Source organism: Citrobacter sp. CK180 (genome assembly GCF_030333655.1).
In the GTDB taxonomy this organism is placed as follows: domain Bacteria; phylum Pseudomonadota; class Gammaproteobacteria; order Enterobacterales; family Enterobacteriaceae; genus Citrobacter_B; species Citrobacter_B koseri.
In genome coordinates this window covers 115,344-173,014 of record NZ_JAOWFM010000044.1, presented here as the reverse complement: position 1 = coordinate 173,014, position 57,671 = coordinate 115,344, and the positions used below count along the sequence as shown (strand labels likewise).

The window sequence follows — 57,671 nt, the reverse complement described above, 5'->3', positions numbered from 1 at the left end:
TTTTGCCCCTGGGTTTTGCGGGTAGCGTTTTTGCCAGTCGGCAATCCCGGCTTTCATCATGTCCGGGTCGTTACGGTTATCGAACCAGACACGCTGTAAATCCAGCCAGCCTTGCAGGACGTTTTCATTGGCGTTAATGACCAGCGCCTGAGCCTGTTCCTGGGTCATAGAGGAGAGCGCTTGCCAGGTGGCGTCCATGTTCTTCTGCTTGTCTTTTGCAGACAGCAGCGGCTCCTGGGCGATTAACGCGCGCAGCAGTGAAAGAGAAGGGCGGCCCTGGCTGGCATCAATTTTCGCCTGCCAGTAACGCGCCTGTTGGTTCTGATCCAAATCAGCCGGAGTGAGTTTTTCCAGCAGCGCCTGCGCGCCGGCGATATCTTTCTGCGCCAGTTTGATCTCAACCGCCAGCAGCGACTGTTCGCGACGCTGCGCATCGTTCAGGTTTTGCGGCAACTGGTTGAATAATTCGATGGCATGCTGGCTTTTGCCTTCTTTCAGCAGTGCACGAATGGCGAGTAATTGCCAGTTGGTCTTGCTATCATCTGAACTTTGCTGCATTTGTTGCAGATAAAAGCCGGAATCAGCTTGTGCCGTGCCCTGCATATGGGCAGCACTTTGATCCGGCGCCTGGGTGCCACAGCCCGCGAAAATCAATGCTGCCAGAATGACAGGCAGCGCGCGCGCGGCTTTCAAACGAGAAAATGTTGAGGGTACCATACTGTATCCAGTGATATTTTTTACGCAATGCTCAATATTAAATCGGCAATACGGACGACACAATGAAACAAAACGAATCGGCGGATAATTCTCAGGGCCAACTCTATATTGTACCTACTCCTATCGGGAATTTGGCTGATATTACCCAACGAGCGCTCGAAGTTTTGCAAGCCGTTGATTTAATTGCCGCTGAAGACACTCGTCATACCGGGCTATTGTTACAACACTTCGCGATTAACGCCCGTTTGTTCGCTTTACATGACCATAATGAGCAGCAAAAAGCCGAGACGCTGGTGGCGAAGCTGAAAGAGGGGCAGAACATTGCGCTGGTTTCTGATGCCGGAACGCCATTGATCAATGATCCGGGTTACCATCTGGTGCGTACCTGTCGTGAAGCCGGCATCCGTGTGGTTCCGTTGCCGGGGCCGTGCGCTGCGATTGCCGCGCTGAGCGCCGCCGGGTTGCCGTCCGATCGTTTTTGCTATGAAGGTTTTCTGCCCGCGAAATCGAAAGGCCGCCGTGATGCGCTGAAAGCGATTGAAGCAGAACCACGGACGCTGATTTTTTATGAGTCCACGCACCGTTTGCTGGACAGCCTGGAAGATATGGTCGCCGTGTGGGGAGAATCTCGCTACGTGGTGCTGGCGCGTGAGCTGACCAAAACCTGGGAGACCATTTACGGCGCGCCGGTCGGCGAACTGCTGGCATGGGTGAAAGAGGACGAAAACCGCCGCAAGGGGGAAATGGTACTGATTGTCGAAGGGCACAAAGCCCAGGACGATGCGCTTCCTGCCGACGCGCTGCGAACGCTGGCGTTGTTACAGGCGGAACTGCCGCTGAAAAAGGCCGCCGCTCTTGCCGCCGAAATCCACGGCGTGAAAAAGAACGCGCTGTATAAGTATGCGCTGGAGCAGCAGGGGGAGTAAGTGTGAAAGTCGGGCGGCCGCCATTTACTGCCCTGGCTGGCCGCATCAGAGGAAAAACAGTGTTACCCGGTGGGGATAACACTGTTTGTACAAGGATTAGTAATGCTTCAGCATCCTGTCGATGGCGTGTTCCAGCCAATAGCGCTGGGTGCCGAAGTTAATCCGTAAATAGTTTTCACCGTTTTGCACGTAGTGGCTGCCATCTTCGATCACCACTCCTGCCTGTTGAGCAAAGTGCTGTGTCAGTTGCGTTGCGCTGCGCTCATCCGCACTCACGTCAATCCATGCGAGATATGACGATTCCGGTGTCATCATTTTCCAGTCGGGAAAGTGGGTCTTAATGGCGTCAGCCAGATATACGGCGTTGCCGCGCAGATATCCATTCAGCGCATCCAGCCATGCAAGCCCCTGCTGATAGGCAAGAATGATTCCCCAGACACCGAAGATATTCGGCGAGGTGATGGAGTTCTTCTCAAGCTGCTGGCGAAAACGCTGCCTCAGCGTCTCATTCGGGATGATGGAATAAGAGGTTTTCAGCCCGCCTAAGTTGAAAGCTTTGTTGGGCGAGGTCAGGACAATAACGTTATCCAGTGCGGCGCACCCCGATGACAAGCAACTGACGAACTTACCATCAAGAATGTGCTCGGCATGGACTTCGTCAACGACCAGGATCACGCCATAGCGTTTGCATAAATCAGAGACCAGACGGATCTCATCCGCACGCCAGATCCTTCCTGAAGGGTTATGCGGCGAACAGAAGAACCATAGCTTTGGACGATGCGTTTTAAGCTGGTCTTCGATCAATTCAACATCAAGATGATAGCGGTTCTCTTCCACGCGAAGCGGGCTGGCGAGAACATGCACATTCTGCCGCTGCGCCGCCATCGCAAAAGGGTCATAGACCGGCGTATTCATCATCACGCTATCGCCCGGTTGGCAGAATGCCTGAACCGTGTAGTGCAGTGTAGAAACGGTGCCGTAGGTTAGCGTGATCCAGTCACGCTGAACATTTACCTGATGGCGCTCATACTGGAAGGTAATGACCGCGTCATAAAACGCATCGAAACAGTAGGTGTAGCCAAATGTTCCGTGCTGGACGATACGCTGGAAGCCGTCAATCACCGCAGGAGGTGAGGTGAAATCCATGTCCGCAATCCATAGCGGAATAAAGTCTTTTGGTACGGCGCCAAACCGCGAGCAGACAAACGGATGATCCCACTTGCGGCATTTATCACTTTGACGCTCGATGATACTGTCGAAATCGAACATTCCAGACTCCTGTTAGATTAAGGCTTCAATGCCTGTTTTCACGCTTTGCACCTGTGGCCCAATAATGACCTGAACGCTATACGCATCCAGTACAACGACGGAGAGCGCCCCGGCGTTTTTTAATGTTTGTTGATCCACTTTGGACATATCTTTCACCACCAGGCGTAAACGGGTAATACAGTTATCCAGAGAATCGATATTTTCTTTCCCACCCAGCGCATTCAAAATAACACCGTGATCATATTTTGATTTGCCGCGTGCTTTGGTATTTGCTGCAACAGCCTGGGCTGCATCATCTGAAGAGTCCTCACGGCCTGGTGTTTTAATATCATGCTTAAGAATGTACCAGCGGAAAACAAAGAAGTAGATCCCAAACCAAACGATACCAACCGGGAATAATAAATACCATTTCGTTGATGTTCCTTGCATCACACCGAAAATTAACAAATCCAGAATGCCGCCGTCCGTATTACCAATGGTGACACCAAGAATTGCCATGACCATCAAAGCCAACCCAGACATTACAATATGGAAGGCATACAGCGCTGGGGCAATAAAGAGGAATAAAAATTCAATGGGCTCGGAGATACCAGTGATAACCGAAACTAAAACACCGGAAAGTAACAGTCCTTTAATCACCGGGCGGTTTTCGGGTTTGGCCGTTCTGTAGATAGCATATGCTACGGCAGGCAAACCAAAAATAAATGTCGGCATAAAGCCCTGAGATAAGAAGGCCGTTACATGTGGGCTGAAGGGAAGGCCAGCTTTCAGCTCGGCATAAAAAATATTGAGCGCCCCGGCGACTTCATGGCCGTTAACGAACTCCGTTCCGCCAGCCGGGGTGAAACGCACCATAGCTAACAGGATATGATGAAGGCCGAAAGGCTTGAGCAGCAGCACGCCTACACCGTATAAGAATGGGCCAAATACGCTGGTGCTCTGAATGATATGCCCGATACCGGCAATACCCATCGCGACGTAGGTCCAGAGTAATGGAATCGCTAACCCCACCAGAGACATTGTCAGCGAGGTGATAATAGGGATGAAACGAATGCCGCTAAAGAAAGCGAAAGCGTCATGCAAGACGGTATCCTGGAAACGCTCGTGCAGGAAATAGGTGATAACGCCAGCGATGATGCCGCCCAGCACGCCCATCTCTAATGTCTGAATGCCTAATACGATGGATTGCCCGACCTGTTTCATTGTCGCGGCATCCGCAATCTGGTGTGTTGCGGTCAGGTAATAATTGATACTCATATTCATCAGCATATAGCCGACAAAACCTGAAAAAGCACCAACGGCTTTATTCCGTTTAGCCATTCCCATTGGAATAGCAATAGCAAACATGACAGGTAAATAAGTAAAAGCAAATCCACCTACCATTGCAATAAAACCAAAAGTTAATTGGGTAAGTTCTCCTCCCAGGAATGGAAAGCTTTTTATTGTCGACGGACTGGTAATTGAACTGCCTACACCTAATAATAACCCCATAAATGCAAGCAGCGATACGGGGAACATAAATGTTTTACCCAGGCTTTGAAAGAATTCCCATAACCTCGATTTAAAGGACTTTTCCTGTGTCATGTAGAGTACTCCATGATTTTCATCAGTATAATATGAAGGTCATGAGGAATTAATCATGACCTTTTGAAATTGCGAAGTAAGTTGTTTTTATATGTTTATTGATTCAATTCGAAAACAAAGATTAACAATGCGAAGGTTGCAGTAACTTTTTGTAGGATCCGCAAACCGTTATTTTACTTCTGACGACGTCTTTCATCGCATCCATGCCCACGCGCATGTAATAACGCGGATCGTTACCCTGCGGGTTTTCCGCAAACCACTTCTTGACTGCATCGGCAAAGGCAATTTTCAGTTCGGTGGCGACGTTAACCTTGCATACGCCCAGTTCAATGGTGCGGAGGACGTATTCATCAGGTACATCGCTTGCGCCGTGCAGCACCAGTGGGATATCAACCACTTCGCGAATCTCAGCCAGACGCTGGAAATCGATTTTAGGACGTTTGGTGTAAAGGCCGTGTGCAGTACCGATTGCCACAGCGAGGCTGTCGACACCGGTGAGTTCGACAAAGCGTTTCGCTTCCTGCGGATCGGTCAGGAAGGCGCTTTCCGCATCGACGCTCATGTCGTCTTCCACGCCGCCCAGACGTCCCAGTTCAGCTTCCACGCTGCAATCGCGCGCGTGACAGAAATCCACCACCGATTTCACCAGCTTCACGTTTTCTTCAAACGGGAAGTGGCTACCGTCGATCATGGCGCTGCGTACGCCGGCATTGACCTTGCGGCGGATATCTTCCAGCGACTCATGGTGATCGAGATGCAGCGCCAGCGGTATGTCATAGCTGTTGGAGTAAGCGCTGCATAGCGCGTAGATCTCTTCCAGAGCAATATGCTTAAAGGTGCCAGGCGTACCGGCGAGGATCACGGGGGATTGCATTTCACTGCAAACTTCGAGGATCGCCTGGATCGTTTCGGCGTTATGGATGTTGAATGCAGGGACAGCGTAACCTTTCGTCTGGGCATCTTGCAGGAGGTACTTGGTGGAAATAATGCTCATGATGCGATCCTCTTAGGCATTCCAGGGATGGATAACAACACCTTGCACCACACGGTTAACCGTGCCGCTGGCGGATGGGGTGTCCGGAGTGTTTCCGACGCTGATGGATTGCGTGAGTGCGAACACCTGCGCGTAGATCAGGAAGCAGAAAGCCAGTTCTGTATCAATAAAAGCGCGCGATGGCGGCAGCAGGATATGTGGGCCTGCGTCGATGACAGGATCGCTTTCAGCGGCGATTGCGACGACGCGCAGTGCCTGTTGATCGCGACGCAGTTCCGCTAACAGATCGAGATCGTACTGACGGGTGTAGGGATGGCTGGAGATAAACACCACGACCAGCGTTTCGTTATCAACCAGCGATTTCGGGCCGTGACGGAAACCCGTCGGCGAGTCGTAAAATGCAGCCAGCTTACCGGCTGTCAGCTCCAGAACTTTGAGCGCAGATTCACGCGCAGCGCCCTGTAACCCGCCGCTACCGAGGTAAACGATCCGTTTCCAGGGCTCATTGCCAAAAACGCCTTTGCTGAAATCACCGAGCGAGGTGAGGATCGTCTGGCAGCGATCCGCAACATCGCGGAAGGTCTGGTTGTTGATCGTATCGGGTGCGAACACCGCCAGACAGCTTGCCATCATGGTGGTGATGCTGCTGGTCATCGCAAAGCCGCGATCGTGCGTTTCAGCAGGCATCAACAATGCGAAGGCGTTATCGCTGTCGACGGCATTTTGATACAGATTTCCGGCTTCATTGCAGGTGATCGAAAGGTGATAGCACTCAGGCACAAACTGATTTGCCAGCTCAACGGCGGCAACGCTTTCCGGGCTGTTGCCGGAGCGGGCGAAGGAGACCAGCAGTAACGGATGTGCGGGCGTCAGGTAATCCATTGGATTTGTGACGAGGTCAGTGGTGGGTACGGCCGTGATGTTTTTCCCGGTGTGGCGTGAAAGCCAGGGGGCGATGATATCGCCGATAAACGCGGAAGTGCCTGCGCCGGTCAGTATGATCCGCAGATCGTTTTTGCACAGCAATGGCGTCAGGAAACGATCAATGGCCGATCGAATACTGCTGATGTTATTGAGTGAGCGGATCCAACTGGCCGGTTGTTGACGGATCTCTTCTTCCGTCCAGGTGCCGGTAACGGAGGTGCGAGTTTCTGGCATAACATAGTCCTTAGTCTTGTGAACTCCACTCAGCCGTTGGTATTGTTCCTTTGACTTTCGTTTCGTTTCACTTGTTCTTCTGTTCAGTTAAATAAAATCTATAGAAAAGAAATCGAAAGTTCAATGATGCAAAGTGAAATAAAACGAAAAATGTGATCGGTGAAACGAAGGGTGTAGTTATCTCATTGATATATAACGTGTTGGCTTTAACTTACGTTATCTAAGGATTTCCTTAGCGAAAGAAAAAGAAAGGCCTCATGACGTTACGTCTAAGGCCAATATGACAGAGAATGAAAGGTCTACAAGGCGAAGGGCTGCCCCTGAATCCAGACACGCTGGAGATGCAGGCCATTGTCCAGCGCGATGAGGCTGGCGCATTTGCCTGGCTCGATCGATCCCAACTGGCGATCGATGCCAAGCAGGCGGGCAGGATGCAGTGAGGCCATATGGATAGCCTCTTCTGGCGTCGCGCCAGCGTGTTTGACCATATTTCGTACGGCGGTATCAATCGAGAGCGCACTGCCCGCCAGCCCACCGGACGCGGTGCGTACAATGCCGCCACGCATTTCGACGTCGTAGCCGCAAATATCATATTGCCCGTCAGGCATACCTGCTGCGCGCATCGCATCGGTGATTAATACAACCCGCGTTTTCGCGTAGCCGCAGCACAGACGCAGTGCCGCAGGATGGACATGGTGCCCGTCGGCGATAAGCTCCAGCCACGCACGCGTATTGGTTAACCCGGCGCCCACCATTCCTGGTTCCCGATGGTGTAATCCACTCATACCGTTAAAACAATGCACCAGCCCGTCTGCACTGGCATCAAATGCGGCGCAGGTCTGTTCGTACGTTGCCGCGCTATGGCCTAACATGACGCGTACGCCGCGTTGTTTGAGATGTTGAATTGCTTGCAGTGCGCCAGGTTTTTCCGGCGCCAGCGCGATGATGCGCAAGGTGTTCTGTGAGACGGCTATCAGGTCGTCCAGCTCGGCAAGATCCAATTCACGAAACAGTTCAGGCGGATGAGCCCCTTTGTTCTGCGGCGTGAACCAGGGACCTTCCAGATAACTACCCAGCACCTGCGCGCCGGGGCCGCCGGACTGACAGCGCCGGGCAATACGTTCCAGCGCATTGCGGATAGCATCCAACGGTGCAGTGACCGTCGTGGGAAGCCAACCGCCCACGCCTTCGCGCGCTTTATACAACGCCAGTTTATCGAGCGTCTCCGGCGCGTCGTCCATGACATCCAGACCTGCGCCACCGTGAACATGCGTATCAATATATGCCGGGCACAGTAGCTCTGCATCACGCACTGTGATTCCTGGGGGAACGGGCTCTATTGCCGCAATAACGCCTTTCTCAATACGGAGTTGGTGATCGTCAAGCCAGCCCTGCTCGGTCAACACGCGTCGGGCGCGCAGCAACTGGATCATATCCCTTCCTCTATGGCGTTTTCTTCGCGACAGCGCCCCAGCTCATCCACCAGACTGGTCAGGCCGCGATGCCCGCACTCCAGCGCCTGCTGGCGAAAGGCTTCGCTGGTTAATCCTTCGCGTTCCAGCACCATCTCCAGAAGGAGCTGTAAATTCGTGCCGGTGATCACTTCCCGTCCCGGTTTCTGTAACGCCAGTGTTGATGCCACCCGAAAAGGCGTACCGCCCAACAGGTCAGTCAGAAACACGATATCCTCCCGGTCGTCCAGTTCACCAACGGCCTGCTCAAGCTGTGAGGTGAGCAGCGCGGTCGTTGATGCTTCCGGGAAGTCGATGGCGATAAATTGCGACTGCTCGCCAAGGATCTGCTTCATCGCTTTTTCCATCCCGCTGGCAAATCCGCCGTGCCCCGTCAAAATAATGCCTAACATCTCAAACCTCTTTGTCTTTACAGGAAGTGACAGAATTTACCGACTACACCCAAAACGACGGTGATGCCAATAAGGCGTAGCGGGCTCCAGCCGCGGCGTACCAGCCAGAACATGGTCAGGGTATAGACCAGCGGTAAAAACGCGGGCATGAGTTTATCGATAACGTCGGCCTGTAATTTAACAACCGCATCACCGGCCTTGATTTCAAGCGTGGTGTTCAGACGAACATAGGTTGCCACCAGCGCGCCAATCACCGTCATCCCAACGATAGACGCCGCATGACCCACTTTCCGGGTGTTCGCTTTGATAAGCGGAATGGCCGCGACCCCCATCCGATAAGCATAGTGCGCCAGGCCAAAACGCAGGCCGAGGTGAACCACGTTGAACAGAACAATAAAGACGACGGCGCCGAGGATAGAACCTTGCAGTGCGAGACTGGCTCCAATACCGCCGCAAATGGGCAGCAATGTCAGCCAGAACATCGCATCGCCAATTCCGCCGAGCGGGGCGCCAACGGCAATTTTGGTACTCTGAATGCTGTTCACATCCTGCTTGGAGCGCTCCATCGCGAGGATAATGCCGATCACAAACGTCACCAGAAATGGATGGGTGTTGAAGAAACCCATATGGCCCTTCATTGCACGCGCTAAATCACGTTTGTTGGTGTGGATCTTTTTCAGGGCGGGCAGTAAACCGTACAGCCAGCCAGACGCCTGCATACGCTCGTAGTTAAAGGAAGCCTGCAACAACATGGAACGCCAGGCCACGCGGTTGATATCCTTTTTCGTCAGTTCAGTGCCGATACTCTGGTCTTCATAGACGTTTTCGTTTACGCCGGACAGCAGCGTCTCGTCAGTGTCGGAGACGTTTGGTAGCGTGGTTTGATTAGATGCCATCTTCGAATTCCTCTTTCTGTGCCGCAGGTTGAGTCGGTTCAGGAGATTTACGCAGCAGGTCGATCAATGCCATTGCGAGGGCCGCAGCGGCGATGGCCAGCACCGGAAGTTTGAGCCAGGCTGCGGCAACGAAACCGATGATGAAATAGGGGATATAGACATTTTTCATCATGATTTTCAGCAGTACGGCGAAACCGATAGCAGGCATAATGCCGCCTGCGACGCCAAGCCCGTCAATCAGACGTTCCGGCAGCACATCAATGGCGGTTTTCGCATGTTCCGCCCCAAAGTAAATCGGCAGGAAGGCGCAGAGGAAGTAGAAGATGCCTAACGCCAGCAGCGCCAGATAGTTGACTCGTTCAATGCCGCGGGCGTCAGCGTTAGCCGCCATACGGTCGCAGCGGGACATTACGCCAGACATCACTGAGAACAGGAAGGTAATCCCCATTTGTACGGCGACGGCAAACGGTACGGCGACACCCACGGCGACATCGGGTTTCACGCCGGTCGTAATCGCAAACGTCGTTCCCACGATCGTGCCGATAATCACGTTTGGCGGCTGTGCGCCAGCTAAAGGTGCCAGGCCCATCCACACCAGTTCCAGCGTACCACCCGTCAAAATACCGGTATGCAGATCGCCCAGAATCAGGCCGACCAGCGGCCCAAGCACCACCGGACGGTGCATATGCGTTAACCCGTTGAACATATCCAGGCCTGCGATAAAGGCGAGAATACCCAACGCAAAAGCCTGCAACAGACTGATTTCCATTGTGAATCCCTCAGAGTAGTTTAAAGAGATCCAAAGCGGGTTCTGTCGGAACTCCCTGTACGAAGCATTCGACACCGGCGGTTTTCAGGCCATTAAATGCCGTAATATCGTTAGCATCGACAGAAACCGTTTTGGCAATTTGTTGTTTGCCATTGGCATAGTGCATGTTGCCTACATTGATACGTGTTACGGGAACGCCGCCCTCCACCAGCTTGAGGAAATCCGCTGGCGACTTGCAGACCAGCAGAATTTTCTGTCGATCGGCAGCGCGATGGATATTGTCGATCACTTTTTGCAGCGGCCAGAAACGTACGGCGATCCCCTCCGCCAGCACCATCTCCATCAGGTTTTGCTGTACCGGGTCTTCAGCCACTTCATCATTGGCGACCAGTACCAGATTTGCCCCCGCAAACCCAACCCACTGCACGCCGACCTGGCCGTGGATTAAACGTTCGTCAATTCGACTCAATACAATGTTTGGCATAGCGTTTCCTCTTCGTTGTTATGCGTTTTGGGATGTAACGCCCTGGCAGGCGGCGTGGTACTGCTGTAGTACGTCCTGAATGTGGCTGATAATGAGCTCTCGCGGCGTTGCGTTGAGATCCCCTTCGCGCACTCTGGCGTACTGTAGCGGCAAATACTGGCTGATGAGCGGCAGTGGAATGGGGTCATCCGCCAGGTTGCGAACCAGCCGTGCAAACGCCTCATCAATCTGCTGATCCGGCCAGTAATAGCGAACGCGATCGGAATAACTATAACCACGCGCCAGGCGGCGTGCGTTGCCGTCGCCGTGGTAGTGACTCTGCCAGTATTCCGGGCGATCGAGCATCACGCTTTCCAGCACATGGCGCAGACCAGAGCTGGTTTTGGCGGGTAACAGCTCTTCTTCAATTGCGGCCAGCGAGAATAACGCTTCGCGCAGGGCAAAGGTGAGGGCCGGGCCGACTTTCAGAATCGCAAAGTGATCTTTCACCAGCTGGCGCAGCGACTGTGGCGTCTGGTAATCCGTGGAGTGCGCTTCAAACACCAGCGTGTCATACGCTTCTACCATTGCACTCAACGCGATGGCTTTTTGCGGTTGGTAATCAATGATATGCGTATGGTCGAACTCAACGCCCGGTTGTACAACCAGCCCGATGATGCGAGGCCAAATGGCGCTCAGTCCCTGTTTCTCAAATGCATGACGATGCGCTTCCAGCGTGGCTCGTGCCGCGTCAGGTGTTGTTACTTCCAGTTCAGTCAATGTCTCATGCGCGCCGCCGGGAACCGGAACTTCAGTACCGATCACGTAAACCAGATCGGATTCGCCAAAATGCTCACGGCAGGTTTCTTCTGCGATCTTCGCCAGTCGCGCGGCGCGCTCAGCAACGATCTCATCGGTTAACGGTATCGGATCGTTGGCGCAGGACATGCTGCAATCGAGATGGATCTTTTTAAACCCGGCTGCCACGTAGCTCTTTATTAAATCATCCGCATTTGCCATCGCCTGGGCGGCAGGCAGATTTTGCCAACGGTTGGGGCCGAGGTGATCGCCGCCCAGAATCAACTGTGATTGTGGAAAATTAAGTGAGTCGGCCAGCTGGTAAACAAAGCCGCGAAAATCGGCGGGCGTCATGCCGGTATAACCCCCGAACTGGTCAACCTGGTTAGAGGTGGCTTCAATCAGCAGTGGGGTATGGTTTGCATGGGCATAACGTATAGCGGCTTCCAGCACCAGTGGATGCGCAGAACAAACGGCATAAATCCCATTTGTGTTCCCTCGTTTATGCTGCTCCACCATTTCTGTTAGATGTTTCACTTTCCTCTCCAGGTTGAATGCTTAAGACAAGTGTCTTTCATTTTGTTTCATCTGATACTGGTGCAAGACGCTATAAAAATAAAACGAAAGATATCGGTTTTCGGATCTGTTTCACAAAAGAAACATAATGAAAGGTTTCAGCGATGCGTCGTCTTATGGCTTGCAGGTATGGGGGCTTGCATTCCAGTAAAAGAAAGGCGTTAATAGAAAAATCGAAATGAAACGAAAGATTTGATTAAAGGATTTTTTATGAGCAGTACTGATTCTTCTGCGGATAAGCGCATTACCGCTACCAGCGAAAGGCGGGAGCAAATTATCCAGCGGTTGCGACAGCAGGGAAGCGTACAGGTTAACGATCTTTCCGTCTTATTCGGCGTCTCCACCGTGACCATCCGTAACGATCTGGCTTTTCTCGAAAAACAGGGGATTGCCGTGCGTGCGTATGGCGGCGCGTTAATTTGCGACAGCAATACTCCGGGTATTGAGCCTTCGGTGGAAGATAAAAGTTCACTCAATACCGCTGTAAAGCGCAGTATCGCCCAGGCGGCGGTTTCGCTGATTAAACCCGGACACCGGGTGATCCTTGACTCAGGCACCACGACATATGAAATCGCGCGCATGATGCGCCAGCATACGGATATCATCGCCATGACCAATGGCATGAATGTCGCCAATGCATTGCTGGAAGCTGAGGGAGTGGAACTGCTGATGACTGGTGGGCATCTGCGCCGCCAGTCGCAGTCATTTTATGGTGACCAGGCAGAGCAGTCGCTACAGAATTACCATTTCGATATGTTGTTTCTGGGGGTCGATGCCATTGATTTAGAGCGTGGCGTCAGCACGCACAATGAAGATGAAGCCAGACTTAACCGCCGGATGTGTGAAGTGGCCGAGCGCATCATTGTCGTCACGGACTCCACGAAGTTTAACCGCTCCAGTCTGCATAAGATCATTGATACGCAGCGTATTCATACCATCATTGTGGATGAAGGTATTCCTGTCGACAGCCTGGAAGGTTTACGCAAGAGCGGTATTGAAGTGATTCTGGTGAACGCGTAATTCAGTTATCTGTAAAAGGCCGGATGGCGATGCGATCCCCATCCGGCCTTTTTTCGTCATCAGGTCACTGGCGCGGGGTTAAACACGGCCAGCTGGTTATGCAGCCCCCATTGGTCTGAGAAGGTTTTTTTACGACCGCTCGCGACGTCCAGAATAAAGTGGAACAGCTTCCAGCCCACGTCCTCAATGCTCTCTTCCCCTGTGGCAATGGTGCCCGCGTTGATGTCCATCAAATCAAACCAGCGATTCGCCAGCTCTGTGCGGGTCGCCATTTTGATTACCGGAACCGCCATCAGGCCATATGGCGTTCCGCGACCGGTTGTGAACACCTGCACGGTGATCCCGGAAGCGACCTGCTGCGTGCCGCAGACAAAATCACTGGCGGGCGTGGCGGCGTAAATTAAACCGCGTTTTGTCGGCCGCTGACCGGGGGACAGCACTTCCACAATCGCGCTCTGCCCGGATTTTGCGATAGAGCCCAACGCTTTTTCCACCACGTTCGCGAGACCGCCTTTTTTGTTGCCCGGCGACGGGTTGGCGCTGCGGTCGGTTTTCCCCATATCAAGATAATTATCGTACCAGGCCATCTCTTCCAGCAGGCGTTTGCCGACCTCTTCGTTAATTGCGCGTGGCGTGAGAAGGTGGATCGCATCACGGACTTCGGTGACTTCCGAGAACATCACCGTCGCGCCGCAACGCACTAACAGATCCGAGGCGTAACCCACCGCCGGGTTGGCCGTCACGCCGGAAAACGCATCGCTGCCGCCGCACTGCATTCCGACCACCAGTTCGGAAGCCGGGCAGGTTTCACGCTGGCGCTGGTTGAGCTTCGCCAGGTGGCGTTCGGCCACCTGCAAAATATCCTCGACCATCGACTTAAAGCCGACGTGCTGCTCATCCTGCAAACGCACAATACTGGCGCTGTCCACCGGAATCCCTTTCACATCTTCCGTGCCTTCCAGCAGACGTTCCGGCTGAAGTTTTTCACAGCCAAGGCCGATGACCATAACTTCGCCGCCGAAGTTCGGGTTCAACGAGATGTTATGAATGGTGCGGATAGGAACCACGGCCGCTGGCGCGTTGATCGCCACGCCGCAGCCGTACAAGTGGTTCAGACCGACAACGCCGTCTACATTCGGGTATCCGGGCAGCAGGTCACGCTCAATGATCTTCACGACATAATCCACGACGCCCGCCACGCAGTGTACGCTGGTGGTGATGCCGAGCAGATTTTTGGTGCCGACGCTGCCATCCGCGTTGCGGTAGCCTTCAAACGTGTAGCCTTCCAGCGGCGGCAGCGGTTCCGGCACTTTCGTCGCCAGCGGCAGGGTGTGTAACGGCGGCGCTTTCGGTAGCTCAACCAGCGACTCATCTATCCAGCTGCCGCGTGCGATGTCGCGAACGGCATAGCCGATCACCTCGCCATAACGCACAATTTCGCCGTGGGCAGGAATCGCCTCCAGCGCCACTTTATGCCCCTGAGGAATATGTTCAACCAACGCCAGCCCGTCCGGGAAACGCGTTCCGGCTTGCAGACCATTGTCATTAACAATAATTGCCACGTTATCGGTGTCATGCACTTTAATATAAAACGCGGTTGGCGATTCTTGTCTAATTTCGATATCGGCCATTGTCCAGTATTCTCCAGCCAGGTGGTGATAATAAATGTGTTAAAGAGAACAACTGCTTTTTATTGTCAGAATTAAAAATACGTTGCTGCTAAATAAAGAATGCCAGGAGTTTTTGTTTAAAAATGTGATCGCGATCGGCCATTATTCCCGATGGTACGGGCGCTGGGCGAGTAATGTACAAATCTGTGCATCACCGCCCATGACGTTGTGCAAATGCTCAAAATATTATTCATTGTGAATATTAAAATTGAGCAATACAACAATGTTTAGCGGCGTAAGTATGATTATACTGATTCACGACTTTCATTATCCGCTATCGATAAAATATCAGCGTAATTCCTTAGATGAGCAAATCTAAATATCTCCCGGAATTGCGGAAATAAATAATGATTCATCCAGGGTATAAATGATGAGTAACGATATCTTCCCGAACAAATTTAAAGCTGCGCTGGCAGCGCAACGCATTCAGATCGGCTGTTGGTCCGCGCTGGCAAACCCCATCAGTACGGAAGTGTTAGGGCTGGCAGGTTTTGACTGGCTGGTGCTGGATGGCGAACATGCGCCGAACGATATCTCAACTTTTATTCCACAACTGATGGCGTTGAAAGGCAGCGCCAGCGCGCCGGTGGTACGGGTGCCGACGAACGAGCCGGTCATTATTAAGCGTCTGCTGGATATCGGTTTCTATAACTTCCTGATCCCGTTTGTCGAGACGGAAGAAGAAGCCGTTCGCGCCGTAGCCTCGACGCGTTATCCGCCGGAAGGCATCCGTGGGGTCTCCGTTTCCCATCGCGCCAATATGTTTGGCACCGTGCCGGATTACTTTGCCCAGTCAAATAAGAACATCACCATTCTGGTGCAGATCGAAAGCCAGCAGGGGGTGGATAACGTTGATGCTATCGCGGCCACTGAAGGCGTTGACGGTATTTTTGTCGGCCCAAGCGATCTGGCTGCGGCGTTAGGTCATCTTGGCAACGCCTCTCACCCGGAAGTACAGAAAACCATTCAGCATATCTTTGCCCGCGCCAAAGCCCACGGTAAACCGTGCGGCATTCTGGCGCCGGTCGAAGCCGACGCGCGCCGCTATCTGGAATGGGGCGCGACGTTCGTTGCTGTGGGGAGCGATTTGGGCGTGTTCCGCTCCGCCACGCAAAAGCTGGCTGACGCCTTTAAGAAATAACCACCACTGAAACAAGAGAGAGAAGATTATGACGATGAAAGTAGGTTTCATTGGCTTGGGCATCATGGGTAAACCAATGAGCAAAAACCTCCTCAAAGCCGGTTACTCGCTGGTGGTTTCTGACCGTAACCCTGACGCGATTGCCGAAGTTATTGCCGCAGGCGCAGAAACCGCAACCACGGCAAAAGCCGTTGCCGAACAGTGCGATGTGATTATCACCATGTTGCCGAACTCGCCGCATGTGAAAGAAGTGGCGCTGGGCGAAGGCGGCATTATTGAAGGCGCGAAGCCAGGCACCGTTTTGATCGATATGAGCTCTATCGCTCCGCTGGCAAGCCGTGAAATCAGCGACGCGCTGAAAGCAAAAGGTATCGATATGCTGGATGCGCCGGTAAGCGGCGGCGAGCCGAAAGCGATCGACGGTACGCTGTCGGTGATGGTTGGCGGCGATAAAGCGATTTTCGATAAATATTACGATCTGCTAAAAGCAATGGCCGGTTCCGTGGTGCATACCGGTGATATCGGCGCGGGCAACGTGACCAAACTGGCTAACCAGGTGATTGTCGCGCTGAACATCGCAGCCATGTCTGAAGCGCTGACGCTGGCGACCAAAGCGGGGGTGAACCCGGATCTGGTGTATCAGGCGATTCGCGGCGGTCTGGCGGGTAGCACCGTGCTGGATGCGAAAGCGCCGATGGTGATGGAACGGAATTTCAAACCGGGCTTTCGCATCGATCTGCATATTAAAGATCTGGCGAATGCGCTGGACACCTCTCATGGCGTAGGCGCGCAACTGCCGCTGACCGCCGCCGTGATGGAAATGATGCAGGCGCTACGTGCCGATGGTCTGGGCACGGCCGACCATAGCGCCCTGGCCTGCTACTACGAAAAACTGGCGAAAGTGGAAATCGCTCGCTAATGACGTCATGCCCGGTCGCGCGCGGCGGTCCGGGCCTATGACCCTGGCCGGATAAGTGAAACGCCATCCGGCGTTGTGCAGTAACAGGCTACAACTATGAAAATCGTAATCGCCCCAGACTCTTATAAAGAAAGCCTTTCTGCCGCTGAAGTTGCGCAGGCGATAGAAAAAGGATTCCGGGAAATTTTTCCCGATGCGCAGTATGTTTCTATCCCGGTCGCTGACGGCGGAGAGGGAACGGTCGAAGCCATGATTGCCGCCACGCATGGAACGCAGTATACCGCTTTTGTGACGGGGCCGCTGGGGGAGACCGTCATGGCCAACTGGGGCATGTCCGGGGACGGCAGCACCGCGTTTATTGAAATGGCGGCGGCCAGCGGGCTGGCGCTGGTTCCGCCAGAAAAGCGTAATCCGTTGATTACCACGTCGCGCGGTACCGGAGAGCTGATCCTGCATGCGCTGGAGCACGGCGCCAGAAGCATTATCATCGGCATTGGCGGCAGCGCGACCAATGACGGCGGCGCGGGCATGGTGCAGGCGCTGGGCGCCCGATTAACGGATGCGAACGGTACTGAAATTGGGAACGGCGGCGGCAGCCTGAACAGCCTGAATGCGATTGATATCTCTGGTCTCGATCCGCGTTTAAAAACGTGTGCTATCCGGGTGGCCTGCGATGTGACCAATCCACTGACGGGCGAAAATGGCGCGTCGCGAATCTTTGGGCCGCAGAAAGGCGCGACCGAAAAGCTCATTCATGAACTGGACGGCAATCTTGCTCATTATGCCGACATGATTAAAAAGTCGCTGCGCGTGGATGTGGAAAATGTCCCCGGCGCGGGCGCGGCTGGCGGGATGGGGGCGGCCTTAATGGCTTTCCTCGGCGCAGAGTTGCGCAGCGGCATTGAGATAGTCACCACGGCGCTCAATCTGGAAGAACACATCCACGACTGCGCGTTAGTCGTCACCGGCGAAGGACGCATCGACAGCCAGAGTATTCACGGCAAAGTACCGATAGGCGTCGCCAGTGTGGCGAAAAAGTATCATAAGCCAGTGATTGGGATCGCGGGGAGTCTGACGCATGATGTGGGAGTGGTGCATCAGCATGGTATTGATGCCGTGTTCAGCGTGCTTACCCGCATTGGCACGCTGGATGAAGCCTTTCGCGGCGCGTTTGATAATATCTACCGCGCCTCGCGAAACATCGCCGCAACGCTGGCGATAGGAATGCGCAGTGCAGGGTGACAATGGCGTGCAAACCCTCTATACTGCGCGCCGAAGCTGACCAGACAGTCGCCGCTTCGTCGTCGTCCCTTTCGGGGGAGACGGGCGGAGGGGAGGAAAGTCCGGGCTCCATAGGGCAGGGTGCCAGGTAACGCCTGGGGGGCGCAAGCCCACGACCAGTGCAACAGAGAGCAAACCGCCGATGGCCCGCGCAAGCGGGATCAGGTAAGGGTGAAAGGGTGCGGTAAGAGCGCACCGCGCGGCTGGTAACAGTTCGCGGCACGGTAAACTCCACCCGGAGCAAGGCCAAATAGGGGTTCATAAGGTACGGCCCGTACTGAACCCGGGTAGGCTGCTTGAGCCAGTGAGCGATTGCTGGCCTAGATGAATGACTGTCCACGACAGAACCCGGCTTATCGGTCAGTTTCACCTCTTCATGTAAAAACCCGCTTCGGCGGGTTTTTGCTTTCATAGCGTTTGGGTTCCCGGTACTGCCTGATGGCGCTGCGCTGTCAGTCCTGTGGCAGAGTGCTTTGGTAGGCCGGATAAGACGCGCCAGCGTCACCATCCGGCGGATTCCCCGCAGAGGTAGCCTGATGGCGCTATGCTTATCAGTCCTGTGGCTGAGTGCTTTTTGTAGGCCGGATAAGACGCGTGAGCGTCGCCATCCGGCAGATTCTCCGCGTACGTTGCCTGATGGCGCTGCGCTTATCAGTCCTGTGGCAGAGCGCTTTGGTAGGCCGGATAAGACGCGTGAGCGTCGCCATCCGGCGGATTCCCCGCAGAAGGTGCCCGATCTCGCTGCGTAACATAATCTCCCCGCCAAAAGATATTTCTTGTTCTGTGACCACTAACACAAAACGCTGTGTGGTGATTTTTTAACCGGATAAAAGATTGGCTGTTGATCGCTATCACAAAATTACGCGCTACAAAAATTGACAATCACAGTGTTAATATATTGTTGGTAATGATAATGACGTGTATTAAATGAATTAAATATTCGTGTGTGTAATGTTTTTTTACAAACAAATAAGAAGAAAAAATGTGATATGCCACAATCTTTAATCCCAATAAGGGCGTAATTGTACTTATTTTTGATTAATTGTCCGTTAAATTTAAACGTAAATCTGCGTGTTAATTATGCGATAATTGATTGAATTATCGTCTTTCCCGAATTTGTAAAATAGCGAATGAAACGCATATGTTATCGCCATAAAATATTGTTATCCCCTCATGATTTTTTGACAAAAATCATGATAAAGTGCAGTCTGGTTCTTTCAACTTGTTGATAGTAAATGGTTTATTTTTTAAAAAATAAGCTTACAAAATGTAAGGTCAGTTAATTTGTGAGTAGTCGCACATAACCATGTAACCTTTATTTGGTACACTTCATGCCGTCAACAAAGTAATTAGTGCAGGTCGATATGAATACTATTCTTCTCCCTAAAACACAGCACTTGGTGGTCTTTCAGGAAGTCATTAGAAGTGGTTCTATCGGTTCTGCCGCAAAAGAGTTAGGGTTAACTCAGCCTGCTGTAAGTAAAATTATCAATGATGTTGAGGCCTATTTTGGCGTTGAGTTAATCGTTCGCAAAAATACCGGTGTCACGTTAACCAGCGCAGGTCAGGTGCTGCTTACCTGGTCTGAATCCATCACCCGTGAAATGAAAAACATGGTGAACGAGATGAACAGCATGACCTGCAACACGGTGGTCGACGTTTCGTTTGGTTTTCCTTCGTTGATTGGCTTTACCTTTATGTCTGACATGATTCATAAATTTAAAGAGGTGTTCCCAAAAGCGCAGGTGTCGATGTATGAAGCGCAGCTCTCCTCGTTCCTGCCCGCGATTCGCGACGGACGCCTGGATTTCGCTATCGGCACGCTCAGTGATGAGATGAAACTACAGGATCTACACGTGGAGCCGCTTTTTGAGTCAGAGTTTGTCCTGGTGGCCAGTAAGTCCCGAACATGCACCGGCATCACCACACTGGAATCGTTGCAGAACGAACAGTGGGTGTTGCCACAAACGAATATGGGCTACTACAGCGAACTCCTCACCACGTTACAAAGAAATGGCATCAGCAGTGAAAACATCGTTAAAACAGATTCCGTTGTCACTATTTATAATCTTGTTCTCAATGCTGATTTTCTGACCGTCATTCCCTGCGATATGACATCTCCATTCGGTTCAAACCAGTTTATTACGATTCCAGTAGAGGAAGATTTACCGGTCGCGCGTTATGCCGCGATCTGGTCTAAAAATTATCGGATTAAAAAAGCAGCATCGGTTTTGGTGGAATTAGCCAAAGAATATTCATCTTATAATGGTTGCAGACGAAAGCAATTAATAGAAATTAAGTAACGGATTAAATTTAATTAAATCAAAAACTGATGCCATCTGTCTGAATATCAGACGTTGGTACTGACTATTTATTTTACCTTAATACCCAGGTTAAGAGGTTATAATGCATATTACATACGATCTCCCGGTTGCGATTGAAGATATCCTCGAAGCGAAAAAAAGACTTGCGGGGAAAATTTATAAAACAGGTATGCCGCGCTCTAACTATTTCAGCGAGCGCTGCAAAGGCGAAATATTCCTTAAGTTCGAAAATATGCAACGCACGGGCTCTTTTAAAATCCGCGGTGCGTTTAACAAACTCAGTTCATTAACGGAAGAAGAAAAACGTAAAGGCGTGGTGGCTTGCTCTGCCGGTAACCATGCGCAAGGGGTGTCTCTCTCCTGCGCGATGCTCGGTATCGACGGCAAAGTCGTGATGCCGAAAGGCGCGCCGAAGTCCAAAGTGGCGGCCACCTGCGACTACTCCGCTGAAGTGGTGCTGCACGGTGACAACTTCAACGATACCATCGCCAAAGTGAGCGAAATTGTTGAGACTGAAGGCCGCATTTTTATTCCACCTTATGACGATCCGAAAGTGATTGCCGGGCAGGGAACAATTGGCCTGGAAATTATGGAAGATCTGTATGATGTCGATAACGTCATTGTACCAATTGGCGGCGGCGGTCTGATTGCCGGTGTTGCGATTGCTATTAAATCCATTAACCCGACAATTAAAGTTATTGGCGTACAGTCCGAAAACGTACACGGCATGGCGGCATCTTATCATGCAGGAGAAATAACCACTCACCGAACGACCGGCACCCTAGCGGATGGTTGTGATGTTTCTCGCCCGGGTAATTTAACGTATGAGATTGTTCGTGAATTAGTGGATGACATTGTCCTGGTCAGCGAAGATGAAATTCGTAACAGCATGATTGCATTAATTCAGCGCAATAAAGTCGTCACTGAAGGCGCTGGCGCACTGGCATGTGCCGCATTATTAAGCGGGAAATTAGATAGCTATATCCAGAACAGAAAAACGGTCAGCATTATTTCTGGCGGCAATATCGATCTTTCTCGTGTATCGCAAATTACGGGCTTAGTTGACGCTTAAACCCGGCTATTAATCTTTTCGTTGAGGATAGGATATGAGTACTACTGATAGCATTGTATCCAGCCAGACAAAACAGTCGTCCTGGCGTAAATCGGACACCACATGGACACTGGGACTATTTGGTACTGCCATCGGCGCCGGGGTGTTGTTCTTCCCTATTCGCGCAGGCTTTGGCGGGCTGATCCCGATTCTTTTGATGCTGGTGTTGGCCTACCCCATCGCGTTTTACTGCCACCGTGCGCTGGCGCGCCTGTGTCTTTCCGGTTCTAACCCTTCCGGCAACATCACAGAAACGGTAGAAGAGCACTTTGGTAAAACAGGCGGCGTGGTCATCACGTTCCTGTACTTCTTCGCTATCTGTCCGCTGCTGTGGATTTATGGCGTAACCATTACCAACACCTTTATGACCTTCTGGGAAAACCAGTTGCAGATGCCGGCGCTTAACCGTGGCTTTGTGGCGCTGTTCCTGCTGCTGCTGATGGCTTTCGTTATCTGGTTTGGTAAAGACCTGATGGTTAAAGTGATGAGCTACCTGGTATGGCCGTTCATTGCCAGCCTGGTGCTGATCTCTCTGTCGCTGATCCCTTACTGGAACTCTGCGGTTATCGATCAGGTGGATCTCAGCAATATCGCGTTAACCGGGCATGACGGCATTCTGGTTACCGTGTGGCTGGGTATCTCCATCATGGTGTTCTCCTTTAACTTCTCGCCTATCGTCTCTTCTTTCGTGGTTTCCAAACGTGAAGAGTATGAGAAAGACTTTGGTCGTGAATTTACTGAGCGTAAATGTTCACAGATCATCTCCCGCGCCAGCATGCTGATGGTGGCCGTGGTGATGTTCTTCGCCTTCAGTTGCCTGTTCACGCTCTCTCCGGCCAACATGGCGGATGCGAAAGCGCAGAACATTCCGGTGCTCTCATATCTGGCGAACCACTTTGCGTCGCTGTCTGGCACTAAATCAACGTTTGCTACGGTTCTGGAGTACGGGGCTTCCATCATCGCACTGGTCGCTATCTTCAAATCATTCTTCGGTCACTATCTGGGCACGCTGGAAGGCCTGAACGGTCTGGTGCTGAAGTTTGGTTACAAAGGCGATAAAACCAAAGTTTCACTGGGCAAACTCAACACCATCAGCATGATCTTCATCATGGGTTCCACCTGGGTTGTGGCATACGCCAACCCGAACATCCTGGACCTGATTGAAGCAATGGGTGCGCCGATCATTGCCTCGCTGCTCTGCCTGCTGCCGATGTACGCCATCCGTAAAGCGCCGTCACTGGCGAAATACCGTGGTCGTCTGGATAACGTGTTTGTGACCGTGATTGGTCTGCTGACCATCCTGAATATCGTGTACAAACTGTTCTAATCCTTTAGCTCAGGATGAGCGGAGTAGTGAAATGAATGAATTTCCGGTAGTTCTGGTGATTAACTGTGGATCGTCTTCCATTAAGTTTTCAGTACTGGATGCAACCCATTGCGATGTGTTAATGGCAGGAATTGCGGACGGTATTAATTCTGAAGATGCGTTTTTATCCGTAAATGGAGGAGAGCCAGCTAAGCTGGCTCACCACAGCTACGAAGGCGCATTAAAGGCGATTGCGTTTGAACTGGAAAAACGTAATTTAATCGACAGCGTGGCCTTAATTGGCCACCGTATTGCCCACGGCGGAAATATCTTTACGGCGTCAGCCATTATTACGGATGAAGTTATCGAGAATATCCGCCGGGTTTCTCCTTTAGCGCCGTTACATAATTACGCCAATTTAAGCGGAATTGAATCGGCGCAGCATCTTTTCCCGGGCGTACAGCAGGTGGCGGTATTTGATACCAGCTTCCATCAAACGATGGCGCCTGAAGCGTATTTGTACGGCTTGCCGTGGAAATATTTTGAGGAGTTGGGCGTCCGGCGCTATGGCTTTCATGGCACCTCGCACCGCTATGTCTCGCAACGTGCGCATGACCTTCTTGCGCTACCGGAAGAGGACTCGGGTCTGGTTGTCGCGCATCTGGGCAATGGCGCTTCTATCTGTGCCGTTCGTAACGGTCAAAGCGTCGATACCTCTATGGGGATGACCCCGCTGGAAGGGCTGATGATGGGCACCCGCAGCGGCGATGTGGACTTCGGCGCGATGGCGTGGATTGCCAGCGAAACCAACCAGACGCTGGGCGATATGGAACGCGTGGTGAATAAAGAGTCTGGTTTGCTGGGGATTTCCGGTCTGTCATCTGACTTACGTGTGCTGGAAAAAGCCTGGCATGAAGGGCATGAACGTGCGCAACTGGCGATTAAAACCTTTGTGCACCGTATTGCCCGCCACATTGCCGGGCATGCCGCATCGTTACACCGTCTGGACGGTATTATTTTTACCGGGGGGATTGGCGAAAACTCCGTGTTAATTCGCCGTCTGGTCATTGAGCATTTGGCTGTTCTGGGCGTGAAATTAGATCACGAGATGAATAGCCTGCCTAATTCTCACGGTGAAAGAATTATCTCCAGCAAAGACACCAACGTTATTTGTGCCGTCATTCCAACGAATGAAGAAAAAATGATTGCCCTCGACGCTATTCATTTAGGCAAAGTTAACGCACCTGTGGAATTTGCATAATTTATTGTTGTTCTGTAGAGAGACTATTTTTCATGAAGGTAAATATCGATACCAGCGATATGCTGTATGCCGAAGCCTGGCTTGGCTTTAAAGGTACGGACTGGAAAGAAGAAATTAATGTCCGTGATTTTATTCAGCACAACTATACACCCTATGAGGGAGATGAATCCTTCCTCGCGGAAGCCACGCCTGCGACTACCGCATTGTGGGAAAAAGTTATGGCGGGTATTCGTATTGAAAACTCGACGCATGCGCCAGTCGATTTCGATACCAATATTGCGACCACCATTACTGCCCATGACGCGGGTTATATTGAGCAGGAGCTGGAAAAAATCGTCGGTTTGCAAACCGATAAGCCACTCAAGCGCGCGCTGCATCCGTTTGGCGGCATCAACATGATCAAAAGCTCATTCCAGGCGTATGGTCGTGAAATGGATGCTGATTTTGAATATCAGTTTACCGAGCTGCGTAAAACCCATAACCAGGGGGTATTCGACGCGTATTCGCCGGATATGCTGCGCTGCCGTAAATCCGGGGTGCTGACCGGCTTACCGGATGGCTACGGCCGTGGGCGCATTATCGGCGACTATCGCCGCGTTGCGCTGTACGGTATCCGTTATCTGGTGCGCGAGCGTGAGTTGCAGTTTGCCGACCTCCAGTCAAATCTGGAGTGGGGGCAGAACCTTGAAGCGACGATTCGCCTGCGTGAAGAGCTGGCCGAACACCGTCGTGCGCTGCTGCAAATGCAGGAAATGGCCGCCAAATACGGTTGTGATATCTCCCGTCCGGCGCGTAACGCGCAGGAAGCCGTCCAGTGGCTTTACTTCGCCTATCTGGCAGCGGTGAAATCGCAGAACGGCGGCGCAATGTCGCTGGGCCGTACCGCGTCGTTCCTCGACATCTACATTGAGCGAGACTTCAAAGCCGGGATCTTAACGGAAGAACAGGCGCAGGAGCTGATCGACCACTTCATCATGAAGATCCGCATGGTGCGCTTCCTGCGCACGCCGGAATTTGACACGCTGTTCTCCGGCGATCCGATTTGGGCAACCGAAGTGATCGGCGGTATGGGGCTGGATGGCCGCACGCTGGTGACCAAAAACTCCTTCCGCTATCTGCATACCCTGCACACGATGGGGCCTGCGCCAGAGCCGAACCTGACCGTGCTGTGGTCAGAAGCGCTGCCGGTCGCCTTTAAAAAGTATGCGGCACAGGTGTCGATCGTCACTTCATCTTTGCAGTATGAAAATGACGATCTGATGCGCGCTGACTTTGACAGCGATGATTACGCCATTGCCTGCTGCGTCAGCCCGATGGTCATCGGTAAGCAGATGCAGTTCTTCGGCGCCCGCGCCAACCTCGCTAAAACGCTGCTGTATGCAATCAACGGCGGTGTGGATGAGAAGCTGAAAATCCAGGTTGGGCCGAAAACGGCGCCATTAATGGATGACGTGCTGGATTACGACACGGTGATGGAGAGCCTTGACCACTTCATGGACTGGCTGGCGGTGCAGTACATCAGCGCGCTGAATATCATCCACTACATGCACGACAAGTACAGCTACGAAGCGTCGCTGATGGCGCTGCACGATCGTGACGTTTATCGCACGATGGCATGCGGCATCGCGGGGCTGTCCGTGGCGGCGGATTCGCTGTCCGCCATTAAGTACGCGAAGGTGAAACCGGTGCGCGACCACAACGGGCTGGCAGTCGATTTTGTCATCGAAGGCGAATATCCGCAGTACGGCAACAACGACGAGCGCGTGGACAGCATTGCCTGCGATCTGGTTGAACGCTTTATGAAGAAAATTAAAGTGTTGCCAACCTACCGCAACGCGGTGCCGACGCAGTCCATTCTGACCATCACCTCGAACGTGGTGTACGGCCAGAAAACCGGGAACACGCCGGATGGACGTCGTGGCGGTACGCCGTTCGCGCCGGGTGCGAACCCGATGCACGGCCGTGACCGTAAAGGCGCTGTCGCTTCGCTGACTTCCGTCGCGAAACTGCCGTTCACCTATGCCAAAGACGGGATTTCCTACACCTTCTCCATTGTGCCTGCGGCGTTGGGCAAAGATGACGGCGTGCGGAAAACCAATCTGGTCGGCCTGCTGGACGGATACTTCCATCATGAAGCGCATGTGGAAGGCGGCCAGCACCTGAACGTCAACGTGATGAACCGTGAAATGCTGCTGGACGCCATCGAGCACCCGGAAAGCTATCCGAACCTGACGATCCGCGTGTCCGGCTACGCCGTGCGCTTTAATGCGCTCACCCGCGAGCAACAGCAGGATGTGATTTCACGTACCTTTACCCAGGCGATATAACGCCGGAGGCGCTATGAGAAAGATTATTGCCACCCAACATGCACCGGGAGCCATCGGCCCCTACGTACAGGGTGTGGATTTGGGCAGTATGGTGCTGACCTCAGGTCAGATCCCGGTATGCCCGCAAACGGGCGAGGTCGCGGAAAATGTCGTCGATCAGGCGCGTCAGAGCCTGGAAAACGTCAAAGCGATTGTGGAAGCTGCGGGCCTGAAAGTGGGCGATATCGTGAAGACCACTGTGTTCATTACCGATCTGAACGATTTCACCACCATCAACGAGGTGTATCAGCAGTTCTTTGATGAGCATCAGGCGACTTACCCTACGCGCAGCTGTGTGCAGGTCGCCCGTTTGCCGAAGGATGTGAAGCTGGAGATTGAAGCTATCGCGGTGCGTGGCGATACGCTGTAACCCCCTGCGGGGCGATCGTCAGGATCGCCCCGATCCCAAAAACGAGTGTGAAACTATTTGATGTCTGGTCTCCACTGAACGGCAATCCGAGGTTCTGGATATGATTAGCGCATTCGATATTTTTAAGATTGGCATTGGACCTTCCAGCTCCCATACCGTAGGGCCGATGAATGCAGGAAAATGTTTTATCGATCAACTGACCAGCAAGGGTGATTTGCTCCGCACGACGCGTATTACGGTTGATCTGTATGGATCGTTATCGCTGACCGGGAAAGGTCATGCGACGGATACCGCCATCATGATGGGGCTGGCAGGCAACAGCCCGCAAAACGTGAATATCGACGCGATTCCCACCTTTATTGAAGACGTAACGCGCAGTGGACACCTGCCGGTGGCCGAGGGCGCGCACGTTGTTGATTTCCCGGTAGCAGACAGCATTCTCTTTCACGCCGAAACGCTACCGCGCCATGAAAACGGGATGCGTATTACGGCATGGAACGGGCAAGAGACGCTGTTGAGCAAAACCTATTACTCCATCGGCGGCGGGTTTATCGTCGAAGAGGAGCGTTTCGGGCAGGCGCATGATGTCGAAACGCCTGTGCCTTATGATTTTCACTCGGCCAGCGAACTGCTGAAACTGTGTGAGCGAAACGGGCTTTCGGTCTCTGGCCTGATGATGCAAAACGAGCTGGCGCTGCGCAGCAAAGAGGAGATTGACGCCGGATTCGCGCGCATCTGGGATGTGATGCTCGCCGGGATTGAACGCGGTATGAACACCGAGGGCGTACTGCCGGGGCCGCTGAATGTGCCGCGTCGCGCCGTTGCGTTAAGGCGTCTGCTGGTCTCCAGCGACAGCCTCTCCAGCGACCCGATGAACGTTATCGACTGGATCAACATGTTTGCGCTGGCCGTCAGCGAAGAGAACGCGGCAGGAGGACGGGTCGTAACGGCGCCAACTAACGGCGCATGCGGCATTATTCCTGCTGTACTGGCCTATTATGATAAGTTCCGCCGTCCGGTGAATGCCAACTCGATTGCCCGCTATCTGCTGGCTGCGGGCGCGATTGGCGCGCTGTATAAGATGAATGCGTCTATCTCCGGTGCGGAAGTGGGTTGTCAGGGGGAAGTTGGCGTCGCCTGCTCGATGGCGGCGGCAGGGCTGACGGAACTGCTGGGCGGTAGTCCATCGCAGGTTTGCATTGCGGCGGAAATCGCGATGGAGCACAACCTGGGATTGACCTGCGATCCGGTGGCCGGGCAGGTGCAAATTCCTTGCATTGAACGTAACGCGATTAATGCGGTAAAAGCGGTGAATGCGGCGCGAATGGCGCTGCGGCGGACGTCTGAGCCACGGGTGTCGCTCGATAAAGTGATCGAGACGATGTATGAAACCGGCAAGGATATGAACGATAAGTACCGCGAGACTTCGCGCGGTGGGTTGGCGATTAAGGTCGTTTGTACCTGAGGTGAATAGCCGTGCCTGATGGCGCTGCGCTTATCAGGCCTACGGTTTACGTACGTTTGCAGGCCGGAGAAGGCGCAAGCGCCGCCATCCGGCAATGAACTAATCAACATGGCATGATAAAAAAGGTGCACTTTAGTGCACCTTTTTTGTTGTGATCTGCTTCAAAAATAGAAATTAAATTCTTTATTTGGCTATAAAAGAGAAAATATTTCTTAACTTTTAGAAATTACAGGGGTTTGTTTGTGAAGTTTTTCTCTGATCCTGCGCGTATGATTCCCTCACTACTCCAATAACTCGCCTGCGCACGACGTACCGCGTATCGCCTTGATGCGGCACGGAAAAATAATAAAAAACTCTACCTACATATTAAGCGAGAACGTAATGGAAACGGCAACGAATAACAGCGTAATACTCGACGCATCAGCTCCGGCGCGCCGGGCAGGGATGACCGAAAGCGAATGGCGCGAAGCCATTAAATTCGACAGCACCGACACGGGCTGGGTCATCATGAGTATTGGTATGGCGATTGGCGCGGGGATTGTTTTTCTCCCGGTGCAGGTCGGTTTAATGGGGCTGTGGGTCTTTTTACTCTCCTCTATTATCGGCTATCCCGCGATGTATCTGTTCCAGCGCCTGTTCATCAACACGCTGGCGGAGTCCCCGGAATGTAAAGACTACCCGAGCGTCATCAGCGGCTATCTGGGGAAAAACTGGGGCATCCTGTTAGGCGCACTTTACTTTGTGATGCTGGTGATCTGGATGTTTGTCTACTCCACCGCCATCACTAACGACAGCGCCTCTTATCTGCACACCTTTGGCGTCACGGAAGGTTTGCTCTCCGACAACCCGTTCTATGGACTGGTGCTGATTTGCATTCTGGTGGCGATCTCGTCACGCGGCGAGCAGCTTTTGTTCAAGATTTCGACCGGCATGGTGCTGACTAAACTGCTGGTGGTCGCGGCGCTCGGCGTCTCAATGATCGGGATGTGGCATTTGTACAACATTGGCGCGCTGCCGCCGATGGCGCTGTTGATTAAAAACGCCATCATCACCTTGCCGTTTACGCTGACCTCCATCCTGTTTATCCAGACCTTGAGTCCGATGGTGATCTCTTATCGTTCACGCGAAAAATCCATTGAGGTCGCACGGCATAAAGCGCTGCGCGCCATGAACATCGCGTTCGGCATTCTGTTTGTTACCGTCTTTTTCTACGCGGTCTCTTTCACCCTGGCAATGGGGCATGACGAAGCGGTCAAAGCCTATGAGCAGAACATCTCTGCACTGGCGATCGCCGCGCAGTTTATTAGCGGCGCGGGTGCGGGCTGGGTGAAAGTGGTCAGCGTGATCCTGAATATCTTTGCCGTTATGACCGCGTTCTTCGGCGTTTACTTAGGCTTTCGCGAAGCGACTCAGGGAATTGTGATGAACCTGCTGCGCCGCAGAATGCCTGTCGAGAAGATTAACGAACGCTTCGTGCAGCGCGGCATTATGGTTTTCGCCATCTTACTGGCCTGGAGCGCCATTGTGCTGAATGCGCCGGTGCTGAGTTTTACCTCTATCTGTAGCCCGATCTTCGGCATGGTGGGATGTTTGATCCCGGCCTGGCTGGTCTACAAAGTTCCTGCACTGCACAAATACAAGGGCGCGTCTCTGTATCTGATTATCGTCACGGGTTTGCTGCTGTGCGTTTCTCCGTTCCTGGCATTTGCTTGATCTTCCTGAAAGTAAGGTTGTTGTTATGTTTGAGTCTACAGAAAATCCGTTATGGCAGCGTTTTATCCTCGCAGTACAGGAAGAGGTAAAACCGGCACTGGGATGTACGGAACCTGTCTCTCTGGCGCTGGCGGCGGCGGTTGCCGCGGCTGAACTTGACGGCGAAGTTGAACGCGTTGACGCGTGGGTCTCGCCGAACCTGATGAAGAATGGCCTGGGCGTCACCGTGCCGGGCACCGGGATGGTTGGGCTTCCCATTGCGGCAGCGCTGGGGGCGCTTGGCGGCGATGCCAGCGCGGGGCTGGAAGTGTTGAAAAACGCCTCTTCGGGGGCGATTGCGGATGCAAAAGCGATGCTGGCTGCCGGGAAGGTGTCGGTGATGTTGCAGGAGCCATGCGACGACATCCTCTTCTCACGCGCTAAAGTGTACAGCGGCGATGCGTGGGCCTGCGTAACGATCGTCGGCGGGCACACCAATATCGTGCGCATTGAAACTCACACTGGGGTGATCTTTACGCAGACCGAAAGCGTGCAGGGGGAGGCGCAAGAATCGCCGCTGTCGGTCTTATCAAAGACCTCGCTGGAAGAGATTCTGGCGTTTGTGAATGCGGTGCCGTTTGCGTCAATCCGCTTTATTCTGGAGGCCGCCAGACTGAACGGCGCGCTGTCGCAGGAAGGATTGCGCGGCACCTGGGGGCTGCATATCGGGGCGACGTTGCAAAAGCAGTGCGCACGCGGTCTGCTGGCGGACGATCTGTCAACGGCGATCCTGATTCGCACCAGCGCAGCTTCGGATGCGCGGATGGGCGGCGCGACGCTGCCAGCCATGAGTAACTCCGGCTCCGGCAATCAGGGGATCACCGCGACAGTTCCCGTAATGGTGGTGGCGGAGCATGTGGGGGCGGATGACGAACGTCTGGCGCGCGCCCTGATGCTCTCGCACCTGAGCGCGATCTACATTCACCATCAGCTTCCACGCCTGTCAGCGCTCTGTGCGGCGACCACGGCGGCAATGGGGGCGGCGGCAGGAATGGCGTGGCTGATGGATGGCCGCTATAACACGATTGCGATGGCGATCAGCAGTATGATCGGCGACGTGAGCGGGATGATATGCGACGGCGCATCGAATAGCTGTGCGATGAAGGTATCGACCAGCGCGTCTGCGGCCTGGAAAGCGGTGTTAATGGCGCTGGATGATACGGCGGTAACCGGCAACGAAGGGATTGTGGCGCATAACGTCGAGCAATCTATTTCGAATTTATGCGCGTTGGCCTGTCATGCAATGCAGCAAACCGACCGTCAGGTTATCGAAATTATGGCCAGTAAGGCGCATTAACCCTGTGGCGCGGGTTTGCCTGATGGCGCTGCGCTTATCAGGCCTACGGTAACTTGCGTTCGTAGGCCGGATAAGGCGTTTACGCCGCCATCCGGCATGACGTTTGTCGATAATCAGAAGCTGCCTTTTCAGTTTGCCTGATGGCGCTGCGCTTATCAGGCCTACGGTAACTTGTGTTTGTAGGCCGGATAAGGCGTTTACGCCGCCATCCGGCATTGCGTTTGTCGATAATCAGAAGCTGCCTTTTCAGTTTGCCTGATGGCGCTGCGCTTATCAGGCCTACGGTAACTTGTGTTCGTAGGCCGGATAAGGCGTTTACGCCGCCATCCGGCATTGCGTTTGTCGATAATCAGAAGCCGCCTTTTCAGTTTGCCTGATGGCGCTGCGCTTATCAGGCCTACGGTAACTTGTGTTCGTAGGCCGGATAAGGCGTTTACGCCGCCATCCGGCATTGCGTTTGTCGATAATCAGAAGCCGCCTTTTCAGGCGGCTTCATCTTCTTCCGCTAACCGGATCTCTGTATCCGCGACGATCGCTTCCAGTTCGGTTAGCATCTCCTCGTAGCCAAACTTCCCGGGCGCGTTTGCCGCATCCTGTGCTGCGGGTTGGGTTACGGATTGATGCTTTTTAGCCGATTTTTTGCTCACAGTCATAACTCCCTTATTTTTTCTGACTACACAGGCAAATCTATCAGTAAAGCGCGCAATGGCGTGTCGGCAACTAACGTTATGTTAGCTTCATCACGAATAAATGCGCCGTCGCCGCAGGTAAGCGCTTCTCGCTCCTCGTTATGCGTTACCGCATGAAACGTACCGTGAATCGACTGCAAATAGGCGCGTGGGCCATGCAGTTGAAAGCTCAGCGACTCGCCTTTTTTCAGCTCAATATGGTGCACCCAGACCTGCTGGCGTAATTGCAGGCTGTCCTGTTCTCCATCCGGGGAAGCGAGGAGTTGCTGTTTGCTCGCGGTTAGCGTGGTTTTCTGTACCAACGGGTTTTCCCGCTCAGGACAGGCGTCCAGCCACAGCTGCATCCTGGTAAGCGACTTATCTTTACTGAGGTTATGCTCGCTATAGCTAATGCCCGGCTGCGTGGCGAGCAGCAGAGCTTCGCCCGCTTTCGCCTGGACATGATTGCCTTCGCTGTCGCGATATTCCGCTTCGCCTTCCAGAATCAGGTTTAAAATATCCACCTTCGGGTAGGCGCGCGGCTGGAAGGAGGCGCCCGGCGCCAGCACTTCCTGGTTGAGTACGCGCAGGGAGGCATAGCCCAGCAGTTTAGGGTCGAAGTAGTGTCCAAAGGAGAAGGTATAACGGGCCTGCAACCATCCGTAGTCTGCCTGTCCGCACTGTTTGGCTGTTCGGGTAGTAATCATAATTCTTGACCTCTCTTTACTTCCTTTTATGTTAAGGGGCTGGACGCTGCATTGTTAGCCAGATATTCTGCCCGGTATGTTCAAATTTCCTGAATGAGAACGATATGGCCAAAGAAAGGGCGTTAACACTGGAAGCGTTACGCGTCATGGACGCAATAGATCGACGCGGGAGCTTCGCGGCGGCGGCAGATGAGTTAGGTCGCGTACCATCCGCGCTCAGCTACACCATGCAAAAACTGGAAGAGGAGCTGGATGTGGTGCTGTTTGACCGTTCCGGCCATCGGACAAAATTCACCAACGTGGGGCGTATGCTGCTGGAACGCGGGCGCGTATTGCTGGAAGCGGCAGACAAGCTGACCACCGATGCCGAAGCGCTGGCGCGCGGTTGGGAAACGCACCTGACGCTGGTGACAGAAGCGCTGGTGCCGACCTCAGCCTTCTTCCCGCTGATTGACCGACTGGCCGCGAAAGCCAACACCCAGCTTTCGGTGATCACGGAAGTGCTGGCGGGCGCCTGGGAACGTCTGGAGCAGGGGCGGGCCGATATTGTGATTGCACCGGATATGCATTTCCGCTCGTCGTCAGAAATTAACTCCCGCAAGCTGTATACGCTGATGAACGTCTACGTGGCGGCGCCGGACCATCCGATTCACCAGGAGCCGGAGCCGCTGTCTGAAGTGACCCGCGTGAAATATCGTGGTGTGGCGGTGGCGGATACCGCCCGCGAGCGACCGGTATTGACCGTGCAACTGCTGGACAAACAGCCGCGCCTGACGGTGAGTACCATTGAAGACAAACGTCAGGCCTTGCTGGCCGGGCTGGGCGTCGCGACCATGCCGTATCCGCTGGTCGAACAGGATATTGCACAAGGAAGACTGCGGGTCGTCAGCCCGGAATCGACCAGCGAAATTGATATTATTATGGCCTGGCGACGCGACAGCATGGGCGAGGCTAAAGCCTGGTGCCTGCGGGAAATCCCGAAACTGTTTGCCAGCAGATAAGAGCGCAAGCCCGGTTTAGCCGGATGGCGGTGCAGGCGCTCGCGTAGGCCTGATAAGCGCAGCGCCATCAGGCATCTACCGGCTTCACTTCAGGGCAGAATTTTAGGGTCCTGCCCGAAACGGTTTTCGCCTGGCGTACCGTTCTGGCAGTTAAAGAGGATGATGACCAGCCAGCCAATAACAGGGATGAGGAGCAGCAACAGCCACCATGCGGAACGATCGGTATCATGCAGCCGACGGAACTGTACTGCCCACCACGGTAAGAAAATCAGAATGCCATAAATGGTTGTCAGCACGCCTTCGCCCCCGGCGCGTTGCCAGCCGAACATCTTGTCCAGCACGCCCAGCACGAACGTAAAAATGACGTTGACCAGAATAAACATCCAGTACTCTTTACGACGCGCGCGGCCGCCAAAGCCGATATAGTTCTTCAATACTTTTAAATACCAGTCCATTTTCGCCTCAACATACGGTCAATCACTTGTTTTTAAATAAGAATAGCCGTGAATGGAATGGTGGTAAATATTCGAATGATTAATGTGTTTAATGCACCGGGCGAGTAAGGTGAGTCAGCGCCGCCATCAGGCTGTTTTCTGGTGGCGGCGTAAAGGGATTATCCCGCTTTTGCAAAGCGGACGTCGCGTCCGTGAGGCTCATTGAGATCCTGCAACGGGCCGATTGAGATAATCCCCGTCGGGTTGATGGTTTTGTGGCTACGGAAGTAGTGGTTACGGATATGGTCGAAGTTGACGGTTTCCGCAATGCCGGGCATCTGCCAGATATCGCGCAGGAAACCATAAAGGTTCAGGTAATCGCTGATGCGGTATTTGTCGCACTTGAAGTGCGTAACGTAAACCTGGTCAAAACGCACCAGCGTGGTCCACAGGCGAATGTCCGCCTCGGTTAACTGGTCGCCGGTCAGGTAACGGTGCTGCCCCAGAATTTGCTCCAGACGCGCCAGTGACTCGAACACTTTCTCTACGGCTTCATCATAGGCCTGCTGGCTGGTGGCGAACCCGGCTTTGTACACGCCGTTGTTGACGTTGTCATAAATCCAGCTATTGAGCTCGTCAATTTTTCCGCGCAGGGCTGTCGGGTAGTAATCCCCGGCTTTGGCGCCCAGCGCATCGAATGCGGTATTGAACATGCGAATGATTTCCGCCGATTCATTACTGACGATGGTGTGATTCTTTTTATCCCACAATACCGGTACGGTGACGCGACCGCTGTAGTGCGGATCGGCATGCAGATAGAGTTGATACAGAAACTCGTGTTGATACAGCGTATCACCGGTTGCCGCCGGGAAATTATCATCAAACGTCCAGCCATTCTCCAGCATCAGCGGATTCACAACAGAAACGGAGATAAACGGTTCCAGCCCCTTGAGTTTACGCAGGATCAGCGTGCGATGCGCCCACGGGCAGGCAAGTGAAACATACAGGTGATAGCGATCTTTTTCGGCGGCAAAGCCCCCTTCGCCAGTCGGACCCGGCGCGCCATCAGCGGTGAGCCAGTTACGGAAAGCCGATACAGAACGTTGAAATTTCCCCCCCGTAGACTTGGTGTCATACCAGGTGTCATGCCATACGCCGTCAATCAGTTGTCCCATTTTCTCTCTCCTCCAGATAGCAAAAACGAGGAGAATATCCCCTCGTTTTTTGATTCAGTATAGCGTGCTTACCACTTTTTATTCAGGACGCGGTCGATGCTGAATGCGCCCGGCCCTGTGATGGCCAGCAGCAGGAAACCGCCTGCGATGGTCAGGTTTTTCATGAACATCAGTGAGTTCACGCCTTCCGCAAAGTTGCTGTGGAAGATGAACGCGGTCAGCAGGGTAAAGCCTGCGGTAAACAGCGCCGTTGTACGGGTCAGGAAACCGAACAGAATCGCCAGACCGCCGCCAAACTCAAGCAGGATAGTCAGCGGTAACAGGAACCCCGGAACCCCCATCGCTTCCATGTATTGTTGGGTACCCGCATAACCGGTGATTTTTCCCCAACCTGCGGTGATAAACAGAATGGGCATCAGAATGCGCGCTACCAGTACACCAACATCTTCTAATTTTTTCATTTTACTCTCCAGGGAACCACTCAGGCTGCTGATTTCATTTTTTGTGCAATCACGCGGAATGTCGCGTCGTTGCGGTTGATGGAGAGAATCATAAACGTGACATGTAACAATTGTTAGCAAGGAAAACTGTCAATAATTTTCAAAAATTTTGAGTGACAGGGCACAGATTGCCGGATAGCGGTGTAAACACCTTATTGGATCAACAGCAATGCGTAGGCCCGATAAGCGTAGCGCCATCGGGCGTTATGCCGGATGGCGAGGAGGAAGGGTGCAGGAATCAGCCGCGCAGCTGCTGTTTTCGGATCGTGCTTTTGACCAGCCGCCAGGCGCTCCAGATGCCAAAACCGCGTTTTGCCCAGCGCACCAGCAGATTCGGGTGGCGAATTGTCCAGATAGCCATAACGCTGCTGCCGACCAGCGCCCAGGAACGCAGGCTGATCAGCGTGTTCCAGCCGCGATCCCAGCTGTCCGTCGCTTCCAGCCAGTCGCGACGACCGGCTGAAAGGTCCAGCCTTTGCTGCTGGATTTGGCTGAGCAGCAACGCCTTACGCTTTTGACGTTCGACTTTACTGCTCACGGCTTATCATCCTCCAGAATTTGCCGGTCGTTAGCCAGTTCATGACGCGTATGGCGTAACAGCGTTGACTGGCGGGCTTTGTGTAACGTCCAGAGTCCGCCGATCAGCGCCAGAACCAGCAACACAACGGTGGTGGCGATCATTGCATTGAGGCGATACTGGGGGTCAACCGCCCAGATGATAAGCACCATCAGGCTCATCAGACCGAACGCCGCGAAAAGCATGGTCAGCCCCAGCATCAGCAGAAGCTGAAAGAGATTCGCTTTTTCCTCTTCCAGTTCCACAACCGCCAGTCGCAGCCGGGTTTCTACCATCTCAACAAGGATAGTGACAATCCGCTGCCCGATGCCCAGAACGCTTTTGCCTGGCCCCTGCGCGTGATGAGAATCCGCCATAATTAACGACGCGTCAGCAGTACGCCCAGCACCACACCAACGGCTGCGCCAATGCCGACGCCCGTCCACGGGTTCTCGCGTACATAGTCGTCAGCGCGCGCTGCGGCTTCGCGGGTTTGTTTGGCAATCGCATCGCCGGTTTCGCCCAGACGGTTGCGGCTTTCTTTCAGCGCGCGCTCGGCTTTGCTACGAATCTTACTCAACTCTTCTTTCGACTTATCGCCAGAGGAGCTAAGCACCTCTTCGAGCGTATCAGCCAGGGATTTCAACTCAGCGCGCAGATGTTCCGTAGTGTTATCTTTCGACATAGTTTTCTCCAGGTGAGTGAGTCGTTAACGTTTGATTTGACTTAGTAGTCGCGTGCCTCAAGCTTTTTCAGGTCATCCTGAGCTTCAGCCAGCTTGCGTTCACGTTTCGCAATTTTATCCGCATCGCCTTTTTGTTTTGCTTCGACCAGATCACGCTGACGTTCAGCAATCTCATCTTTTTGTTTTGCGATCTTTTTCTGATGGTCAGCACGCAGTTTACTGTCGGTGCAGTTTGCTCTGAGTTCGCTGAGCGCTTTATTCAAACCATTAATGCGGTTCTGGTTGTTGTGCTTTTCGGCGTAGCTAATTTCCTTCTGTATATCCTGCTCTTTTTCCTGACAGAGGGTATTGGCATAGCTGCCTGCACTGAGCGTGAAAAGGGTAATAGCGAAAGCGATGCGGTATTTCATTCTTGAACCTTCCATTGTGATTCGAACCCGTTACCGGGGGACGATGATCCAGGTCATAACACGGCGGACAATAAGTCCGCCTTATTAATCATAGTCAGTAAACGGCGAAATCACCAAAGTGGGTGATATGATTCGGATTCCTGGACATTAACCGAAGCGATGTGGGTTATCCCGTAAGCGGGTCAACCACTGTACGGCCTGGCTGTCGCCGTTCTGTTGGGCGATGATATAGCCATGCGGCAACGTTCTGTCCAGCACGGCCTTAGCCGCCGCGCTTTGCGCGCTGGAGTCAAACGTAATAAGCAGCGCGTCATTTTGTGGCGTGATGCTTTTGAAGCGAATGCCGTTAGCGTCCAGATGATGCCAGATGGAAAAGCCGTCCGGCATACTGACGCCCTGATGGATGGCGCGAATGGCCAGCGTGGATTCCTGCTGGCGAATGGTCGACCAGACGAGAAAAAGCACGCTCATCAGCACGAGAAAAGAGGTTGTCCAGGCCAGTTGTCGAAGCGTTATGCGTGGTTTCACCATACTCTATCCCCGATTTCCGTATTTCTTTTTCCAGAGCACCACCAGCGAACCCGCCAGCCCAAAGACCAGCAGCACCACCGGCAGCAGCATCAGACATGACATCAGTTGGTCTTCATACTTCAGGAATACAGGCGTTTTGCCCAGCAAGTAACCCAGCGAGGTCAGGATCAGGACCCACAACAACCCGCTCATCCAGTTAAAGAATTGAAAGCGCGCGTTATTAAGACCGGACAGACCCGCGATAGTGGGTAACAAGGTACGAACGAAAGCGATAAAACGGCCAATTAACAGCGCGGACAGACCATGTTTATGGAACAAATGGTGAGCGCGCTGATGATAATGCGCGGGCAGATGCGACAGCCAGTTTTGTACAATACGCGTGTTGCCCAGCCATCGCCCCTGAATATAACTGACCCAGCAGCCCAGGCTGGCGGCCACGGTTAACAGCAGGAGCGTTTGCGGAAACCCCATTGCGCCTTTGGCGATAAGTACGCCGACCAGCACCAGCAAACTGTCACCAGGTAAAAAGGCGGCAGGAAGCAACCCATTTTCCAGGAACAAAATCATAAATAGTACGAAATAAAGCATGCCAATCATGGAAGGGTTGGCGAGTGTTTCAAAATCCTGAGCCCACAGGGCATTCAGTAATTGAGTCAGTAGTTCCATTCAGTATTCCTGGAGAATCGGTTAACGTCACGCCGGTTTTTTGAGTTTGCAATACCGCAACATTATTCATTTTTTACTTGGGTTGCGGACGGGCGCAAAATCGCGGCCTGAACCATTCCTTGTTAAGTTGTGAAGTAAGCAAGCACTAACACACAAAAATTCAAAATGCATCTAATTGTAACAAAGGTCGACGTAGTCCGTTATAGAAATCGCACGTCGTTAAAATATGATTTTGCTTATCACAAAGGTGGGTGGCGAGAGGATTTACACAGGCTGACACTTTATATCTTACGCTTACTGAGCGGCGTCGCAGACAGGCGCCCTAATGCGCCTGCCAGCGTAAGATTGTCTATTTTGCCCCGTTAGCGGCGGTGTCCAGATGAACAACGGGATTTTCAGCAAAAAGATAGCGGTCGGCGTTAAATTCGAAATCGTCGCTGGTTTCGTTAAACAGCATCTGTTTGGTGTTCTCCAGATGCTGCCACATTGCCAGTTTCGCGGCATGAGGATCTTTGCGAATCAGCGCCTTGAGAATATGGTCATGATCGTCGCACCAGTTATCGACGGTGCGTGAATCAATATGATCGTGCAGTTTTTTCCAGTACGGGTTATGTACGCGCTGAGTCCACATTTTTTCGACAATGGCGGCCAGCGCGGTATTTTGCGTCGCCAGCGCGACCTGCACATGGAACTGGAGATCCCATTCGGAGTCGCGGAAACATTTTTCGTTACGCGCTTTCTCCTGGATTTCCATCAACTTCATGATGTCCTGTTTCGTCACCTGCGTGGCGGCAAACTCAGCAATATTGCTTTCTATCAACTGGCGCGCCTGGAGAAGTTCGAACGGGCCATAATTGGCGAACTCAAGGTTTTCATCCGGGGCGACATAATATTTCGGTTGATTTGAAATAACGTGGATGCCGGAACCTTTGCGGACTTCTACGTAGCCTTCGACCTCCAGCATGATAATCGCTTCACGAACCACTGTACGGCTGACGTTTTTCTCATCGGCAATAAAGCGTTCGGCAGGGAGTTTATCGCCCACAAGGTAGACGCCCTGTTCGATGCGCTCTTTCAGGTCAGCAGCAAGTTGTTGATACAAACGTCGTGGTTCGGTGATTTCCATATGCGCTCCAGGCATAAGACGGCAGACTATATTTGTTATACCACTTTTGCGAGGCTGGCTCCACTTGTACCGTTGAAAAAGCCGCCTGTTTAACAGGCGGCTTTGGATGAGTAAACCTTGTTGGATGATGGCGCAGGTCAGGTCAACTTTGCGTTGCGGGGTGATTGACCTGCGACCCTGGCCCCGCCTCGCTGGCCGGTTTGTTTTGCAGCACCGTCCAGATAACCAGCGCGCCGAGCAGGTCGAACACCGCCAGTACCGCGAACAGCGGGCTGAAGCCGATGGTGTCAGCCAGCGCGCCGACCACCAGAGCAAACAATGTGCTCGCCAGCCAGGCGGACATCCCGGTCAGGCCATTCGCGGTTGCCACTTCATTACGGCCAAAGACGTCAGAAGAGAGCGTAATCAGCGCGCCGGACAGCGCCTGGTGAGCGAAACCGCCGATGCAAAGCAGCATGATGGCGATATACGGGCTGGTGAACAGGCCGATCATGCCTGGGCCAATCATCAGCAGCGCGCCCAGGGTAACGACCATTTTACGGGAGACGATCAGGTTTACGCCGAACCAGCGCTGGAACAGCGGCGGCAGATAACCGCCGATGATGCAGCCTAAGTCGGCAAACAGCATGGGCATCCAGGCGAACATGGCGATCTCTTTCAGGTTAAAGCCGTACACTTTAAACATGAACAGCGGGATCCAGGCGTTGAAGGTTCCCCATGCCGGTTCCGCCAGGAAACGTGGCAGGGCGATACCCCAGAACTGGCGGTTACGCAGGATCTGCGCGAGAGACATTTTCTTCGCAGTATTGTCTTTGTGCTGCGCTTCCTGACCGCCAATGATGTAGTCGCGTTCTGCATCCGTCAGCTTTTTCTGGTCGCGCGGGTGTTTATAGAACACCAGCCAGGCCATTGCCCAGATGAAGCTCAGCACGCCGGAAATAATAAACGCCATCTGCCAGCTATGCATCACGATAGCCCAGACGACCAGCGGAGGCGCAATCATCGCGCCGATGGAAGAGCCGACGTTAAAGTAGCCGACCGCAATAGAGCGTTCTTTTGCCGGGAACCATTCAGAGCTGGCTTTCAGGCCCGCTGGGATCATCGCGGCTTCAGCAGCGCCGACCGCGCCGCGCGCCAGCGCCAGGCCGCCCCAGCTTCCAGCCAGTGCGGTTGCGCCGCAGAATACGGCCCACAGAACGGCGAACATGGCGTAACCCACTTTCGTACCGAGAACATCCAGTACGTAACCGGCTACGGGTTGCATGACGGTGTAAGCAGCAGAATAGGCTGCGATGATATAGGAATACTGTTGTGTGGAGATGTGTAACTCTTCCATCAGCGTTGGCGCAGCCGCCGCCACAGTGTTACGCGTCAGATAGCCCAGCACGGTGCCTAATGTCACCAGTGCAATCATATACCAACGTAACCCTTTAATTTTACGCATGTAAAACCTCATCGTTTTGTTATTTCCGCAACAATCGCGGTTATCTTCCTGCGCTGAGCGGGGAAGTTATTGACGACGGGATAACCGAAAAAAAGCCGGTACGCCCCGAACGTTGCCATGAGTCATCGTGCTAATTCGGTTTCCGTACCGGTCAATTCGATGTCTTAACCATCGATAACTTTGCATTCCGTCGGCTTATGTATCGCGACGGCCAGAAAGATAACTTGTCATACAACTTCAAAAGGTGAGTGACATCACAAATGCAGGATTCTTAGTGTGGTCATTATTTCGATTTAGAAATACCAGCAATGGCGCGGCCTGGAGCGCTGTTTACTCTTTTAGGGGTAATTTATTTGTTGGTTTTTATTGATCCAACTCACGAAAATATCTTCAAGGTCTGGAAATTGGTGTGATAACTTTGACAGCATCAAAACATAAGCAATCTGACGCACTCGTTGAGAGGAAGACGATAATGACCCCGTTTATGACTGAAGATTTTCTGCTGGATACCGAGTTTGCCCGCCGTCTGTACCATGATTACGCAAAAGATCAGCCCATCTTCGACTATCATTGCCACCTGCCGCCGCAGCAGATCGCGGAAAACTACCGTTTTAACAACCTGTATGATATCTGGCTGAAAGGCGACCACTATAAATGGCGGGCGATGCGCACCAATGGCGTTGCTGAGCGTCTGTGTACGGGCGATGCGTCCGATCGTGAGAAGTTCGATGCCTGGGCCGCCACGGTGCCGCACACGATCGGCAACCCGTTATATCACTGGACGCACCTTGAACTGCGTCGCCCATTTGGTATTACAGGTAAGCTGCTGTCGCCTGCGACGGCAGATGAGATCTGGGATCGTTGCAATGAATTGCTGGCGCAGGATGCATTCTCCGCGCGGGGAATCATGCAGCAGATGAATGTAAAAATGGTCGGCACCACCGACGATCCTGTTGATTCGCTGGAGCACCACGCCACGATCGCGAAAGACAGCGCGTTCACCGTTAAAGTGCTGCCGAGCTGGCGCCCTGATAAAGCGTTCAACATTGAGCAGGCAACCTTTGGCGATTACATGACGAAGCTGGGCGAAGCATCGGATACCGATATTCGCCGCTTCACCGATCTGCAAGCCGCGCTGACTCAGCGTCTGGATCATTTTGCCGCCCACGGCTGTAAGGTTTCTGACCACGCGCTTGACGTCGTTATGTTTGCTGAAGCCAGCGACGCTGAACTGGACAGCATTCTGGCACGCCGTCTGGCGGGCGAGACCCTGAGCGAGCATGAGGTCGCGCAGTTCAAAACGGCCGTACTGGTGTGGCTGGGCGCGGAATATGCGCGTCGCGGTTGGGTACAGCAGTACCACATCGGCGCGCTGCGTAATAACAACCAGCGCCAGTTCAAACTGCTGGGGCCGGATGTCGGCTTCGATTCCATCAACGATCGTCCGCTGGCGGAAGAGCTGTCAAAATTGCTGAGCAAGCAGAATGAAGAAAATCTGCTGCCGAAAACTATCCTGTACTGTCTGAACCCGCGCGATAACGAGGTGCTGGGCACCATGATCGGCAACTTCCAGGGCGAAGGGATGCCGGGCAAGATGCAGTTTGGTTCCGGCTGGTGGTTCAACGATCAGAAAGACGGGATGGAGCGTCAGATGACGCAACTGGCGCAGCTTGGCCTGCTGAGCCGCTTCGTCGGTATGCTGACCGACAGCCGCAGCTTCCTGTCTTATACCCGTCACGAATATTTCCGTCGCATCCTGTGCCAGATGATTGGCCGCTGGGTTAACGCGGGCGAAGCGCCGGCGGATATCCAGTTGCTGGGTGAAATGGTACGAAACATCTGCTTCAACAATGCGCGCGACTATTTCGCCATTGAACTGAACTAAGGTCTGGGGTTGATATGCAATACATCAGGATCCATACGCTGGATAACGTTGCGGTAGCGTTGGCCGATTTAACGCAGGGCGCTGAGGTCAGCGTCGATAACCATACCGTGACGCTACGCCAGGATGTCGTACGCGGTCATAAGTTTGCCTTACGCGATATTGCGCAGGGGGAGAACGTCATCAAATATGGCCTGCCTATCGGCCATACGTTGGTGGACGTCGCGGCGGGTGAGCATATTCATGCCCACAATACCCGGACTAACCTCAGCGATTTGGATGAGTACAGCTATCAACCCGATTTTCAGGCCCCTGAAGTACAACCGGCGGATCGCGATGTACAGATTTATCGCCGTGCCAACGGAGACGTCGGCGTGCGCAATGAGCTGTGGATTCTGCCGACCGTCGGCTGTGTCAACGGCATTGCGCGGCAGATCCAGAACCGTTTCCTGAAAGAGACTTTTGATGCCGAAGGAACTGACGGCGTTTTCCTCTTCAGCCACACCTACGGCTGCTCTCAGCTTGGCGACGATCACATCAATACCCGCACCATGCTGCAAAACATGGTGCGTCACCCGAATGCGGGGGCGGTGCTGGTGATTGGACTGGGTTGCGAAAACAATCAGGTGGATGCCTTTCGCGAGACGCTGGGCGAGTTCGACCCTGAACGCGTTCATTTTATGACCTGCCAACAGCAGGACGATGAAGTGGAGGCGGGCGTTGAGCATCTTCATCAGTTGTATAACGTGATGCGCCATGACAAACGCGTGCCGGGCAAACTGAGCGAACTTAAGTTTGGTCTGGAATGCGGCGGTTCAGATGGGTTGTCCGGTATTACCGCGAACCCGATGCTGGGTCGCTTCTCCGACTATGTTATCGCCAACGGCGGGACGACGGTGCTGACGGAAGTGCCGGAAATGTTCGGTGCAGAACAGCTGTTGATGAGCCATTGCCGTGATGAAGAGACGTTTGAAAAACTGGTGACAATGGTCAATGACTTCAAGCAATACTTTATCGCTCATGACCAGCCGATTTATGAGAATCCGTCGCCGGGTAACAAGGCGGGCGGGATTACGACGCTGGAAGACAAGTCTCTGGGGTGCACGCAGAAGGCGGGTTCCAGCCAGGTTGTGGATGTGCTGCGCTACGGTGAGCGCCTGAAAACGCGCGGTCTGAATCTGTTAAGCGCGCCAGGCAACGATGCGGTCGCCACCAGCGCGCTGGCGGGCGCGGGTTGCCACATGGTGCTGTTCAGTACCGGCCGCGGTACGCCATATGGCGGGTTTGTCCCGACGGTGAAGATCGCCACCAACAGCGAACTGGCGGCGAAGAAGAAGCACTGGATCGATTTTGACGCCGGGCAGTTGATTCACGGTAAGGCGATGCCGCAGTTGTTGAATGAATTTGTGGATACGATTGTGGCGTTTGCCAACGGCAAGCAGACCTGCAATGAACGCAATGATTTCCGTGAGCTGGCGATTTTCAAAAGCGGCGTAACGCTGTAAAAAAATGCCGGATGGCGACGTAAACGTCTTATCCGGCCTACGTGTGGGGCGTTGTAGGCCTGATAAGCGTAGCGCCATCAGGCAACGAAAAATGCCGGATGGCGACGTAAACGTCTTATCCGGCCTATGTGTGGGGCTGTTGTAGGCCTGATAAGCGCAGCGCCATCAGGCAATGAAAAATGCCGGATGGCGACGTAAACGTCTTATCCGGCCTACGAGTGGGAGTCGTTGTAGGCCTGATACGCATAGCGCCATCAGGCTTGTGGTTATTTAGCTACGCAGCGCGCTTTTCGCTAAACGCGCGTCTTCCGCCTGACATACCGCGGCGGTAAACATAACGTCGGTAGAGGAGTTGATTGCGGTCTCGCAGGAGTCCTGCAACACGCCGATAATGAAGCCAACCGCAACCACCTGCATGGCGATTTCGTTCGGAATACCGAACATGTTGCACGCCAGCGGGATCAGCAGCAGTGAACCGCCCGCCACGCCGGAAGCGCCGCATGCGCACAGCGATGCCACCACGCTCAGCAGCAGCGCCGTCGGCAGATCAACCGGAATACCCAGCGTATACACCGCCGCCAGCGTCAGCACGGTAATCGTGATTGCCGCACCGGCCATATTGACGGTTGCTCCCAGCGGGATGGAAACAGAATAGGTATCTCTGTCCAGATTCAGTTTTTCGCACAGCGACATATTCACCGGAATATTTGCAGCGGAGCTACGGGTAAAGAAGGCGGTCATGCCGCTTTCACGCAGGCAGGTGAGAACCAGCGGATACGGGTTGCGGCGGATCTGTAAAAAGACCAGCAGCGGGTTGATGACCAGCGCCACAATCGCCATACAGCCAATCAGCACCAGTAACAGTTGCGCATAGCCCCACAGCGCTGAGAAGCCCGTAGTGGCGAGCGTTGAGGCGACCAGGCCAAAGATACCAATCGGCGCGAAACGAATCACCAGTTTCACAATAAAGGTGACGGCGTCGGACAGATCGTTCACCAGATTTTTGGTGGTTTGATTACTGTGGCGCAGCGCAAAGCCCAGGCCGATAGCCCACACCAGAATACCGATGTAGTTGGCGTTGATCAGCGCATGGATCGGGTTCGCAACGATGCTCATCAGCAGCCCGTGTATCACCTGGACAATGCCGCTCGGCGGCGTGATATCCGTGGCGCCAGTTGTCAGTTGCAGCGTGGACGGAAAGAGGAAGCTCACCACAACCGCCGTCAGCGCGGCTGAAAATGTGCCGAGCAGATACATCCACAAAATCGGGCGAATATTGGTTTTCTGACCGTGTTGATGATTGGCGATAGACGCCATCACCAGCGTTAGTACCAGAACCGGCGCGACAGCTTTCAGCGCACCAACGAACAGGGTGCCCAGCAGACCCGTTGCCTCTGCGGCAGGTTTTGAAACTAAAGCCAGTAAAATTCCCAGTATAAGCCCAATTAAAATTTGTTTAACCAGGCTCCCTTGAACCAAACGCTGGAGTAGCCCCGATGAACGTTGCGTAGTCATTTCATGATCCTTTCAGTGTGATGTTGTTCATCCTTTGCACGCTCTATTGGCGCATCTTTCAGGATGTAACAAAGTGTTTGCCTGAGTGAGTATAAGGAAAGATGGGGATTGGGAAAGCGTAAAATGCTGGAATTTACGTACTACGTCATATTTTTTAACTAAACATTTACATGTTATCGGGTAGTGCTGCGTGTACTCAACCCACGACCGTGGTTTTTGTAAGCCCGGCAGACATAGCGCTGCCGGGCAGGGTCTTACTGTAGCTGCTGCTTTTTATCGTTCTGGTGATTTACCCACGCGTTAACAATCAGCGTGATCACCAGAATACTGAACACCACGCCCAGCGAGATGGCGATCGGAATGTGGTAGAAATCGACGATCAGCATCTTAATACCGATAAAGACCAGAATGACGGCCAGACCATATTTGAGCATCGAGAAGCGCTCCGCTACCCCTGCCAGCAGGAAGTACATGGCGCGCAGACCCAGGATCGCAAACAGGTTGGAGGTCAGGACTATGAACGGGTCGGTAGTCACGGCAAAGATGGCCGGAATGCTATCGACGGCGAAAATCACATCGCTCAGTTCCACCAGAATCAGGACCAGCATCAGCGGCGTCACGAACAGCAAGCCATTCTTACGCACAAAGAAATGCTCGTTTTCGATGGTGTCGGTCATGCGAAGGTGGCTACGCAGCCAGCGAACCAGCGGTTTGTCGCCGATGCCGGATTCGTCCTCTTTCACCAGCGCCATCTTCACACCCGTAAACAGCAGGAAAGCGCCGAACAGGTACAGTATCCAGTCGAACTGGGCGATCAGCCAGCTACCGGCGAAAATCATAATCGTACGCAGAACAATGGCGCCAAGTACGCCATACACCAGAACCCGGCGTTGCAGGGCAGGCGGAACAGAGAAGTAGCTGAACAGCATCAGCCAGACAAAGACGTTATCAACGGCCAGCGATTTTTCGATCAGATAACCGGTGAGAAACGCCAGCGCCTGCGGATCGGCCACCGCCCGGCCCTGGGTCTCCGCCAGATACCACCAGAAGGCGGCGTTGAACAGCAATGAAAGTGTCACCCAGACCAGAGACCAGGCCGCCGCCTGCTTCATGGACATCGTATGTACGCCACGACGCCCCTGCAACAGAAGGTCGATAGCCAGCATAATCACCACAACGACAGCGAATCCGCCCCATAACAACGGTGTGCCGACAGTATTCATAGAATTTCCTTACACATAAAAAAAACGGCCAACGTCGAAAGACGTCAGCCGCTGCTTTTTATATGCATGGACCTCGCCTTCCGGCAAGGTCTCACTTACAACAAGAAAGTGATATGTACTCACTCCACGGGTGATGGCGAATCGGCTTCGTCATCAATCAAAGACATGAAGGCACATCACTTTCTTATTGCCCGGCGACCGGATGTGGTTTTTCACACATCGTAATGACGATCGACCGACAATGAAGTTACTCCCCTTTGCACGTAACAAAATATGACAGGCCATACGATCAGTCAATGGCCTGTTACATCTGTTTTACATTGTTTTACGCTGTGGCGTCATCAGCGGGGAAAACGACGCCCGTCTGCCGACGAATCTCCGTGAGCAGTTTGGCCGTGATACGGCTGACGGTCAGCTCGGGATGGTTCACCTCGTTGGTCTCGACCAGGTGTGCAAAGCGTTCCGCCTCATACAGCATCGTATTGATATGCTGAGGAACGGATAAATCCTGCGTTTTTCCGCCGCGTGGAATGAAGCACACTTTCTGACATTCCGAAATTTTCTCGATGACCAGAGAACCAGCTTCGCCCTGGATTTCGCTGGGCAGTACGGAGTCACTCACTTTGGAATGCTGTAGGGTGACGCTGAAGTCGCCGTAATCCAGCACCGCCACGCCATGCGCATCGACACCGCTTTCCAGCAGACTGGCGGACGCCTGAACGTTTTGCGGTTCTCCCCAGAGCGCAACCGCTGACGCCAGACAGTAAAAACCGATATCCATAATGGAGCCATTCGAGAAGGCCGGATTAAAGGTATTGGGGTTTTCGCCGTCCAGATAGCGCTGGTAGCGCGAAGAATACTGGCAGTAGTTGATAAGGGCTTTGCGCATTCTTCCTGCTTTCGGCAGCGACTGCTGTAGCAACTGGAAATTAGGCAGGCTGGCGGTTTTAAAGGCTTCGAACAGGACGACCTGATTTTCACGCGCACATGCGATGGCGGCGTCGACTTCGGCCAGATTCGAGGCCAGCGGCTTCTCGCAGATCACATGCTTTTTGTGGCTTAAAAAGAGCTGAGTCTGGGGGAAATGCAGCGAGTTCGGGCTGGCGATATACACCGCATCAATGGCGTCGCTTTGCGCCATTGCTTCAAGCGAAGTGAATAAATGCTCGACGGGATAATCATTGGCGAAGGTTTGCGCCTGTTCGAGGCGACGGGAATAGACTGCGGTTAACTTATATTTGCCGGTTTCATGGGCGGCATCGACAAACTGGCGGGTGATCCAGTTTGTGCCAATAACAGCGAAACGTATCATAAACGCCTTCAGGCTCCATAAAGGGATTCTTTCGTCAATTTAGCACGCCTTTATGACAAAGCCAGTGCGCTACTGCTCAGATTGCTTTAACGAAAGATGCGTTAACCACAGGCGGGTATCAAACTCAAGCTGGTGGTACTGCGGCTCCATATGACAGCACAGTTGATAAAACGCTTTGTTGTGCTCTTTCTCTTTCAGATGCGCCAGTTCGTGAACCACGATCATTCGCAGAAAAGGTTCCGGCGCATTGCGAAACACGGTAGCGACGCGGATCTCGGCTTTCGCCTTCAGCTTGCCGCCCTGTACGCGCGAAACGGCGGTATGCAGCCCCAGCGCATTTTTCAGCACATGGATCTTGTTGTCATACATCACTTTGTTGATCGGCGGGGCGTTACGCAGAAACTGGCTTTTCAGATCCTGGGTATACTGCCAGAGCGCTTTATCGGTCGCAAAATCATGCGTTCCTGGGTAGCGTTTTTCCAGCACTGCGCCCAGACGCTGTTCAGCAATGAGCGTGCGTACCTGAGACAGTAAATTCTCCGGGTAGCCGTGGAGATAAGTAAGTTGACCCATCAAAGCCCCAAATTAAATCTAAAAAAAGAGTATACTCACGCACCCTTTCAGGGATAACAGCGAAATTTTACCATTCAGGAGGGCCGATGAGCCACGTAGACAACGGTTTCCGTTCACTGACACTGAAACGTTTCCCGGAAACGGATGACGTTAACCCACTTCAGGCGTGGGAAGCGGCGGATGAATATCTGCTGCAACAGTTAGACGACACGGAAATCAGCGGCCCGCTGCTGATCCTGAATGATGCCTTTGGCGCATTAAGCTGCGCGCTGGCTGAACATACACCATACAGCATCGGCGACTCGTATTTAAGCGAGCTGGCGACGCGCGAAAATTTACGCCACAACGATATCGCCGAATCCAGCGTGAAGTTTCTCGACAGCACCGCCGCGTACCCGCCGACGCCGGGCGTCGTGTTGATTAAGGTGCCGAAAACGCTGGCGCTGCTGGAGCAACAATTGCGCGCGTTGCGCCAGGTCGTGACTCCGCAAACCCGTATTATTGCGGGAGCAAAGGCGCGTGACATTCATACCTCCACGCTGGAACTGTTCGAAAAAGTGCTCGGCCCCACGACCACGACGCTGGCCTGGAAAAAGGCGCGCCTGATCAACTGTACCTTTAGTAAGCCTGAACTGGCGGATGCGCCGCAGACGCTGAGCTGGAAACTGGACGGCACCGACTGGACTATCCACAATCATGCGAACGTTTTCTCGCGTACCGGCCTGGATATCGGCGCGCGCTTCTTTATGCAGCATTTACCGGAAAATCTGGAAGGGGAGATCGTCGATCTCGGCTGCGGTAATGGCGTGATTGGCCTGACGCTGCTGGCGAAGAACCCTCAGGCGAGCGTCGTGTTTGTCGATGAATCGCCGATGGCGGTCGCGTCCAGCCGTTTGAATGTGGAAACCAACATGCCGGAAGCGTTGGATCGCTGCGAGTTTATGATTAACAACGCTTTGTCCGGCGTGGAACCTTTCCGCTTTAACGCCGTGCTGTGCAACCCGCCGTTCCATCAGAAACATGCGCTGACGGATAACGTTGCCTGGGAAATGTTCCACCATGCGCGCCGTTGCCTGAAGATCAACGGCGAGCTGTACATTGTGGCGAACCGTCACCTGGATTATTTCCACAAGCTGAAGAAGATTTTCGGTAACTGCACCACCATCGCTACCAATAACAAATTCGTGGTGTTGAAAGCGGTCAAAACCGGTCGCCGCCGCTAATAGCGTGTGCCGGATGACGGCTAACGCCTTATCCGGCCTACAACGTGCTACCCCGTAGGCCTGATAAGCGTAGCGCCATCAGGCAATGCCCCTTAAATCGCCAGCGCTAATTTTGTTCCCTGCGCAATTGCCCGCCGCGCATCCAGCTCCATCGCCACGTCGCATCCGCCAATCAGGTGTACCGTTTTCCCTGACGCGCGCAGCGGCTCCGCCAGTTCGCGCCGTGGCTCCTGCCCCGCGCAGATCACGACATGATCGACGTTCAGAAGCTGCGGTTCGCCGTTGATCAATACGTGCAATCCGTCATCGTCGATCTTCTGATAACTGACTGCCGGGATCATTTTTACGCCGCGGGACAACAGCGTTGCGCGATGGATCCAGCCGGTGGTTTTCCCCAGCCCCTGACCGGGTTTACTGGCTTTACGCTGTAGCATCACAATCTGACGTGGGCTGCGAGACAGATGCGGCCCTTCCGGGCGTAACCCGCCGGGCTGTTGCAGACTGGTGTCGATCCCCCATTCCACGCAGAACTCGGCAATGCTCTGGCTGCTGGGATCGCCTGGCTGGCTGAGGTACATCGCGGTATCAAAACCAATCCCGCCGCAGCCGATAATCGCGACACGTTTCCCGACGGGAGTTTTATCGCGCAGCACCTCAAGATAGGTCAGCACTTTCGGGTGATCGATGCCCTCGATCGACGGTTTACGCGGCTCGATCCCGCAAGCGAGGATCGCTTCATCAAACGGTTGCAGATCGTCTGCGGTGACAAACCGGTTGAGCTTCAGCGTCACGCCGGTCACTTCGATCATCCGGCGGTAATAGCGCAGCGTTTCATAAAATTCTTCTTTGCCGGGGATCTGTTTAGCGATGTTGAACTGCCCGCCGATCTCGGCCAGGGCATCAAACAGCGTAACGTCGTGCCCGCGCGCCGCCGCGTTAATGGCAAATGCGAGACCCGCCGGGCCTGCGCCGACGACGGCCAGGCTTTTCTTATGTTCAGCCGGAACTATCGGCATTTTGGTTTCGTGACAGGCGCGTGGATTCACCAGGCAAGAGGTGACTTTACCCACGAAGATCTGATCCAGACAGGCCTGGTTGCAGCCGATACAGGTGTTGATCTCATCCGCCCGCCCTGATTGCGCTTTCGACAGCAGCTCGGCATCCGCCAGGAACGGGCGCGCCATCGACACCATATCCGCATCGCCGCGCGCCAGAATATCGTCTGCTACTTGCGGATCGTTGATCCGGTTGGTCGTGACCAGCGGAACGGTGACGTGGCCTTTCAGTTTGCGCGTTACCCAGCTAAAGGCGCCGCGCGGAACCGGCGTGGCGATCGTCGGGATACGCGCTTCGTGCCAGCCAATACCGGTGTTGATGAGCGTCGCGCCAGCCGATTCAATGGCCTGCGCCAACTGTACGGTTTCGTCGAACGTCCCGCCGTTTTCCACCAGGTCGAGCATCGACAGGCGGTAGATAATGATAAAATCGCTGCCCACGCGCTGACGTACCGCCCGTACCACTTCCACCGCGAAACGCATACGCCTGGCGTAATCGCCGCCCCATTCATCGTCGCGCTGGTTCGTGCGCACGGTAAGAAATTCGTTGATCAGATAGCCTTCCGAACCCATCACCTCGACGCCGTCGTAACCCGCTTCCCGCGCCAGCTGGGCGCAGCGGGCGAAATCGTCAATCAGTTGCAGGATTTCATCGTGCGTGAGTTCGTGCGGCGTAAAACGGTTGATGGGTGCCTGGATCGCCGAAGGGGCGACCAGATGCGGCTGATAGCTATAGCGTCCGGTATGCAGGATCTGCAACGCAATTTTCCCGCCTTCCTCATGAACGGCGTCCGTGATCACGCGGTGGTGCGGCAGCTGGCTGGCGTCATTTAACGTGGCGCCGCCTTCCATTCCCACCCCGGACAGTGCAGGGGCAATCCCCCCGGTGACGATCAGCGCGACGCCATGCCGCGCACGTTCGGCGTAGAAAGCCGCCAGCCGTTCGGCGCCATCGGGGTATTCCTCCAGCCCGGTATGCATCGAACCCATTAGCACACGGTTTTTAAGCCGGGTAAAGCCCAGATCGAGCGGGGCGAAAATCGACGGATAGCTCATAAGTGTGTCCAGTATGTAAAATTATTGTTATGTGGTCGGATGAGTTAATAATTTAGCCGTCGCGGCGTAAAAGGGAAAAGGGGAATGCGATGATTGTGATGGGATTCAAAAAAGGAGCGGGGCCAGAGAACGAATTTGCCGGATGGCGATGCTGGCGCATCTTATCCGGCCTACGGATCGGATTCCTGTAGGCCGGATAAGCGTAGCGCCATCCGGCATCGCATTTCAGATTACAGTTTCCTGAAGAAGTCGTTATACAGCATATACAGGTGCGCGGCGCTCCAGGAGAAGTTCGGCGCGCCCTGCTGTGCGCCGGTCAACGGGTTGTAGTTTTCCTGAATCGGCCCGTCGGCGGTCAGCCCTTTCGCATGCCTGAAGAAAGTATCCGCCAGCTTCAGCGCATCATCACGATAGCCGTAACGCGCCATGCCTTTTAATCCGAACCAGAACTGATCCACCCACACGCGTCCGCGCCAGTAAATATCCGCGCCGAACGCCGGATTGGTCAGCGCGGCGGTGCCGAGCGGTACGAAAGTATTGAACTCTTTCGGGTCAAGCATCACCTTCACAACCGCATCGGCGTGAGCCTGCGTCGCAGCGCCGTTAAACAACGGCGACCAGCCTTCCGGCCCCTTGCCACGCTCAACGATCGGTTTCCCCGCACAGCCGTTTGCCAGCGGCTTTTCTTCAATCCGCAGGTCATAGAAGAAGTGTGTTGCCGGATCGAACATGCAGGTGTTGATGTAATCCGCGAGCTTTTGCGCCAACTGGCGATAGTGCTGCGCCTCGTTCGGCTTATTGAGGAGGGTCGCCATTTCCGCCAGATAGTGGTTGTCGCTGTACATGTAGCTCGCCTGATCGACCGACTCCTGTCGCAGCGAATAGCCCAGCAGCGTGCCGTCCTGGCGACGGTTTTCCGCAAATTTCACCGTCCAGTCGCTGCGTTTGCCGCCGTTTGCGACATATTTATCCAGCTGCGCTTTATCAATAAAACCGAACACTGCGGCGTCATCACGCCCGGACTCCCAGGAGGCGGCGACCTGCGCCGGAATTTCCAGGCTGTCGTACTGGCCTTCGCTGATGATGCGGGCATAGTTTCTCAGCCCGGATAACGTCTCTTCCTTGTCGCCCTGTTTTACCGTAAACAGCATTTCGCCGGTGTCGGTATTGTGGGCTTTGTCGCGGGTTGCGCCATATTCCGGGACGCCATTGCCGTTGTGATCGCGGTTACGCAGCCACCAGTCATGGTATGCCACCAGTTTCGGGTACATCTCTTCAAGCCAGACTTTGTCTTTGGTGACGTTGTAGACCTCCATCACTGACCACGCCGCGAGGCTTGGCTTGGTGTTGCGCTCGTTCCAGTTGCCGCCATCGCCGCCGCGTTCCGGGCTGAGGTTCCAGGCGATCAGATCGGGAACGAAACCCGCATCCTGTGGGCGAAGCGGATCGTCGGGTTGAATCTGCCAGGAGAAGACGGCGCGAATATTCTCTTTGGCGATTTCCGGGTTGAAATGCGCCATCGCAAAGGCCTGCTTCCAGGTGTCCCACGGCCAGGTCTGATTACCGGAAAACCAGCGGCCAGTGACCGATGGCGTCACGGTATGGTGTTTGATCGCGCCGCCTGGCGAGCGCCAGTTGCCGTTCAGCGTTTCAATGGCTTTAACCGCAACCCGCGTCTGTTCTGGCGTGGCGTCCGGGTTGGTTAAGCCTTTTTGCAGATAGCCCTCCCAGCGTTTTTGTGATGCGCTGAGATAGTCAGCCGGGCGAGCCAGAATGTCGCGGATCTGCGCCTGCTCGTTATCCACTTCCTGCGCGGTGAGCAGATGCGACCAGGTGGTATAAAACGTGGTGGAACCGTTGATGTGCGCCTTGCTGGTAAAGCGGTGGCCGTTGACCTTCGTGTCTGTTGGCAGGGATTTATGTATCTGATATTCAGATTCGCCGGAAGTGAGCAGATCCCAGGTGGAACGCACTTTGCCGAAGGTGACTTTCAGACCATCACGGGTGGCGATGATTTTTCGCTGATAGTCCGGGTATTCTCCATCAATGGTTTTATCGGAGAGCGCTTTTCCCTCTTTCGCTTCCAGTTTTTCCAGTAACTCGCCGTCCCACACCAGATCCAGCGGCGTCTTGCTGGTGATTTTCGTTTCCAGCAGGGCCGTGCGCGAACTGGCGAAGCGCAGCGTCATCTCAACCTGCACGTCCTTTGAGGATAATTTTTGGATCAGCGCGCCGGGAATGCTGTAAGCCTCAAGCGCAAAGTCAACCTGTTGGCCGTTTTGATACACCGACAGACGGTCAAAATGGGTGGCCATAAAGTTGATGTACTCTTCCGTCAGCAGTGCGACGCCGGGAAAGCCGCCCATCGTGGCCTTGCTGTCTGGCAGCAGGTATCCGTGCCACGCGCCAAGATCGAAAAACGGATTAAAACGCTGGTGATCATCGTAATCGTAATCATGCATATAGCCCGGCGCGCCGGTGCGGTTAATGACATTTTTATAATCGTCCGCAGTGGCGGCATGTGCGGAGAGGCTTATTAGCAAAGCGCAGGTCAGCGGCGTCAGGGTCGTCGTGATTTTCATGGTGTTCATGTCCTTATTACCAGTAGAAATATTGCATCAGGAAAATCTGGTCGCTGGGATCGCCAGATGCGTTTTGCATATAGAACCGGCTGTCGAAGGCGGTGGCGAAACGTCCGCCGCCGTATTCGTACCAGACGCCAAACTGCATAAAAGAGGTGGTTTCGTCTGCGGCATGGTCTGGCCGGTGCCTGGCATAGCTGTAGGCGGTAGAGAGATAAACGCCTTTTAGCGCTTCGTACATGGCGCTGACCATAAAGCCGGTTTCGCTGCCCGGCACGTCCAGACCGTCGGCGCGACCAGTGTGGTGCCAGGCGCGGGCGGCCAGATTGGGAGAGAGAACGCCGGTCAGAAACAGTTGCCCGGTGCCGTCGGTAACTTCCAGGCCGTTCATCCAGGTGACGCCTTCGACAAGATCGTACTGGATATAACCGTTGATCATCGCCGGATAGGTGTATTTATCGTCATAGCGATCGTATTTGCCGAAATGCAGCCAGGCTTTCCCCTCATCGTGATGCCCGGCTGGCGTGGCGGTGACGCTATAACGGAAGGCGCCGCTCAGATTCTGCACCTTAATCGCGGTCATGATGTCACGGGTATTGGGGATGACGTAGCCCAGATCCGGCGTAAAATCGCCCCACCATTGCAGGTCATCCAGCGAGGAATCCTGACGCAGGCTCAGCATCAGTTCCGTGCCGTCATCAGTACGATAACCGCCATAAAAACGGTTGATACCGCCTTCGAACCCGCCCCAGCTATGATCGGGAACCCAGGCGTTACCCTGATGGTCGGCCTGCACCGTCCAGCCTTCGCCGTAAATCAGGCCAAACCATGAGCCGTATTTCATCTCCAGGCCGCCTTCAATATAGGTGCCGTCACTGTATTTATGTTTATCCTGTCCTTCTAAATCCATATATCCCCCCAGCCCCATCTCGCCGTAAAAGCGAAAGGAAGGAGAGGTGACGGCTGGCGTTTTTGTGTCGTCGTGTTCTGCCGGATGAACGTCTTCCGCAGCCAGGGGAAAAACACAGAGGAAGGGCAGGGCAATCATTGCCCTGCGAATATTTTTCATCATTTTCATGCTTCTGTCCTAAGCCAAAATAAATATTTTTTATTGTTATAGCCAATGTGAAAATGGTTCTTATAGTTATAAAATCAATCTGTTAATTAATGTTTGATGCGGGTGCGGCTTCAATATCCTGTTCTTCTTTTGTGAGTCCTTTAATGTATCGGCTGTATTTCCACCAGGCGAATCCGAGGAAAATAACAATACCGCCCACGTTATAGAAAACAATGGTCATAATATTGCCGCCGGTTGGGAAAGTGGAGGCAATAAATCCGATGGTAAATATAACAATTAACATCGACACGACGATAATACCGGTTCTTTGCGATCCCATACGGAAGTCTCGCGGTAAGTGCTCCAGTTTTGCCCGCAGATTCAGGTAGGCCAGCATAATAAACAGCGGAGGCAGCATGGAGGCCGCTGCGGTCATATTAATGATGGTGTTCATTAATTCCTGAACGGTATTCGAGCCGAGCATCGGGATAATCATCAACGGAATGACAATCAGGAACTGAATCCAGGCGGCGCGGGCGGGGACGCCGTTTTCATTCAGTTCGACGGTTTTTTTGCCAAAAATCCCTGCGGGAATTTCAGAGAAGAAAATTTTAACCGGCGTTGCAGTCCACATCAGCAGGGAGCCGAACATCGCAGTAAAAGAAACCAGACCGACAAAGCGGTTTATCAACAGTTCGGGCAGACCAAACCAGGCTGCCAGACCGTGGAAGACCTGTACTGAACCGCCGGTAAATTTCAGCTCTTTACTGCTTACGAATACGTTGATCAGTACCGATGAAATGGAATAAAGCACGCCGATGAAAATCCCGGCCAGGATGATCACTTTTACAAATGATTTTGATCCGCCTTTTACGTCGTTAACATACACCGCAACAGATTCCGCGCCGCCTGCGGCCATAAAGATCCAGGTCGTAATGCCGAGGAACGCCCAGTTAACGTTCGGGATCATCGCCTCCACGGTGATCGGATCGGCAGGCTGAACGCCGCCCACCAGCGCCGTACCGGCCAGTAAAATATAGGAAAGCGTCAACAGGAGCATCAGCGTGGAGGTGACGGAGGTGATTGGCCCCAGCATTTTTGCCCCGTTGGTGGAAACCCAGGTTGAGAAGGCGAACAGCACCATACTCAATACGGTTGTTGCGACCGGCGTCAGAATATATTCGTAGCCCAGGAACGCATAAGAGGCATAGGCAATTACGCGCGGGAGCAGCGAGGTGAAAAAGAACAAGTTAACGAACCAATAGGTGTAGGCGGTAATAAATGCCCAGCGTCCGCCGAGGGAGCTTTTTACCCAAGCATAAACGCCAGCTTCAGAGTTTTTATTTAATGAAACGAATTCTGCAATAATTAAACAGAAGGGGATAAAGTAGAAAATTGTTGCCAGGAAAAACATCGGTGCCGATGCCAGTCCCAGCTCAATATTATTATTGATAACGTTATTAAAACTGTAAACGGCGGCAAAGGTAA

51 protein-coding genes, 1 other RNA gene and 3 pseudogenes (2 of these 55 cut by a window edge) are annotated in these 57,671 nt (G+C 53.5%); 22 read left to right on the top strand and 33 right to left on the bottom strand.

Features of this window, described 5'->3' with window-relative positions; genetic code table 11:
• Window positions 1–717 carry the start of a penicillin-binding protein activator gene (locus OGV50_RS09765; protein WP_286488525.1) on the bottom strand. 1,329 nt of this gene lie to the left of the window's left edge, so 717 of the gene's 2,046 nt are visible here — the first part of the coding sequence; its start codon is at window positions 715–717; the stop codon falls past the left edge of the window.
• Between the two features lie 62 nt (window positions 718–779).
• Here OGV50_RS09765 and rsmI point away from each other — a divergent pair, with 62 nt between their 5' ends.
• Complete coding sequence (rsmI, locus tag OGV50_RS09760) at window positions 780–1,643, top strand: 16S rRNA (cytidine(1402)-2'-O)-methyltransferase (RefSeq protein ID WP_047461036.1); 864 nt, start codon at window positions 780–782, stop codon at window positions 1,641–1,643.
• A 96-nt stretch (window positions 1,644–1,739) separates the two neighbouring features.
• Here the strand turns inward: rsmI and OGV50_RS09755 are convergent, their stop codons facing one another.
• The 10 genes from OGV50_RS09755 to kbaZ all read right to left on the bottom strand — a co-directional run bounded on the left by OGV50_RS09755 (window position 1,740) and on the right by kbaZ (window position 11,975).
• Window positions 1,740–2,912, bottom strand: a complete 1,173-nt coding sequence (locus tag OGV50_RS09755; protein ID WP_110493759.1) for a MalY/PatB family protein — start codon at window positions 2,910–2,912, stop codon at window positions 1,740–1,742.
• A gap of 12 nt (window positions 2,913–2,924) precedes the next feature.
• Window positions 2,925–4,496 (bottom strand): maltose/glucose-specific PTS transporter subunit IIBC, encoded by a 1,572-nt coding sequence (malX, locus tag OGV50_RS09750; RefSeq protein ID WP_286488524.1) that lies wholly within the window; start codon window positions 4,494–4,496, stop codon window positions 2,925–2,927.
• A gap of 121 nt (window positions 4,497–4,617) precedes the next feature.
• On the bottom strand, window positions 4,618–5,490 hold the full coding sequence (gene kbaY / locus OGV50_RS09745) for a tagatose-bisphosphate aldolase subunit KbaY (RefSeq protein WP_286488523.1): 873 nt from the start codon (window positions 5,488–5,490) through the stop codon (window positions 4,618–4,620).
• Between the two features lie 12 nt (window positions 5,491–5,502).
• On the bottom strand, window positions 5,503–6,648 hold the full coding sequence (locus OGV50_RS09740) for an AgaS family sugar isomerase (protein WP_200092952.1): 1,146 nt from the start codon (window positions 6,646–6,648) through the stop codon (window positions 5,503–5,505).
• A 299-nt stretch (window positions 6,649–6,947) separates the two neighbouring features.
• Window positions 6,948–8,081, bottom strand: a complete 1,134-nt coding sequence (gene nagA, locus OGV50_RS09735) for an N-acetylglucosamine-6-phosphate deacetylase (protein ID WP_286488522.1) — start codon at window positions 8,079–8,081, stop codon at window positions 6,948–6,950.
• Window positions 8,078–8,512 carry a PTS galactosamine/N-acetylgalactosamine transporter subunit IIA gene (agaF, locus tag OGV50_RS09730; protein ID WP_110493762.1) on the bottom strand — a complete coding sequence of 145 codons (435 nt, stop codon included), beginning with the start codon at window positions 8,510–8,512 and terminating at the stop codon, window positions 8,078–8,080. The genes nagA and agaF overlap by 4 nt, the downstream gene beginning before the upstream one ends.
• A gap of 17 nt (window positions 8,513–8,529) precedes the next feature.
• Window positions 8,530–9,408 carry a PTS N-acetylgalactosamine transporter subunit IID gene (agaE, locus tag OGV50_RS09725; protein WP_012135269.1) on the bottom strand — a complete coding sequence of 293 codons (879 nt, stop codon included), beginning with the start codon at window positions 9,406–9,408 and terminating at the stop codon, window positions 8,530–8,532.
• Entirely contained in the window at window positions 9,398–10,177 is a 780-nt protein-coding gene (gene agaW, locus OGV50_RS09720) for a PTS N-acetylgalactosamine transporter subunit IIC (protein ID WP_115181078.1), read from the bottom strand. The genes agaE and agaW overlap by 11 nt, the downstream gene beginning before the upstream one ends.
• A 10-nt stretch (window positions 10,178–10,187) precedes the next feature.
• Window positions 10,188–10,661 carry a PTS N-acetylgalactosamine transporter subunit IIB gene (gene agaV / locus OGV50_RS09715; RefSeq protein ID WP_012135267.1) on the bottom strand — a complete coding sequence of 158 codons (474 nt, stop codon included), beginning with the start codon at window positions 10,659–10,661 and terminating at the stop codon, window positions 10,188–10,190.
• A gap of 18 nt (window positions 10,662–10,679) precedes the next feature.
• Window positions 10,680–11,975, bottom strand: a complete 1,296-nt coding sequence (gene kbaZ, locus OGV50_RS09710; protein WP_024130977.1) for a tagatose-bisphosphate aldolase subunit KbaZ — start codon at window positions 11,973–11,975, stop codon at window positions 10,680–10,682.
• Between the two features lie 249 nt (window positions 11,976–12,224).
• Here kbaZ and OGV50_RS09705 point away from each other — a divergent pair, with 249 nt between their 5' ends.
• Window positions 12,225–13,034, top strand: coding sequence for a DeoR family transcriptional regulator (locus OGV50_RS09705; RefSeq protein ID WP_012135265.1), 810 nt, complete (start codon window positions 12,225–12,227; stop codon window positions 13,032–13,034).
• 59 nt (window positions 13,035–13,093) lie between these two features.
• On the opposite strand, the gene garD is transcribed toward OGV50_RS09705, so the two are convergent.
• On the bottom strand, window positions 13,094–14,665 hold the full coding sequence (gene garD / locus OGV50_RS09700; protein ID WP_012135264.1) for a galactarate dehydratase: 1,572 nt from the start codon (window positions 14,663–14,665) through the stop codon (window positions 13,094–13,096).
• 409 nt (window positions 14,666–15,074) lie between these two features.
• On the opposite strand from garD, the gene garL reads away from it, so the two are divergent.
• The 16 genes and pseudogenes from garL to OGV50_RS23640 form a co-directional block, all read left to right on the top strand.
• Window positions 15,075–15,845: a 2-dehydro-3-deoxyglucarate aldolase gene (garL, locus tag OGV50_RS09695; protein WP_024130976.1), complete on the top strand. Its 771-nt coding sequence runs from the start codon at window positions 15,075–15,077 to the stop codon at window positions 15,843–15,845.
• A 28-nt stretch (window positions 15,846–15,873) separates the two neighbouring features.
• Complete coding sequence (gene garR / locus OGV50_RS09690; RefSeq protein WP_012135258.1) at window positions 15,874–16,764, top strand: 2-hydroxy-3-oxopropionate reductase; 891 nt, start codon at window positions 15,874–15,876, stop codon at window positions 16,762–16,764.
• A gap of 96 nt (window positions 16,765–16,860) precedes the next feature.
• Complete coding sequence (gene garK / locus OGV50_RS09685) at window positions 16,861–18,006, top strand: glycerate 2-kinase (protein ID WP_058668141.1); 1,146 nt, start codon at window positions 16,861–16,863, stop codon at window positions 18,004–18,006.
• A 32-nt stretch (window positions 18,007–18,038) separates the two neighbouring features.
• An RNA gene (gene rnpB, locus OGV50_RS09680) (RNase P RNA component class A) lies at window positions 18,039–18,417 on the top strand.
• Between the two features lie 164 nt (window positions 18,418–18,581).
• Window positions 18,582–18,794: a hypothetical protein gene (locus OGV50_RS09675; protein ID WP_286488521.1), complete on the top strand. Its 213-nt coding sequence runs from the start codon at window positions 18,582–18,584 to the stop codon at window positions 18,792–18,794.
• Between the two features lie 615 nt (window positions 18,795–19,409).
• The gene (gene tdcA, locus OGV50_RS09670) at window positions 19,410–20,348 is read left to right on the top strand and encodes a transcriptional regulator TdcA (RefSeq protein WP_047461068.1); all 939 of its coding nucleotides are present in this window, start codon (window positions 19,410–19,412) and stop codon (window positions 20,346–20,348) included.
• Window positions 20,349–20,451: 103 nt separating this feature from the next.
• Window positions 20,452–21,441, top strand: a complete 990-nt coding sequence (gene tdcB, locus OGV50_RS09665) for a bifunctional threonine ammonia-lyase/L-serine ammonia-lyase TdcB (RefSeq protein WP_012135254.1) — start codon at window positions 20,452–20,454, stop codon at window positions 21,439–21,441.
• Window positions 21,442–21,475: 34 nt separating this feature from the next.
• Window positions 21,476–22,807, top strand: a complete 1,332-nt coding sequence (gene tdcC, locus OGV50_RS09660) for a threonine/serine transporter TdcC (protein WP_012135253.1) — start codon at window positions 21,476–21,478, stop codon at window positions 22,805–22,807.
• Between the two features lie 31 nt (window positions 22,808–22,838).
• Window positions 22,839–24,047 carry a propionate kinase gene (gene tdcD / locus OGV50_RS09655; protein WP_058668140.1) on the top strand — a complete coding sequence of 403 codons (1,209 nt, stop codon included), beginning with the start codon at window positions 22,839–22,841 and terminating at the stop codon, window positions 24,045–24,047.
• A gap of 32 nt (window positions 24,048–24,079) precedes the next feature.
• Window positions 24,080–26,374, top strand: coding sequence for a formate C-acetyltransferase (gene pflB / locus OGV50_RS09650; RefSeq protein ID WP_047461071.1), 2,295 nt, complete (start codon window positions 24,080–24,082; stop codon window positions 26,372–26,374).
• Window positions 26,375–26,387: 13 nt separating this feature from the next.
• Window positions 26,388–26,783 carry an enamine/imine deaminase gene (locus tag OGV50_RS09645; protein WP_012135250.1) on the top strand — a complete coding sequence of 132 codons (396 nt, stop codon included), beginning with the start codon at window positions 26,388–26,390 and terminating at the stop codon, window positions 26,781–26,783.
• Between the two features lie 100 nt (window positions 26,784–26,883).
• Window positions 26,884–28,248, top strand: a complete 1,365-nt coding sequence (tdcG, locus tag OGV50_RS09640) for an L-serine ammonia-lyase (protein ID WP_286488520.1) — start codon at window positions 26,884–26,886, stop codon at window positions 28,246–28,248.
• Between the two features lie 381 nt (window positions 28,249–28,629).
• Window positions 28,630–29,961, top strand: coding sequence for an SLC5/6 family protein (locus OGV50_RS09635; RefSeq protein WP_286488519.1), 1,332 nt, complete (start codon window positions 28,630–28,632; stop codon window positions 29,959–29,961).
• 25 nt (window positions 29,962–29,986) lie between these two features.
• The gene (locus tag OGV50_RS09630; RefSeq protein ID WP_071257772.1) at window positions 29,987–31,297 is read left to right on the top strand and encodes an L-cysteine desulfidase family protein; all 1,311 of its coding nucleotides are present in this window, start codon (window positions 29,987–29,989) and stop codon (window positions 31,295–31,297) included.
• A 133-nt stretch (window positions 31,298–31,430) separates the two neighbouring features.
• Window positions 31,431–31,511, top strand: a pseudogene (locus tag OGV50_RS23645) (hypothetical protein); the annotation flags it as partial.
• A gap of 98 nt (window positions 31,512–31,609) precedes the next feature.
• Window positions 31,610–31,747, top strand: a pseudogene (locus OGV50_RS23640) (hypothetical protein); the annotation flags it as partial.
• Window positions 31,748–31,779: 32 nt separating this feature from the next.
• On the opposite strand, the gene OGV50_RS09625 reads toward OGV50_RS23640, so the two are convergent.
• Together OGV50_RS09625 and OGV50_RS09620 are read right to left on the bottom strand one after the other, a co-directional pair.
• On the bottom strand, window positions 31,780–31,944 hold the full coding sequence (locus OGV50_RS09625; protein WP_286488518.1) for a protein YhaL: 165 nt from the start codon (window positions 31,942–31,944) through the stop codon (window positions 31,780–31,782).
• A gap of 26 nt (window positions 31,945–31,970) precedes the next feature.
• Complete coding sequence (locus OGV50_RS09620) at window positions 31,971–32,672, bottom strand: pirin family protein (protein ID WP_200029846.1); 702 nt, start codon at window positions 32,670–32,672, stop codon at window positions 31,971–31,973.
• 104 nt (window positions 32,673–32,776) lie between these two features.
• Between OGV50_RS09620 and yhaJ the strand changes: the two genes are divergently transcribed.
• The gene (yhaJ, locus tag OGV50_RS09615) at window positions 32,777–33,673 is read left to right on the top strand and encodes a DNA-binding transcriptional regulator YhaJ (RefSeq protein WP_012135243.1); all 897 of its coding nucleotides are present in this window, start codon (window positions 32,777–32,779) and stop codon (window positions 33,671–33,673) included.
• A gap of 89 nt (window positions 33,674–33,762) precedes the next feature.
• Here yhaJ and OGV50_RS09610 read toward each other — a convergent pair whose 3' ends face one another.
• The 11 genes and pseudogenes from OGV50_RS09610 to OGV50_RS09560 all read right to left on the bottom strand — a co-directional run bounded on the left by OGV50_RS09610 (window position 33,763) and on the right by OGV50_RS09560 (window position 41,200).
• Window positions 33,763–34,128 (bottom strand): DUF805 domain-containing protein, encoded by a 366-nt coding sequence (locus OGV50_RS09610; protein WP_012135242.1) that lies wholly within the window; start codon window positions 34,126–34,128, stop codon window positions 33,763–33,765.
• 158 nt (window positions 34,129–34,286) lie between these two features.
• Window positions 34,287–35,282 carry a glutathione S-transferase family protein gene (locus tag OGV50_RS09605; protein ID WP_049010352.1) on the bottom strand — a complete coding sequence of 332 codons (996 nt, stop codon included), beginning with the start codon at window positions 35,280–35,282 and terminating at the stop codon, window positions 34,287–34,289.
• A 68-nt stretch (window positions 35,283–35,350) separates the two neighbouring features.
• Window positions 35,351–35,743 (bottom strand): DoxX family protein, encoded by a 393-nt coding sequence (locus tag OGV50_RS09600; RefSeq protein ID WP_012135240.1) that lies wholly within the window; start codon window positions 35,741–35,743, stop codon window positions 35,351–35,353.
• Window positions 35,744–36,020: 277 nt separating this feature from the next.
• A complete protein-coding gene (locus tag OGV50_RS09595) occupies window positions 36,021–36,320 on the bottom strand; it encodes a YqjK-like family protein (RefSeq protein WP_012135239.1) in 300 nt (99 codons plus the stop codon).
• Window positions 36,310–36,715: pseudogene (locus OGV50_RS09590) on the bottom strand (phage holin family protein). Before OGV50_RS09590 ends, OGV50_RS09595 begins: the two are co-directional and overlap by 11 nt.
• A gap of 2 nt (window positions 36,716–36,717) precedes the next feature.
• Window positions 36,718–37,023, bottom strand: coding sequence for an ElaB/YgaM/YqjD family protein (locus OGV50_RS09585; protein WP_012135237.1), 306 nt, complete (start codon window positions 37,021–37,023; stop codon window positions 36,718–36,720).
• Window positions 37,024–37,064: 41 nt separating this feature from the next.
• A complete protein-coding gene (locus OGV50_RS09580) occupies window positions 37,065–37,433 on the bottom strand; it encodes a DUF1090 domain-containing protein (protein WP_049010354.1) in 369 nt (122 codons plus the stop codon).
• Window positions 37,434–37,580: 147 nt separating this feature from the next.
• On the bottom strand, window positions 37,581–37,964 hold the full coding sequence (mzrA, locus tag OGV50_RS09575; RefSeq protein ID WP_047461090.1) for an EnvZ/OmpR regulon moderator MzrA: 384 nt from the start codon (window positions 37,962–37,964) through the stop codon (window positions 37,581–37,583).
• A gap of 3 nt (window positions 37,965–37,967) precedes the next feature.
• Window positions 37,968–38,630, bottom strand: coding sequence for a DedA family general envelope maintenance protein YqjA (gene yqjA / locus OGV50_RS09570; protein WP_012135234.1), 663 nt, complete (start codon window positions 38,628–38,630; stop codon window positions 37,968–37,970).
• 349 nt (window positions 38,631–38,979) lie between these two features.
• On the bottom strand, window positions 38,980–39,756 hold the full coding sequence (gene exuR, locus OGV50_RS09565) for a transcriptional regulator ExuR (protein WP_012135233.1): 777 nt from the start codon (window positions 39,754–39,756) through the stop codon (window positions 38,980–38,982).
• Between the two features lie 142 nt (window positions 39,757–39,898).
• On the bottom strand, window positions 39,899–41,200 hold the full coding sequence (locus OGV50_RS09560) for an MFS transporter (protein ID WP_047463898.1): 1,302 nt from the start codon (window positions 41,198–41,200) through the stop codon (window positions 39,899–39,901).
• Window positions 41,201–41,672: 472 nt separating this feature from the next.
• Between OGV50_RS09560 and uxaC the strand changes: the two genes are divergently transcribed.
• Together uxaC and OGV50_RS09550 are read left to right on the top strand one after the other, a co-directional pair.
• Entirely contained in the window at window positions 41,673–43,085 is a 1,413-nt protein-coding gene (gene uxaC, locus OGV50_RS09555) for a glucuronate isomerase (RefSeq protein WP_112001530.1), read from the top strand.
• 14 nt (window positions 43,086–43,099) lie between these two features.
• Window positions 43,100–44,587: a UxaA family hydrolase gene (locus OGV50_RS09550; RefSeq protein ID WP_012135230.1), complete on the top strand. Its 1,488-nt coding sequence runs from the start codon at window positions 43,100–43,102 to the stop codon at window positions 44,585–44,587.
• Window positions 44,588–44,857: 270 nt separating this feature from the next.
• Here OGV50_RS09550 and sstT read toward each other — a convergent pair whose 3' ends face one another.
• The 4 genes from sstT to OGV50_RS09530 all read right to left on the bottom strand — a co-directional run bounded on the left by sstT (window position 44,858) and on the right by OGV50_RS09530 (window position 49,210).
• Window positions 44,858–46,102: a serine/threonine transporter SstT gene (sstT, locus tag OGV50_RS09545; protein ID WP_200092919.1), complete on the bottom strand. Its 1,245-nt coding sequence runs from the start codon at window positions 46,100–46,102 to the stop codon at window positions 44,858–44,860.
• 254 nt (window positions 46,103–46,356) lie between these two features.
• Window positions 46,357–47,325, bottom strand: coding sequence for a TerC family protein (locus OGV50_RS09540; protein ID WP_114848356.1), 969 nt, complete (start codon window positions 47,323–47,325; stop codon window positions 46,357–46,359).
• 325 nt (window positions 47,326–47,650) lie between these two features.
• Window positions 47,651–48,637, bottom strand: coding sequence for a Gfo/Idh/MocA family protein (locus tag OGV50_RS09535; protein WP_012135227.1), 987 nt, complete (start codon window positions 48,635–48,637; stop codon window positions 47,651–47,653).
• A 69-nt stretch (window positions 48,638–48,706) separates the two neighbouring features.
• Window positions 48,707–49,210 (bottom strand): M48 metallopeptidase family protein, encoded by a 504-nt coding sequence (locus OGV50_RS09530; RefSeq protein ID WP_012135226.1) that lies wholly within the window; start codon window positions 49,208–49,210, stop codon window positions 48,707–48,709.
• A gap of 86 nt (window positions 49,211–49,296) precedes the next feature.
• Between OGV50_RS09530 and rlmG the strand changes: the two genes are divergently transcribed.
• A complete protein-coding gene (gene rlmG / locus OGV50_RS09525; RefSeq protein WP_200092918.1) occupies window positions 49,297–50,433 on the top strand; it encodes a 23S rRNA (guanine(1835)-N(2))-methyltransferase RlmG in 1,137 nt (378 codons plus the stop codon).
• Between the two features lie 92 nt (window positions 50,434–50,525).
• On the opposite strand, the gene OGV50_RS09520 is transcribed toward rlmG, so the two are convergent.
• The 4 genes from OGV50_RS09520 to OGV50_RS09505 all read right to left on the bottom strand — a co-directional run.
• The gene (locus OGV50_RS09520; RefSeq protein ID WP_200092917.1) at window positions 50,526–52,544 is read right to left on the bottom strand and encodes an NADPH-dependent 2,4-dienoyl-CoA reductase; all 2,019 of its coding nucleotides are present in this window, start codon (window positions 52,542–52,544) and stop codon (window positions 50,526–50,528) included.
• A gap of 230 nt (window positions 52,545–52,774) precedes the next feature.
• Window positions 52,775–55,126, bottom strand: a complete 2,352-nt coding sequence (gene ygjK / locus OGV50_RS09515) for an alpha-glucosidase (RefSeq protein ID WP_200092916.1) — start codon at window positions 55,124–55,126, stop codon at window positions 52,775–52,777.
• Window positions 55,127–55,142: 16 nt separating this feature from the next.
• The gene (gene ygjJ / locus OGV50_RS09510) at window positions 55,143–56,198 is read right to left on the bottom strand and encodes a protein YgjJ (RefSeq protein WP_407056836.1); all 1,056 of its coding nucleotides are present in this window, start codon (window positions 56,196–56,198) and stop codon (window positions 55,143–55,145) included.
• 88 nt (window positions 56,199–56,286) lie between these two features.
• Window positions 56,287–57,671: the 3' portion of an amino acid permease gene (locus tag OGV50_RS09505; RefSeq protein WP_049009425.1), read on the bottom strand. Its footprint extends 49 nt past the window's final position; 1,385 of the gene's 1,434 nt are visible here — the last part of the coding sequence; its start codon lies off the right edge, out of view — the gene reads right to left on this strand; the stop codon is at window positions 56,287–56,289.

What these genes read in the sequence shown, in the direction of transcription:
- rlmG (WP_200092918.1), top strand. Translation starts at nt 49,297, where the DNA reads ATGAGCCACGTAGACAACGGTTTCCGTTCACTGACACTGAAACGTTTC.
- OGV50_RS09560 (WP_047463898.1), bottom strand. Translation starts at nt 41,200, where the DNA reads ATGCGTAAAATTAAAGGGTTACGTTGGTATATGATTGCACTGGTGACA.
- OGV50_RS09630 (WP_071257772.1), top strand. Translation starts at nt 29,987, where the DNA reads ATGTTTGAGTCTACAGAAAATCCGTTATGGCAGCGTTTTATCCTCGCA.
- OGV50_RS09645 (WP_012135250.1), top strand. Translation starts at nt 26,388, where the DNA reads ATGAGAAAGATTATTGCCACCCAACATGCACCGGGAGCCATCGGCCCC.
- garL (WP_024130976.1), top strand. Translation starts at nt 15,075, where the DNA reads ATGAGTAACGATATCTTCCCGAACAAATTTAAAGCTGCGCTGGCAGCG.
- tdcB (WP_012135254.1), top strand. Translation starts at nt 20,452, where the DNA reads ATGCATATTACATACGATCTCCCGGTTGCGATTGAAGATATCCTCGAA.
- OGV50_RS09635 (WP_286488519.1), top strand. Translation starts at nt 28,630, where the DNA reads ATGGAAACGGCAACGAATAACAGCGTAATACTCGACGCATCAGCTCCG.
- agaW (WP_115181078.1), bottom strand. Translation starts at nt 10,177, where the DNA reads ATGGAAATCAGTCTGTTGCAGGCTTTTGCGTTGGGTATTCTCGCCTTT.
- sstT (WP_200092919.1), bottom strand. Translation starts at nt 46,102, where the DNA reads ATGACTACGCAACGTTCATCGGGGCTACTCCAGCGTTTGGTTCAAGGG.
- garD (WP_012135264.1), bottom strand. Translation starts at nt 14,665, where the DNA reads ATGGCCGATATCGAAATTAGACAAGAATCGCCAACCGCGTTTTATATT.
- ygjK (WP_200092916.1), bottom strand. Translation starts at nt 55,126, where the DNA reads ATGAAAATCACGACGACCCTGACGCCGCTGACCTGCGCTTTGCTAATA.
- OGV50_RS09755 (WP_110493759.1), bottom strand. Translation starts at nt 2,912, where the DNA reads ATGTTCGATTTCGACAGTATCATCGAGCGTCAAAGTGATAAATGCCGC.
- agaF (WP_110493762.1), bottom strand. Translation starts at nt 8,512, where the DNA reads ATGTTAGGCATTATTTTGACGGGGCACGGCGGATTTGCCAGCGGGATG.
- OGV50_RS09740 (WP_200092952.1), bottom strand. Translation starts at nt 6,648, where the DNA reads ATGCCAGAAACTCGCACCTCCGTTACCGGCACCTGGACGGAAGAAGAG.
- tdcC (WP_012135253.1), top strand. Translation starts at nt 21,476, where the DNA reads ATGAGTACTACTGATAGCATTGTATCCAGCCAGACAAAACAGTCGTCC.
- uxaC (WP_112001530.1), top strand. Translation starts at nt 41,673, where the DNA reads ATGACCCCGTTTATGACTGAAGATTTTCTGCTGGATACCGAGTTTGCC.
- OGV50_RS09600 (WP_012135240.1), bottom strand. Translation starts at nt 35,743, where the DNA reads ATGAAAAAATTAGAAGATGTTGGTGTACTGGTAGCGCGCATTCTGATG.
- yqjA (WP_012135234.1), bottom strand. Translation starts at nt 38,630, where the DNA reads ATGGAACTACTGACTCAATTACTGAATGCCCTGTGGGCTCAGGATTTT.
- OGV50_RS09705 (WP_012135265.1), top strand. Translation starts at nt 12,225, where the DNA reads ATGAGCAGTACTGATTCTTCTGCGGATAAGCGCATTACCGCTACCAGC.
- OGV50_RS09585 (WP_012135237.1), bottom strand. Translation starts at nt 37,023, where the DNA reads ATGTCGAAAGATAACACTACGGAACATCTGCGCGCTGAGTTGAAATCC.
- agaE (WP_012135269.1), bottom strand. Translation starts at nt 9,408, where the DNA reads ATGGCATCTAATCAAACCACGCTACCAAACGTCTCCGACACTGACGAG.
- tdcA (WP_047461068.1), top strand. Translation starts at nt 19,410, where the DNA reads ATGAATACTATTCTTCTCCCTAAAACACAGCACTTGGTGGTCTTTCAG.
- kbaY (WP_286488523.1), bottom strand. Translation starts at nt 5,490, where the DNA reads ATGAGCATTATTTCCACCAAGTACCTCCTGCAAGATGCCCAGACGAAA.
- OGV50_RS09605 (WP_049010352.1), bottom strand. Translation starts at nt 35,282, where the DNA reads ATGGGACAACTGATTGACGGCGTATGGCATGACACCTGGTATGACACC.
- malX (WP_286488524.1), bottom strand. Translation starts at nt 4,496, where the DNA reads ATGACACAGGAAAAGTCCTTTAAATCGAGGTTATGGGAATTCTTTCAA.
- rsmI (WP_047461036.1), top strand. Translation starts at nt 780, where the DNA reads ATGAAACAAAACGAATCGGCGGATAATTCTCAGGGCCAACTCTATATT.
- OGV50_RS09620 (WP_200029846.1), bottom strand. Translation starts at nt 32,672, where the DNA reads ATGATTACTACCCGAACAGCCAAACAGTGCGGACAGGCAGACTACGGA.
- OGV50_RS09520 (WP_200092917.1), bottom strand. Translation starts at nt 52,544, where the DNA reads ATGAGCTATCCGTCGATTTTCGCCCCGCTCGATCTGGGCTTTACCCGG.
- mzrA (WP_047461090.1), bottom strand. Translation starts at nt 37,964, where the DNA reads ATGGTGAAACCACGCATAACGCTTCGACAACTGGCCTGGACAACCTCT.
- OGV50_RS09675 (WP_286488521.1), top strand. Translation starts at nt 18,582, where the DNA reads ATGGCGCTATGCTTATCAGTCCTGTGGCTGAGTGCTTTTTGTAGGCCG.
- agaV (WP_012135267.1), bottom strand. Translation starts at nt 10,661, where the DNA reads ATGCCAAACATTGTATTGAGTCGAATTGACGAACGTTTAATCCACGGC.
- OGV50_RS09530 (WP_012135226.1), bottom strand. Translation starts at nt 49,210, where the DNA reads ATGGGTCAACTTACTTATCTCCACGGCTACCCGGAGAATTTACTGTCT.
- OGV50_RS09550 (WP_012135230.1), top strand. Translation starts at nt 43,100, where the DNA reads ATGCAATACATCAGGATCCATACGCTGGATAACGTTGCGGTAGCGTTG.
- OGV50_RS09610 (WP_012135242.1), bottom strand. Translation starts at nt 34,128, where the DNA reads ATGGACTGGTATTTAAAAGTATTGAAGAACTATATCGGCTTTGGCGGC.
- tdcG (WP_286488520.1), top strand. Translation starts at nt 26,884, where the DNA reads ATGATTAGCGCATTCGATATTTTTAAGATTGGCATTGGACCTTCCAGC.
- OGV50_RS09580 (WP_049010354.1), bottom strand. Translation starts at nt 37,433, where the DNA reads ATGAAATACCGCATCGCTTTCGCTATTACCCTTTTCACGCTCAGTGCA.
- nagA (WP_286488522.1), bottom strand. Translation starts at nt 8,081, where the DNA reads ATGATCCAGTTGCTGCGCGCCCGACGCGTGTTGACCGAGCAGGGCTGG.
- yhaJ (WP_012135243.1), top strand. Translation starts at nt 32,777, where the DNA reads ATGGCCAAAGAAAGGGCGTTAACACTGGAAGCGTTACGCGTCATGGAC.
- garR (WP_012135258.1), top strand. Translation starts at nt 15,874, where the DNA reads ATGACGATGAAAGTAGGTTTCATTGGCTTGGGCATCATGGGTAAACCA.
- ygjJ (WP_407056836.1), bottom strand. Translation starts at nt 56,198, where the DNA reads ATGATGAAAAATATTCGCAGGGCAATGATTGCCCTGCCCTTCCTCTGT.
- exuR (WP_012135233.1), bottom strand. Translation starts at nt 39,756, where the DNA reads ATGGAAATCACCGAACCACGACGTTTGTATCAACAACTTGCTGCTGAC.
- pflB (WP_047461071.1), top strand. Translation starts at nt 24,080, where the DNA reads ATGAAGGTAAATATCGATACCAGCGATATGCTGTATGCCGAAGCCTGG.
- OGV50_RS09535 (WP_012135227.1), bottom strand. Translation starts at nt 48,637, where the DNA reads ATGATACGTTTCGCTGTTATTGGCACAAACTGGATCACCCGCCAGTTT.
- garK (WP_058668141.1), top strand. Translation starts at nt 16,861, where the DNA reads ATGAAAATCGTAATCGCCCCAGACTCTTATAAAGAAAGCCTTTCTGCC.
- OGV50_RS09540 (WP_114848356.1), bottom strand. Translation starts at nt 47,325, where the DNA reads ATGAATACTGTCGGCACACCGTTGTTATGGGGCGGATTCGCTGTCGTT.
- tdcD (WP_058668140.1), top strand. Translation starts at nt 22,839, where the DNA reads ATGAATGAATTTCCGGTAGTTCTGGTGATTAACTGTGGATCGTCTTCC.